The sequence below is a fragment of the Maribellus maritimus genome (assembly GCF_022267315.1).
GTDB classification, from domain to species: domain Bacteria; phylum Bacteroidota; class Bacteroidia; order Bacteroidales; family Prolixibacteraceae; genus Draconibacterium; species Draconibacterium maritimum.
This window is the reverse complement of record NZ_JAIKLE010000007.1, coordinates 115,343-173,013: the sequence shown is the minus strand read 5'-3', so window position 1 is coordinate 173,013 and position 57,671 is coordinate 115,343. Positions and strand designations below refer to the sequence as shown.

Sequence of the window (57,671 nt, the reverse complement as noted above, 5' to 3'; positions counted from 1 at the left end):
TTTCTATTTAATAATGTTACAAATGATTGAAGATACAGCCTAAACAAATTTTATCAATAAAATAATGCTGAGAAAAAAAATAAAGAACATATGATTAAACCTATCTTGACAAGCGAAGTCCTAATAAAGGTTTAGTTAGTTAAGTGAAAAAATATTTTTTACTAACCGACTTGTAGCTCCTCATGTTGATGGGGAGCTATTTTTATTCAACTCTGCCAAAATCGGGAACTTACCATGCAAAATTGTTTTAGAGAAACAATATGCAGAACGGAAGTCCAGTTCAACTAAAAACGATTATTTTTTTTACTTTTTATTCCCCATACAATAAAGACCAGAAGTAGAATTATTACCAGCAGAATTATTATTCTTATAAAATACATGGACTCCGGAATTTAAATTTGATTTGACTTTTGTTTTTCAAAAGTATAAATAATTTGATCTTTTCAAACTGCCGGATTTTGCCAAATCGATTATTCTTTTTCTCACAAACCGACAATTTTTGATAAAGTTAACCGATATTTTTTTCACAAAAATAAGATTAGCGTGTTATCTTTGAGATACGTAACGAAGGGAATCTATTTCATTTTCCCTGTTATTTGGTTTGTTATGATGCCTTTAATTATCGTTTTCACGGGAGTAGTAATTCTTCTCATCCTTATAACTATTGCAAAAATCAATGCGTTTATTTCTTTCACCCTGGTTTGTATTTATGTGGGGGTAATGATGGGGCTTCCGATCGAAACAATTGTAGAGGCAATCAAAAAAGGGATGGGTGACACTTTGGGTTTGCTTGTTTTGATCCTTGGTTTTGGATCTATGCTGGGGAAACTGGTCGCCGACAGCGGCGCCGCACAAAAAATAACGCAAACGCTGATTGCAACATTTGGTCTGAAAAAAATTCACTGGGCACTGATGTTAACAGGATTTATAGTTGGAATTCCTATGTTTTACTCCGTTGGGTTTGTCATTCTTGTTCCAATTGTTTTTACGGTTGCTGCTTCAACCGGATTGCCTTTGATTTTTGTTGGCTTACCCATGCTGGCCTCTTTGTCGGTTACGCATGGTTATTTGCCGCCTCACCCTGCTCCAACAGCCATTGCCGGAATGTTTGGTGCTAGTATGGGGAAAACTATTTTTTACGGATTTCTGGTGGCTATTCCGGCGATAATTATTGCCGGGCCGGTTCTTTCTCCACGGTTCAAAAAAATAAAAGCGACTCCGCTTAAAGAATTTACAGGTCAAAATATTTTGGATGAAAAAGAATTGCCGTCAACTCTTATCAGCATTATAACTGCTTTGATGCCGGTAATTTTGATTGGTTTTTCAGGATTATTTACAAAGGTTATTAATGAGGACACAATATTTTACCCATTTATAAAGGGAATCGGAGATCCGGTAATTGCAATGCTGTTATCTGTATTGTTTGCGATATACACGCTGGGGATAAGGAGAGGAAAAAGAATGAAAGTAGTGATGGATGGCATGGTCCAGGCCATTTCGAGCATTGCTATGATTTTGCTGATTCTGGCAGGCGCAGGCGGATTAAAAGAAGTTTTGGTGGCCAGCGGAATCAGCGATTATTTAGGCAGGCTGTTAAGCCAATCGGGAATGTCGCCCTTAATTTTGGCCTGGTTAATAGCTGCTGTTATAAGAGTTTCGGTTGGTTCTGCAACAGTTGCCGGAATGACAGCGGCCGGAATTGTTTTGCCGCTGGCTTCCAACCCCGGCGTTTCTCCTGAACTGATGGTACTGGCAATCGGCTCGGGAAGTCTTATGCTTTCGCATGTAAATGATGGCGGTTTCTGGATGTTTAAGGAATATTTCAACATTTCAGTAAAAGAAACATTTTTTACCTGGACTGTGATGGAAACCACCATTTCAATTGTTGGAATCCTTGTAATTTTATTGTTGAATAACTTTATTTAAATCATATATCACATGAATGTAGAAGAAGAAATTAAAGCTTTAGGACTTGAACTTCCGCCCGCTCCTCCGCTGGGAGGGATATATCATCCGGTAGTAATCGCGGGTAACCAGTTGTACGTTTCCGGCCAGGGGCCTTTACAAAGCGACGGAATATTAATCAAAGGGAAAGTAGGAAAAGATCTTACTTTGGAAGAAGGGCAGTTGGCTGCCCGCCAGGTTGGGCTTACTATGCTCGCAACCATCAAGGCACAAATTGGTGATTTAGGAAAAATCAAACGCCTGATAAAAACACTGGGAATGGTAAACTGCTACCCAGAATTTGAACAACATCCGCAGACAATTAATGGGTTTAGCCAGTTGATGGTTGATATTTTTGGAGAAGAAAACGGGAAAGGAGCACGAAGCGCTGTTGGAATGTCACTGCCCGGGAATATTGCTGTAGAAGTGGAGTGTATTTTTGAATTGAAAGAAGAGTAGAATCAAAAACTATGTGGTACAAGATAAAAAATGAAAGCGAGGTTTTTACGCCGTCTGTTTTGATCTATCCCAACCGGATAAAGGAAAACATTCGCAGGATGATAAAAGTTGCAGACGATGTTTCGCGGTTACGGCCTCATGTAAAAACACATAAAATGGCCGAGGTTGTCCGGCTTCAGGTCCAGCAGAAGATCACCAAATTTAAATGTGCCACACTTACCGAAATGGAGATGACCGCAGCCAACGGCGGAACAGATATTTTACTGGCTTACCCTCTTCTTGGGCCCGATATCAAAAAGTATTTCAGTATTGTAACTAAATTTCCCCGGGTAAAATTTTCTGTACTTGTTGATCATAAAAAAGCAGTTGCCGACTTAACGGAAGAAGCAAAAAAACAACAACAGAAGGTAAATGTTTTTATCGATATCGATAACGGAATGCACCGAACCGGAATTGAACCGGAGCCCGCCTTTCAGCTTGCACAAACAATCTCAAAAAGGCCTTGGTTAGAATTAACCGGATTACATATTTACGACGGGCACATTCATGTTTCGGATTTAAAAACGCGAGAGACACAATGTGAAAATGATTTTAAGTCAGTAGATGAATTGATTCTGAATCTGAAAAATGCGGGAATTGAAATCAACGAACTGGCTTGCGGAGGAACATTTACGTTTCCCATTCATGCAAAATACAAAAACAGGACACTTTGCCCGGGAACACCAATTTTGTGGGACGCTGGCTATAAAAAGAACATATCCGACCTTGATTTTTTAAACGCTGCTGTTCTTGCTGGCCGCATAATCAGTAAACCTTACGGAAAGGTTTGTTTGGATTTGGGGCACAAAGCCATGGCGTCGGAAATGCCGCATCCGCGATTGGAATTTATGGATCTTCTGGTGAACGGTGTCGAAAACCAAAGTGAAGAACATCTGGTTCTTTCAACTCCACATGCTGAAAAGCTAAATCCCGGTGATTTTATTTATGCCATCCCCATCCATATTTGCCCCACCATTGCATTGCACGAACAGGTTTATGTAGTTGAAAACCGGAAAGCAGTGAAAACATGGGACGTTATTGCCCGAAAAAGAACTTTTGATTTTTATAGTGAGTGGAGATAAGAAAATCAAACTCACCCTGATTGCAGCCCCGATAACTATCGGGATACAATCGTCCCTCTCTTTTAAAAGAGAGGGAAAAGAGGGAGAGTTAAAAAGTAGGATATAATATTAAAACAACCAACATATCTTCATTAAAATGAGTTATAAAAAAGAGAAAATACTTTGTTTTGATGCGCATCTGGATATTGCGATGAACGCGATGGAATGGAACCGTGATCAGCGCTGGACAGTGCAGCAAATCCGTGCCAGCGAAAAGGGGATGACGGATAAACCGGATCGCGGACGAAACACCGTTTCGTTTCCGGCATTAAGAGAAGGAAAAGTGGGATTGGTGGTTGCCACACAAATCAGCCGGGTGGTAAAACCTGGAAGTCCGATACCCGGATGGTATTCACAGGAACAGGCCTGGGCGCAGACACAGGGGCAGTTGCAGTGGTACCGCACCATGGAAGAAGCCGGTGAAATGAAACAAATCACCGATGCAAAATCGCTGGAAGAAAGTCTGAAACTCTGGGAAATTCCAAATGAAAAATCCCCCATTTGTTACGTCCTGAGTCTGGAAGGTGCGGATTCAATTATTTCAATGGAGCACTTGCTTCGTGCCTACAACCATGGATTGCGAGCCGTTGGCCCGGCGCATTACGGTCCGGGAATTTATGCCAACGGAACTGATTCTTCCGGTCGCCTGAATGAACGAGGAGTTGAACTGCTCAAAACCATGGAAAAATTAAATATGATTCTGGATGCCACCCACCTGAATGATGACGCATTTTGGCATGCTTTGGAAATATACAATGGGCCGGTTTGGGCGAGCCACAATAATTGCCGGAAATTTGTCAACCATAACCGCCAGTTTTCTGACGAAATGATCAACGAATTAATTCAACACAACGCTGTTATTGGAGTTGCACTGGATGCCTGGATGATGGTACCCGACTGGATTCGCGGCGAATCAACACCCAAAGCACGAAATGTAACCCTGGAAATTATGGCCGACAACATCGACCACATTTGCCAGCTGGCAGGCGACTCGCTGCATGCGGGTGTAGGCAGTGACCTGGATGGCGCTTTTGGAACAGAACAGTGTCCGTACGATTTGGACACCATTGCTGACATTCAAAAACTGCCCGGCTTGTTAAAAAACAGGGGATACAAATCGGTTGACATCGAAAATATAATGCACGGGAATTTTATACGATTTCTGAAAGAATATTTTGGAGGGAAGCAGCTCCTTGTATAACAAAAACAAAACTTCATGGTACCATCATCAAACGCAAAAGAAATAAAAACGCTCTATGTTTCAAACCGAAAAGACTGGAGAAAGTGGCTGAAAAATAATTTCGACAAAGAGAAATCCATATGGTTGATATATCCGCATAAAGATTCCGGAAAGCCAAGAATCGTATATAACGACGCTGTTGAGGAAGCACTTTGTTTTGGCTGGATTGACAGCACCATAAAAACGTACGACAAAAACAGCAGCATGCAGCGGTTTACTCCCCGAAATCCCAAAAGCAGTTTTTCGCAACAAAATAAGGAGAGAATAAAGTGGCTGCTGGAAAACAATATGCTACATCCTTCGGTAACGGAAACTGCAAGAAAAATTCAGCAGGAAGAATTTATTTTTCCCGATGATATTTTAGAGCGTTTAAAATCCGACAAGACTGTATGGGAAAACTACAGCAGGTATTCTGATGCTTATAAAAGAATTCGGATTGCTTATGTTGATATCGCGCGAATACGCCCGGAAGAATTTGAAAAAAGGCTCAATAATTTTATCAAAAAAACAAAGGAGAATAAACAAATCGGGTTTGGTGGAATTGATAAATATTTCTGATCAAACCTGTCAATTGTTACAAACTCTCAAAATACCCATCCAGATAATCCAGTCGGTTTTTTGTCCAGTTTTGAATGTATTCCTGTTCTTCCTGCATGTTCAGATTCTGATTCCATATTTTATTTTCCATCTGAATAATATCTGAGGAAATCAGCTTATAAAAAGATGAATCAAAAACAGCATTCAAATTTACTTCGTTGAAGCTGTTCTGCCGCAGATAAAACCACCTGTTTTTCAATTTTGAAATAAAATTGCCGGGATTTGTCTCAAATAATCTTTGGAACAAACGATTCGACAACACTGAATTGTATCCCATTCGTGTCCCGTCGTAAACCAGCCCCCAACTGCCATCCAAATCCCAGGGAATAATTGTAAAAGGAGCTTGTTTATTTTCTTTGTAGAGGAAAATGTTTTTCCCGGTGTTATCGATTGCGGATGTTAAGTTCAAAAACAAGTAATAATCGATAAAATTATCAATGTCAATAAGTTCTGAAATATCATTTTTAAAACTTTCGTCGCTGGAATTGACCGCTACCTCGTATAGTTTATTCAAAGGTTCCCAGTTGATTTTTTCCTTATAATAGGGTATCTTTTGCTCCCACCCATTCCAGAATCGATTACGCGAAACTTTTGAATCGTATGTTTCGAACCGCGTAGCACCGTCTGCCCAATCATACGCTTTGTATAAAACAGCCTCATTTCCGGCAGATAAAAATGCCTGATTTAAATTATCGGAGAAAATATACAATCCCCAAAACCTGTTATTCATAAACAACTCTACCGGGCGGGGGTGAATTCCGATATGTTTCGAATCATCATTTTCCTTCCCGTTTTTTAAGTCCTTCCATATTTCAAAAGAAACCATATTCCTGATGCGGGCAGGATCGACAATAGCGCCATTCAAAATCCAATCATTGTTCCGACCAAAGTTTAACAGCGAAGTTGAATATTCACTCGTACTATTCATGTTTTTCCACAAGGTAAATCCAAACGATTTTTTATCGAATCCGCGTGAAAAAGTCCCGCGATGTTCAATCCCTGCAAATGATAAAAAATCAGTTGTTTCTTCCGGATCTGAAATATGTATTCGAACCAAGGTTTTGGGTTCATCATAAATTTCAGAATCATAAATTACCTGAACAATCGGCGATGTTGTAAATACAAATTCAAACTCACGCGACTTATTCCCGTTTTTAATAACAACAATGTTGGTTGCGCCTGCTTCCATATCTCCCAGCTGATTTACTTTGTTGTTTTGCAGCTTCAGGCCGTTAAAATATAATTCCGATTTTTCCTTAAATTCAACTAAAGGAGAAAAACCGGAAACCGAATCCTTTGAAATGGAATATCGAATCAGATTTAATTCGGTATCAGCATAACAACTTTTACCATCGAGTTTAATAAGCGGGGCAATTTGCAAATCAGATGTCGGCGTTGTGTCAAAAACAATTTCGCTCCTATAACACCCCGTTACAAAAATCACTAAAAAATATATGACCCATTTCTTTCTCACCGGCTATAAACTGATTTTATACACTACTTTCAAAATAAAACAGGTACACGGATTTTTAGTGTTTAACTCATGATCAAGGCCGGCAGCCAAATCAAATTCACCAAAGCCGGTCGAAATATCATCACCGATAAAGATTCTGTATTTGTCAAAAAAAGGCTCTCTCGACTTTTTGCTTAACCTGAATATTTCTGCCGATGAATAAAAGCGGTGATTATCGTTTAACTCCCATCCGATTTTTATACGATTTCTGAAAGTTGTTTCATAATAATGCAGATGAGGATCAAAAACTCCCGAGCCGTAAAATTCCTTTTGATATTTAAACCGGTAGTATAACTTGGTTTTTGGACTGAGTTTTCCGTCGTAGCCCAGATAAAAATCATACCGGTAATCATTTTCAACAATGTCGTTGTAATGTCTGTTTTTTGTATAACGACCGGCTGCCCCCAGCGTAAAATTTTTGTTGATTTTGTACTCAAGTTCCAGTTCTGTGATGTAATCGTCAACTTGTGTAAAATCTTTAAACAACCGCAGATGCTGGCCAGCCGATAAATACAAACCTTTAACTATCTTCTTTTCGAGTTTTACTTCTGTCCACAAATTTAAATCACGTACCGTCTTTTCTTCCTGTGCCGAAGAAAAAACATACAATAAAAGCAGGCAAAAAAGTAAGTTTAATTTTATGTTAAAGTGCCGGAAGCCAAGTTTCATATAAAACTAAAAAATAAATATGCTTACAAATATACCGAAAGAAAAAATCGTTACAAAAAACACTTTGTTGTTGTGTGTGTTTCTATTCTTTTAAGGTTAGCCGGTATACATTTGTCTCTCTTTTCCGAAAACCTAATTGCTGATACAGTTGATTTGCCGCCACCCGTTCGGGAGTAGATGTTAAATTAATCTGGCTTATACCTTTGCCGGAAACAAATGCAATGGCAAACGCTGTCAGCTTTTTTCCAACTCCTTTGCCTCTTGCTGACTCATCCACAACCACATCCTCAATCCAGGCTTTATTACCGGTTGGAATTCTATTCAGAACCACCGTTAAAGTGCCAATAATATCTTCTTCTTCGGCTAAAAAAATCATGGTGTTATCTGAATTGATCAGTGCTTCAAGGTCAGATTTTGAAGGAATTGGGCTATCAGGCGAAAGTTGTGGAATTAACTTGCTAAAAGCATTTACAATGTTTTCAGTAATATGCGTTGCTTTATATATTTTCATGTGTTTTATTTACTTTTTCATTTTTTAGTTCCACCGCTGATTTTTTCATTGATACTTTTTCTTATAAATTTTGGTAAGCATCGGTTGCAATTTTGTGTCAGCGAAGTTGGGCTTTTTTTTAACGCCCTGAAATTTTTAGAGCCGGTTTTTAATGCTTAATCCCAAAACAAAAATATCAAATCCATATGCATGATACAACAATGACTATTTATAAACTGAACAACTAACATCCCTAAATATCAAACTTTAGTTTATATTCTTTTGCCGGCAACGAATAAAACAAGTTGAATTTTATATTTTTACAAAAAAAGACAAGGCACCTGCAAGCTAAATCCCGCAAGCGTTGTAACGGAAAATGTTGACAAAAAAAGAAATAAATATTTTGACTTTTGTTCTTTTCGCGGATAATGTAAGAGTTTGTTTTACATCAAGATATAAAGCAGGTCAATATAAATACTGCAATGAAACAAGCAAATATTGATATTTACATATAAGATGATATTAAAATTACATATGGATTCCACGAGTGACCGTACTAAATAGACAATGTAAACGAATGAAAAACAAAATTACAACTTTGGCAGTCATCCTTTTTGTACTGGCAGGCTGCAGGCAATCTGACACACAGGATGTTCTTATCTCAATTGACCCGACAGCAACTTATCCTGAGATGGAGCTGATTCTTCAGGATTTTATGGATGTAGAATACATCCCGTTGGAAACGAATGATAAATTTGTTACTCAGGGGGTTGTAATGGCAATAGGCGAGCAATTTATATTAACAAAAAACTGGAGCAACGATGGGAATATCTTTGTTTTTGACAGAAAAACAGGTAAAGCATTAAGAAAGATAAACAGAATGGGCAAAGGTCCTGAAGAATATGGTCATTTAACTGATATTGTTCTGGATGAAGAGAACAATCAACTATTTATCAATTGTTTTTCAACGAAAAAGATATTGGTGTATGACTTGTTTGGCAACTTCAAACGAAGTTTTAACCATGCGGAAAACATCAGGTATGTAAATGTATTCAATTATGATACGGACAATCTGATTTGTTACAACGAGCTGACGTTATACAAAGATGGCGGGAACAAAGGGAATGATTCTTTCCATATGATTATATCAAAACAAGATGGGAGTGTTACCCGGAATATTTCAATTCCTTTTGATGTGATTAAAACACCGGCTGTACAGGAAGGAGATGGGTTTGCAGCAACTTTTGTGCCCCCGTTAATTCCATATCAGAACAATTGGCTGCTTGTTGAAACATCCTCTGATACCGTTTATAACTATATCGCTAAGGAAAATAAACTAATCCCCTTTCTTGTAAAAAAAACCACTACAAATCCTGAAATATTTCTTACGATGGGGGCCCTTACCGACCGTTTTTATTTTATGAAAACCGTAAAAAAAATATTTGACTTTACAACAGGAAGAGGATTTCCGATCAACGATTTAATGTACGACAGGCAGGAAAATGCTGTATTTAAACCGGCTGTACTCAATGGAGATTTTGTTAAAAGAAAAACAGTAGATATGACTTCACACCCGTTAAATAGTGAAATTGCGGCCTTCCAAAACCTGGAAGCCTTCCAACTTGCCGAAGCTTATAAAAATGATGAATTAAAGGGCAAATTAAAGGAAATTGCAGCTGGCCTGAACGAGGAATCAAATCCTGTAATCATGCTAATGAAATATAAGAAATAAAGCAGGGATAAAGTAAAACGAGCAGGAGTAAATCCACCTTCCCCCGGAAACTTCTGTTGAGACGGATTGCAGATTTTTTAAAATTAAGTATAAATCTGTCAAACTATTTTAGCGAATTACACGGTTTTTAGAAGACAATCTGACGGTTGATACATGTTATCGGGGCGGATTTCGGAGAGCTTTCCTGTTCGTCAGAACTGAACGACGATGCGAGAATCCGCAATTGGCGTACTACCGAACCCGTTATTTCTTATACCACGTGCTACCACCAGTTTTTATTTTTCATTTTCAATTATTACCAATCTTGGATATTTTTCCCTAATATTTTTATGCTCAATTTCACTATCTATTTCATTAAATAAACAACCAACAGTTTCAAGAGAATATTTATCTCTTAATGAGTCAATTGTTGAATAAACTACATTCTTTACTTCGATGTATTCTTGAACACTCATTCCATCTTTTAACAGTAGTTTTATAAAAGTGTACTCAGCACTCTCCATTTTTGCACTAATACTATTTGAATTTATATTGTCTTTGGTATTAATTTGAAAATTATGTTTGTCGATGAATTTAATATGTATTGAATCGTTTGCAAAAAATACATAGTCAAAGAATGAAAAATATTGAGAACCGTATCTTTTATGTTGTTTAAATGATGGCTTAACTACAAAAGCAATCTCCCGAAACAAACCTGTTGTTTTCCTAAGAATTGGTTCCAACCTTTTAACTTCAAAATCTTTATCAACAAATAATCTCAAGGTTACAAGAGGTTTTTCGACCTCGTCAAACTTGTCAAGAGCAGATTGAAAATCGTTTTTTATACTCCCAATATCAGTTTGATTTTCATCTAGTTCCAGCTCTAAGGAATCGTTCTTTGTTGCAACAAGAAGAGTAACAACAAGATTTTGCTTTGCAATAAATTGAGGATTTTCGAAATAAGGTACGTTTATTTGAAAACCTTTGGAATTAATATAAAAGTCAGTCGCATTGTTAAAGGAAGTTTGTTTAAATCTCATCAACGTGTCTCCCACGAATAATTCTAAACCGTCGGAGTGGAAGTTATATTCAAAGATAATTATTGAATCTTTAATGTTTATTGGAGACAAAATTATTTGATTTTTTCCCTGAAACAAATAGGTGAAAGTATCGATGCCTAAGATATTCTCAAAAATTAAAGTGTCACTTTTAATATAAATTAAATGATCCAGTTCTTCAGTTGAGAAATAGTATCCATCATTTAAATTGTTTTTCTCAGAACAGGATATTAGTCCGAAACAACTGATTAAAAATAATATCGATAGTATTTGCTTCATCTTCAAAATAGTTGGTAACAGTTAATACATGTTGTCGGAGGAATTTTGAAAAAGAAATTCAGCCAGCCCCTAAAAAAGCGAGCGAAAGGTCTGACTTATCAGTCACGTCCTGTCAAACGCTGCGCTGCCTAATCGGGATATAAATCCTAATAATCAAACCATTACATACAAACTACTCAAAAAAAATGTTGTGATCTGCGCTCAATTTTTGATGAATCTTGATGTGCCCATAATAATCCCGTCATTATCCTTCAATTTTGCAATATAAGTACCAACAGGAAAATCAGAAATATCAATTGTTATTTTTGTGTGCAAAACATCGTTGTAATATAGTTTTTTACCTTGAACATCGAAAACCTCAAGCACAGTTGCTTTTCTCCCGAAATCTTCAAAATCAATATTTATTAAATTTTGGGATGGATTTGGATAAATTACAAATGAATTAATTGATTCTGTTGTCATTGTAGATGAAGTATTATCCGATACTTCGTTTTTAAAGATAAATGCAACAAATTCACCATCATTGTCACTAAAAATATACTCATTTACGATAAGGAACAACTCTCCAGACACATTTGCATCAAAAGTAATTTCTTCTCCAACTAAAAACGGAGTACCACTTTCTCCAATTTTTCCTAATAGAGCAACTTGAGGAAAATCTTCACTTACATAACTTGATTTTCCAAGAACTCCCAAACCCGTAGGATTACAATAATTAATGTTTGAGTTATATTTTACGAAACCATTTGCAACAATTGAAATTTTATCTCCTGAGGCAATATGATATCCAGACGCAGTCCAAGAACTATTTGTACCCTCAACTTCAACTTTGTCTGTATAATGCAAATAAGACTTTTTGAAAATATCCTGGGAATAAGAAATAATTGTCATTAAGGAAAGTCCAATAATAAATGTAATTTTTTTCATGATAATTTAAATTTAAAAGTTAGTATTTAATGTAAGTATAATGATCTTATTGGATCGGATCGGTTCCACCAACTTAACTACAGTACGCAAAGGACTAAAAAAATGCCGATTCTTTACTTCCCGGCACACTATGTTGCGGAGCGGAATCGGAGAGCGTTCACGTCCGGACCGAGCTGCGATGGGAGAATCCAGCAAGGACATAGCACGAATCCCGCAAGGCAATTTGCAATTTCGGGTGGATAGACCAACTTTTTTGAGATCTATGTTTTCAGAAAGGCCATGGATAATCATCTTAAGAAGTGTTTTGGAACGATTCATTTTGAGGTGGGTTTATGGGTGGCACAACAGGTTTAGTTCATGAGTTACTGATTTTTTGTGCATTAAAAATAACAATCATTTATTTCAAAACCAAGGAGTTTCTTCCTGTTCCGCAAAATTTGGCACGGGGGATGCTTATTTTGTAGAAAACTGTTCAATGTGCCGTCATTAGCGGATTTTGAAAGCTTCGGAAAGAGGGATAGGACGATCCTGGCGCGGGATACAGTGATTCTATCCCTGGCTACAATGATTATATCCAGGGATAGCGTGATGATATCCCGGTTTTTCGTCATAAAACAGCAGTTTTTGTTGCAAAAAACAGGGATAGGATGATCATATCCCGGGCTACAACGATCATATCCAAGGATAGGATGATCATATCTCAAGATAGAATGACCGTATCCCTGGATAGAATGATGCTGTCCTGCATAAAAAGAAGTGTGTAAAATGGAATTGGGACGGAAGCGGAGGAGATAAAAAGGAAGGGGAAAGATTCTGCCTGTCTCGCAACAGACAGAATCCAAAAGAACTGCAGGATTATGCTCTCAACTGACGAAGTTTGTGTACCAGCTCATTGTCTTTGCCCAGCAGGCCTTCAATCAAACTGATAATTGATGATGCATCCTTGTAAGCTGCTTTCAGCGCATTGTTCGACTCGTTTGTGGCTTTAATGGCAGCGGCTTGCGCTTTTTTCTGTTTTCCCTCTGCTTCATCGGCAACGGTTTGTTTTTCTTTTAGCGCAGAAATCCGCTTGCCTGGGTCAAAGCCGGCTTCTGTAAGTGCCGGTTCATTTTGTTGCAAAATCACAATCGTTTGCGAAACAAAATCGCGTTTTTCCTTTTCATTTAAGGTGGTCATGTTTTTAGTTTTTAGGGTTTGTAAGTAATTGAATTAAAAACACCTCTAACGCCGTTGGAAAACAGCGAAGGAGATTTTTATAAAGTCCGTAGAAATTTTACACGCAATGTGCGGCAAAAAAGAAATGTAAGGGTATTTTTTTCATTTTAATTTGATTTTGTTGCAGGGTTTTGTGTATTACTGGTTTGAAGATAGGAAAAGAGAGGCGAAAATGCAATCTTTGCTTTTGCAGAACATATTTTTGCTTGCTTCTTTGTAATGTTAAAAAAGAAAGACAAAAGTAAATTAAAAAAGTTGGCTTAAACTAAACCAGTTGAGCATTAATGTGTTAAATAGATGTAAAACAATTAATCTATATCCATGCCACACAATAATTTACAGTCTGAAAAAAGGTATTTCTTACGTAGAGTTACCGATTTTATAAAAGAATTTAATGCCCTTATTGCAGCACTCATTGTTCTTATAGGAACATTGGGCGTATTTAGAGATAGTATTTTTCCTGCTAAAGTTGAAACTCCTGATGTCGTTAATAAGCCAATCAAAGAAGCGACAGAGATTTTGGAATCTCAGGAACTTAATTATCAAATAAATTATGTAGTTGTCGATAGTGTTAATTCCGATGTGGTGGTTATTCAAAAGCCTGAGCCTAATACAAAAGTTAAATTAGGAGATGAAATTATTCTCCGGGTTTCAAAAAGGAAGGAAAATGAACACAAAACAGAAAGTGATCGTAATTATTACTTAACAGGTGGTGGATGGATTCAGTTAGGGGCCTTTAAAAAAGGATATTGGAAAACATCGAATATTAAATTATCAGATTACAGCATTGTTCCAGATAAATTAGAAGGAAGCACAGTAGTTATCGATATAAATAAGATAAATCTCAGAAAAACACATCCCAATCGCATAACATCCAAACTAAAAGAAGAAGATGTAATAAAACATTTTTTTGGTGAGAAAGGAGATAGTATTCATATTAAACAAGTAAGAATGAATATTGGGTTGCATAAGAATGTTTGGGCAAATGTTGATTTGTATAAAAACAATTAGATTTTTTACGTTCTTTTAATTTTATCAAAAAAGATTTTTTAAAAAAGTATCCGCATAAGATAATAGCACCAGTGCTTGATTAATTAACGAACAAAAGATAATAAATACCTAGCTGTCCTTATATTGCGGAATGGTATCTTTCGACGCAATGTTATCCGCAATAGGGATTCTAAATAAGCCAATATTTTAAATTTAATAATGGATAACCCCCAACCTTTTAATCGTTGCGGTTAACAAAGCATGCCATCTCAGGGGAAAAGGTTGCATCGCTCTATACATTATTATTCAATTCAGGAAAATTCCAAATTTTTTCTATTTTTAGTCTTGATTTACATTCCACCAAACATGAATACATGATGAATCTGTTGAAACAATTCCTCCGTTTTTTAAAAAGGCCCGAAATCGCGCCTCCGGTGGTTTTATCTTTGGGGCAATCGCTTTTACTTTTGATTAAAAACATTCCCGTGTTTTTTCTGTTTATCGTATTTTGTACTTTTCTGCTTATCCCGCTGGCCTTGCTGGATTTGCTTCCCGAACATCCGGGGTATACAATGTCTGAAGTAAAATATATTGTGGTTTGGGCACCGTTTATCGAGGAACTTATTTTCAGGTTGCCTCTGCGGAATTTTTTCAGGAATATGTTTTTTCCATTGGCCATTTTCTTTTATATGGCAGCAAAAACGGCACTTGGAATGCCCTTTGCCATCGTCGTTTCTGCAGTTATTGTTGCCTTACCTTATATCCCCGGATTGATAACCCGCTTTGAAAATTCGGTAAACAACACCATTAAAAAATATTATCCCTTTGTTTTTTACCTTGTGGCCTTGTTGTTTGGGGGTGTACATATTACCAATTTCGACCAGTTGAGTAGCACACAATATTTTTTTACCCCGGTAATTGTATTTTACCAGCTGCTGATGGGATTATACCTGGGATTTCTTCGTGTAAAATTCAAACGGGGAATTGTTTATTCCATACTCATTCATGCCCTTTTTAATTCCATTCCGGTTTTGTTAAAACTGTTGTAAATGTTGTAAAAAAACAGAGCGGAGTGTGCACCGCATACCGGGCAACCATTTTTACCAATCGGTTTATATTGAAGTTAAAACAACATAAACAGGAATAGAAAACCACCACCCTGAAAAAATTCCTATATTTGCATATTTTTTAAAAATCAGTATAGAAAGCCGATTTATATGCGTAATAAGTTTCAGGAATATAAGCAGTTAGATTTATCTCAAATAAACAAGGAAGTTTTACAACGTTGGGAAGCCGATGATACTTTTCATAAAAGTATTTCTACACGTGAAGGGCGCCCTACATTTGTATTTTATGAAGGCCCTCCCTCGGCCAACGGAATGCCGGGTATTCATCATGTGATGGCACGGGCCATTAAAGATATTTTCTGCCGTTACAAAACCATGAAAGGATTTCGTGTGCACCGCAAAGCAGGATGGGATACCCATGGTTTGCCGGTGGAGCTGAGTGTGGAAAAATCGCTGAACATTACCAAGGAAGATATCGGCAAAAAGATTTCGGTTGAAGAGTACAACAACGCCTGCCGCAAAGAGGTGATGAAATATACCCGTGAGTGGGAAGAGTTGACCCGCATAATGGGCTACTGGGTAAACATGGATGACCCCTATGTTACTTTTGATAACCGCTATATTGAAACCGTTTGGTGGTTGCTGAAAAATATTTATAAAAAGGGCTTGTTGTACAAGGGCTATACCATACAACCTTACTCGCCCGCAGCAGGAACCGGTTTGAGTTCGCACGAGCTTAACCAGCCGGGGTGTTACCGCGATGTTAAAGATACCACGGCTGTGGCGCAGTTTAAAGCCATTCGTAACGGGAAATCAGAGTTTTTATATGAGGGAGTAGATACCGACTTGTATTTTCTTGCCTGGACAACTACTCCGTGGACCCTGCCGTCGAACACCGCGCTTTGTGTGGGGCCGGCTATAAAATATGTAAAAATAAAATCGTTTAATCCATATACCGGATTGCCGGTAACGGTTATCCTGGCAAAAGATTTATGCCCTTTGTATTTTAACAAAAAGAACGAAGGCCTGTCTTTTGATGAATACAAACCGGGTGATAAAAATATTCCCTACAAATTACTGGCAGAATATTCCGGTGAAGAACTTGCCGGCGTAGCGTACGAACAACTGATTGAGTGGGTAAAACCAAAAGGAAAAGCTTTTGAGGTAATCACCGGCGATTTTGTGACCATTGAAGACGGTACCGGGATTGTACACATCGCTCCGACTTTTGGTGCCGATGATGACCGTGTGGCAAAACAACATGGCATATCTCCGCTGATTGTAGTGGATGCCGACGGAAAAAACCAGGCACTGGTTGACCGGAAGGGAAGATTCTATCCAACAGCCAACCTCGATCCGGATTTTGTTGCTGACTTTGTGAATGTTGAAAAATACCATGACTTTGCAGGCCGGTCGGTAAAAAACGAATACGACGATAAACTGGATGAAGATGCTCCGACTGTTGACATCGATATTTCGGTCATGTTAAAACAGGAGAACAAAGCGTTTAAAATTGAAAAGCATGTGCACAGCTACCCGCATTGCTGGCGTACCGATAAACCGGTGTTGTATTATCCGTTGGATTCCTGGTTTATAAAAACAACGGCTGTTAAAGATAAAATGGTGGAGTTAAACAACACCATCAATTGGAAGCCCCAAAGTACGGGTACCGGCCGCTTTGGAAACTGGCTGGAAAATCTGGTGGATTGGAACCTGAGCCGCTCCCGTTTCTGGGGGACACCTCTGCCTATCTGGAGAACAGAAGACGGCTCCGAAGAGATTTGTATCGGCTCTGCCGAAGAATTGACAACAGAAATAGAAAAAGCTATCGACGCCGGGTTTATGACTGAAAATCCGTACGAAGGGTTTGAACCGGGGGATAATACGAAGGAGAATTACGATAAAATAGACTTACACAAACCGTATGTAGATAAAGTAGTGCTGGTTTCTCCGGGTGGACAAAAAATGTTCCGTGAACCTGACCTGATTGATGTATGGTTTGATTCCGGATCAATGCCCTATGCCCAACACCACTACCCGTTTGAAGGCCCCCACCTGACCTCCCCCCAGGGGGGAGGAAGTGTTCCAAAGTGGCAAACTGCGAGAGATTCGAGTCACGGTTTGTTAAAGGAGTTGACAAAAAAACAAAAAGAGAATCCAACAGATGCGGAAGTTTTTCTTTGGAATAATTTGAAGGGGAAACAACTGGAATACAAGTTTAGACGACAGCATATTATTGATCAGTTTATTGCAGATTTTGTTTGTTTGGAAAAAAGATTGATCGTTGAAGTTGATGGTGGTTATCACTCATTGCCAGAAGTTCAGGTTTCAGATGAACAACGCACAGAAATATTGAAAAAATTAGGATTCACAGTAATCCGGTTTACCAACGAAGAAGTAATTAACAATATTGACAGTGTCCTTCATGAAATTACCACTGTCCTTAACTCCCTCCCCCTCGGGGAGGGGCTGGGAGGGGCTGGCCTTTTCCCTGCCGATTTTATTGCTGAAGGTGTTGACCAAACACGCGGATGGTTTTTTACATTGCACGCCATTGCTACCATGACGGATGAATCGGTAGCTTTTAAAAACATTATATCCAACGGATTGGTGCTGGATAAAAACGGCAATAAAATGTCGAAGCGTTTAGGGAATGCGGTTGATCCGTTTGCTACAATCGAAAAATACGGTTCCGACCCCTTGCGCTGGTACATGATTACCAATGCACAGCCCTGGGATAATCTGAAATTTGATGTTGCCGGTGTGGAAGAAGTAAAACGGAAGTTTTTTGGAACACTTTATAACACCTACAACTTTTTTGCTTTATACGCCAATGTGGATGATTTTAGCTATGCAGAAAATAAAATCCCGTTGGAGAAACGCCCGGAATTGGATCGCTGGATATTGTCGCTGCTCAACTCATTGATAAAAGAAGCAGGGGAAAGCTACGAAAGTTATGAACCCACCCGGGCAGGGCGGGCCATTTCAGAATTTGTAACTGAAAACCTGAGTAACTGGTTTGTGCGGTTGAGCCGGAAGCGGTTCTGGGGAGGTGAATATTCAGAGGACAAAATCTCTGCTTATCAAACCCTGTATACCTGTTTGGTAAATGTGGCAAAACTGATGTCGCCGATTTCACCGTTTTACGCCGATTTGCTTTATGCCGACTTAAATAAAATAACCGGTCGGGAAGCTGATCAGAGTGTTCATTTAGTCGATTTCCCTGCTTTCGACGAGAAAGTAATCGACAAAGATCTGGAAGAAAAAATGGGAATTGCACAACGCGCTTCCTCCATGATTTTGGCATTGCGCCGGAAGGAAAAGCTGAAAGTGCGCCAGCCGCTTGCAAAAATTATGGTTCCGGTATTAAATCCGCATTTTCGCGATCAGTTTAACGCGGTAAAAGATATCATTTTAACCGAAGTTAACGTAAAAGACGTTGAATATCTGGAGGATACAACGGGTATCATAAAAAAGAAGATAAAACCCAATTTTAAAACGCTTGGGCCAAAATACGGGAAACTGATGAAACAGATTGCAGGAGCGGTAAATCAATTTAATCAAACCGATATTTCGGAGCTGGAAAGCAATGGAGGTATAGAAATCTCAGTGGGTGAAGAGAAAATTGTACTCACAAAAGAAGATGTTGAAATACAAACAGAAGATATTCAGGGGTGGACACTGGCAACCGAAGGTCAGATGACCATTGCGCTGGATATCAATGTGACAGAAGAACTGAAACTGGAAGGAATTGCCCGTGAGTTCATCAACAAAATTCAGAATTTACGAAAAGAAAGCAATTTTGAAGTAACTGACAGAATAAATCTTGTGATTGAAAAGCACGAAAAAATAAATGATGCCGTTTTAAGTCATAAAGATTATATTTGCACGCAAACTTTGGCGAATGATCTTAAATTGGTTGAAAATTTGGATAATCCTGATGCCAAAGAAGTTGAAATCGACAAGGATGTTGCAACGCAAATTCTTGTAGAAAGATTGAACTAACGATATGTTGTTTGGCCTAAATTAGGTATTAAAAATTTACTAAATTAGGGCACAATAAAAAATCGGGAAGAAATTATTAAACCCTTTTATCATGGGAGAGAAAAACAGATATTCAGATGAAGAGTTAAAGGAATTCAGAGAGCTCATTCAGAAAAAGCTTAAAAAAGCTCAGGAAGATTATGAGATGTACAGAAATTCCATTACTCTTGGCGACGGGAATGATACGCAGGACACTTCGCCAACCTTCAAAGTATTGGAAGAAGGAGCTGCTACATTGTCAAAAGAAGAAGCCGGGAAACTGGCACAACGTCAACTAAAATTTATTCAGCACTTGCAGGCTGCTTTGGTTCGCATTGAAAATAAAACATATGGTATTTGTCGTGAAACCGGAAAGCTGATTTCCAAAGAGAGGTTGCGTGCCGTGCCACATGCTACATTAAGTATTGATGCAAAAAACAGCCAGAAGTAATTTATAAATTACAATAATATTTAAGTTTTGCTCTTCGGAATATTCAATGATTTGAAAAATCCGGGAGCTTTTTTATTTGATTAAGATGAATTTTTCACGACGCAGCAAATCATTGTCTATAATATTTTTAATTCTGATTGTTGATCAGATTCTGAAAATTTGGATAAAAACAAGCATGTCTCTTGGCGATGAAATTGTGATTTTTAAAAATTGGTTTATTCTTCATTTTGTCGAAAATAACGGAATGGCCTTTGGTTTTGAATTTGCCGGTGAATACGGGAAAATGTTTTTAAGCGTTTTCCGGATTTTAGCGGTCGTTGCCATTGGCTGGTATTTGTCAAAATTATACAGGCAGAAAGAAATTCCTTTTGGATTTATTGCAAGTATTTCTCTTATTCTGGCGGGAGCTGTTGGCAATATTATCGATAGTTTGTTTTACGGAATGATATTTAACCACAGTTACGGTCAGGTAGCAACTTTGTTCCCCGACGGTGGCGGATATTCCAGCTTTTTGCATGGTAGGGTGGTGGATATGTTTTATTTTCCGCTGTTTAGCGGTACCTATCCCAACTGGTTGCCTGTTGTAGGTGGAAACGACTATTTGTTTTTCAGACCGGTTTTTAATATTGCTGATTCTGCTATAACAGTTGGAATTTTTTCGATACTAATTTTTTACCGCAAATATTTTAATAAACTGGATGAGAAACCGGTTTCCGAAGAAGAAGATACATCAAAAACAGAAGAGGCTAAAGTAGAAAACTAAACGTTTTTCAATGGGCTAAAATCCTCTGAATCCTTCAATTTATTTTACCTTTGTAAGCGCTACTTCATTTTTATGATTATGGAAAATCAGTTTGTCATTTACAACACAATTTCACGAAAAAAAGAAGTATTTGAACCCCTCGTTCCGGGGAAAGCAGGATTGTATGTTTGTGGTCCAACCGTTTACAGCAATTCGCATTTGGGGCATGCCCGCGCATATATCACATTCGATTTGCTTTTCAGGTACCTTACACATTTGGGATACAAGGTGCGTTATGTCAGGAACATTACAGATGTTGGACACCTGGAGGATGAGGAAGAGGAAACGGGCGAAGACAAAATTACAAAAAAGGCCCGGCTGGAAAAGCTCGAACCCATGGAAGTGGTTCAGATGTATATGAATACTTTCCATCGGAATATGGATGAATTAAATGTTATCAGACCAAGTATTGAGCCACGAGCTTCAGGGCATATTATTGAGCAACAGGAAATGATCGAATCGATTCTGGAAAATGGTTATGCTTATGAGTCGAACGGTTCGATTTATTTTGATGTTGAGAAGTATAATAAAGAATATAACTACGGAAAACTCTCAGGAAGAAACCTTGAAGATATAAAAACAAACACCCGTGTACTTGACGGGCAAAGTGAAAAGAAAAATTCTTTTGATTTTGCTTTGTGGAAAAAGGCGACACCGGAACACATTATGCGCTGGCCTTCCAAATGGAGTGATGGTTTTCCGGGGTGGCATCTGGAATGTTCGGCCATGAGTACAAAATATTTGGGCGAACAGTTTGACATTCATGGGGGAGGGATGGATTTGAGATTCCCTCATCACGAGTGCGAAATTGCACAGTCAACAGCCAGTCAGGGGAAAGAGGCCGTTCGCTACTGGATGCACAACAACATGATTACGATAAACGGTCAGAAAATGGCCCGTTCGTTGGGAAATTTTATTACGCTCGATGAATTATTTACCGGAAATCATGAGGTGCTCGAACAGGCTTATTCTCCGATGACCATCAGGTTTTTTATTTTACAGGCGCACTACCGCAGTACGATTGATTTTTCAAATGAAGCTTTGCAGGCATCGGAAAAAGGCCTGGAGCGTTTGATGACTGCCTTAAAAACACTGGATAAACTTACAGGCTCAAAACAGTCCACTGTCAATGTTTCTGAGTTAAAAGAAAACTGTCTTGCTGCTTTAAACGATGATATGAACAGCCCGATTGCCATTGCACATCTTTTTGAAGGCGTTAAAATGATTAATTCATTAAAGGCCGGAAATGAAACGATTTCAGGTGAAGATTTAAAAGAGCTAAAGGCTTTTTATGAGACAGCAGTATTTGATATCTTGGGATTGAAGGAAGAAAATAGTAAAAATACTCAGGGCAATGAAGTTTTGGAAGGAGCCGTTGATTTGTTGTTAAAATTACGACAGGAAGCGAAAGCGAATAAAGATTGGGGAACGGCAGATAAAATCAGAAATGAGTTGAACGAACTGGGGGTGGAAATTAAAGACACCAAAGATGGATTTGAGTGGTCGTTAAAATAAAAGCCTTTTGAACTTCGTAAAAGGGAGAAACGACACTTTTTTTGGCCGTTTTAGTTTTAAAAATAATATTTCTGATTTCCTCAGAGGGGATTCAGGAAACCTAAAAATAAATGATCATGTTTTCAGGAATTGTAGAAGAATTTGGAACAGTAGTAAAAATCGAAAAAGAGCAGGAAAATGTACATTTCACGCTGACTTGTTCTTTTGCCGGAGAATTGAAAGTAGATCAAAGCCTTTCGCATAACGGTGTTTGTTTAACTGTAGTTGCAGTAGATAAGGATGCGAAAACATATAAGGTTACCGCGATAAAGGAAACGCTTTTAAAATCAAATTTAGGTTTGCTGGAAGAAGGTTCAAAAGTAAATCTGGAACGGAGTATGATGATGAATGGCCGGCTCGACGGGCACATTGTTCAGGGGCATGTGGATCAAACAGCAAGCTGCACAAAAGTAGAAGAAGCAGATGGAAGCTGGTATTATACATTTGAATATGCCTTTGATATTGAAAAGGCAAAACAGGGCTATATGACCGTTGAAAAAGGGTCGGTGACCGTAAACGGAGTTAGTTTAACAGTGGTAAATTCAAAAAATAATTCGTTTCAGGTGGCCATCATTCCTTTTACGCAGGAAGTAACCAACTTTCATACTTTTACCGAAGGCACAGTTGTGAATCTTGAATTTGATATTATTGGAAAATATCTGAGCAAATTAAATTCTTTTGTTCAATAGAATGAATCTATTTATATATTTTGAAACCCGGTTTTTACCGGGTTTTTTGTTTATTGTTTTTTGAACATAAATAAACAAATTCTGTTTATTTTTTAAACTGAAATCGTTAACTTTTTACAATGAAAAAAACAGCATTAATTACCGGGGCATCCAAACGGGTGGGAAAAGCCTTAACCGAACACCTGGCTTCAAACGGTTGGAATGTTGTTATTCATTACAACAGATCTGAAAAAGAGGCACAGGAATTGGCTGATTCGTTACAACAAAAATTTCCAAAACAATTTTTTGAAACTGTAAAAACCAATCTTTCTGAAATAGAAGAAGTGGAAGAGGTGATATCCAAAGTTGTAAAAGAGTATGGCAGGTTTCAGTTGTTAATCAATAATGCATCGGTATTTGACCCCGGGGATATAAAGGAAACCGACGTTAATCTTTTTGATACACAAATGAATGTAAACCTGAAAGCTCCTTTTTTTCTAATCCGGGATTTTGCCAGGGTGTGTAAAGAGGGAAGCATTATCAATTTTGTAGATACCCGGATTACAAGCAATCAATCAAATTTTTCAGCCTATTCTCTCTCCAAAAAAACATTGTGGGCGCTGACAAAAATGGCCGCATTGGAGTTTGCTCCGGAAATCAGGGTGAATGCAATAGCGCCCGGTGTAACTTTACCTCCCGAAGATAAAGATGAAAAATACCTGCAGAAACTGGCCGACAACATCCCGATGAAAAAGCCGGGTGGTTTGTTGCCTGTATTGCAAAGTTTAGATTATATTATTCAGAATGAACATTTAACAGGTCAGCTCCTTTTTGCTGACGGCGGAGAAAACCTTGGACAAAACGCTTAAAAGATGGCAAAAATCAGAATAAAAAATTTGCTTATAAGAACCTATATTGGGTTTAATCCTGACGAACTGGTTAACAAACAGGATGTAATAATAAATATGGAAATTGAAGCTGAAATTCCGGAAGGTGCGATGGAAAAAGACGAACCCGATAATATTTTCGACTATAAAACCATTACAAAAAGAGTAATCTCTCACGTCCAGGAAGGACGTTTCAAATTGCTGGAGGTACTTACTCAAAGTATTTTGGATTTAATCATGGAGGATCAAAAAGTTAAATGGGCGAGGGTGGAAGTAGATAAACCACATGCACTTCGGTTTGCAGAGTCAGTTTCTATTGAAATGGAGGCAAAAAGATGAATTACGCAATTATTGGTATCGGTTCCAATATTGATGCTGAAACGAATATCAAAAATATGTTGACAAACTTGAAACAGAAAGTAAATGTAATTAAAGTCTCACCTTTAGTAAAAACAAAACCGATAGGAATTGAAAATCAACCTGATTTTACAAATGGTGCCGTTAAGCTTGAAACAGAATTAAATCGGGAAAATTTAATCAAATTGCTAAAATCCATTGAGAACGAAATGGGCAGGGATCGTAGCCAACCAAAATTTGGACCTCGTTGTATTGATTTGGATCTTGTGGTTTGGAACGGTGAAATTGTGGATCAGGATTATTATACCCGTGATTTTTTGAAAGATAGTGTCAGAAAAGTGTTGTAGAAATCCATCTAAAACTGCAACAGTCCTGAATAATGTTTATTGAATTTTTCAAAATCAAAGGGGTATTCTTCTCCCATGTTTTCCTTGTATTTTGTCAGGAATGATTTAAAGTTAAATTTCGCCAGATGTGTGTTGTTGGTTTTTTGTAGTACCAGAATTTGCATATAAACCGCTTCTTCACTCATATCGTCGTATTCCAAAATTCTTCGCGAAATAGCCTCAATCTTATCTAACTTATTCTCCTTAAAATAAATATTTCCAAGTTTAAGCAAGTTGTCAATAACCTGGTTTCCGATAAGTCCCCTTGTTTCGTCGAGCCAGGGCCAGTCCATCTCTTTTAAGAATCTTCCCCGTTTTACCAATTGATAGAAAGATTCCAATTCCGATTTTGTCATTTCACCGGTTTTTTGACATAACTGAAATGCTTCATTAAAATCACAAAAAAAGTCAGGATTTGTAGTTATCTGTATAAAACCATTTTGTGTAACGATTCCAATTCCATTAATCCTGTTTAAAATTCTTCGAAGTTTATTTAAAGTAACAGCTCTGTTATTTGCCACCTTTTTTGAAGAAATAGCAGGCCACAAATTCTCGTTAATATCGCTTACTTTTGCTCCAATACCGTTTTTTACCGAATGAATCAGAATAAAGAGAAATAGCTCACGTACTTTGGGTGTAAAAAGGTCAGATATTTCATTCGCATTTTTATCGATGGCAAAGAATGTTCCGAATAACCTGAGCTGATTTGCCGAATTGGAAGCCGGAGGCTGGACTGTTGTTGAAGATATTTCCGATTTTTTTCTTTTGATAAAGATAAAGGCAATTGCTATGAGGAGCAGAAATGATAGAATTCCAATAATCAGTTTTACGTTGATGCTTTCAGCAGGGATACTTGCTTCACTTTCCGGAGGTATGACCACATTTTCGTTTAAAGCAAGACGATTAATTTCTTCAATTCCCAGGGGGCGGTCCCAAAAATATAGATCGTCGATATAACCCCGCAGACTGGCACCGCTAGATAATGCGCTTCCAATGTGAATGTTTCCGGTACCTGAAAATGGCGGATGACCATCAGAAATCCCTATGTTTTTCCCGTTCAGAAAAATAGCTTGTTCACCTGTTTCAATGATGTACCTCCAAACCAAGTGATACCAAATATTTGGTTGCAGCACTTCCTCTGAAACATAGTCATTTGCATAAAGTCCAAAATAAGGATGCCCGGAGCGCAGGATTAAATGAAATCCTTTTCTGTATCCACTTTCGTTGTTCCCTATTATTGCATTATCGCCAAACTCCAATATGTCTGTAAATTTCACAAAACAACTAACCGTAAAACTCCCGTTTCGCAGCCCGTAATTTTCGGGATTTCCCAGGTTAATATTCGAATTTTCCGGTAGCTTTAAAACATTTCCCCGTTCAATATCCTGAGTAAATGAATAATTTTCGCCAACATAAGTTTTTGATGGATCAATTGTATTTAATAAATCGTTTTCAAAACTAAATACCCCGGAAAGCCCTTCTGATAAAAGTGCGGGTGTTGCTATTATGGAGTAACTCTCCGGGACCTCCATTTCACCTGTCACAACTATTTGTTCTGGAGTCATATTAAATCCCGGAGCAAACGGAGAAAGCATTATTTCTTCTCCTCCCCGTATCGGGAAACTAAATCTGCCATTTGTTACAGTAACTTCGGGATTTCTCCAATATACTTTTTCTAAAATTTTACCAGCGTATTTTACTGTACCGTCCACCCACGAAAAAGATCCCAGTTGAGAGACCATAAGGTTATAGTTCCGGTACCTTTCGCCAATAAATAGAAAATTGGGCCTTTTCCCATGGCTTGTCCAAACTTCGAGCAGGTAATTTACATAATCAGGAACAACATTGTTACTCAAAGTATTTGGGGCAGACCTCACCGGCAGTTTGTCAAGGTTATCTATCATAAACAGCTCTTGATTTAAGCCGGTATTTAGATTACTAACCAAATTTGTTCCAACGATATTGTTTCCCGAAATTTTTATCACATAGTTGTCCAGTTTATGAAGAATCCTGCTTTCTCCAGCATAATTTCCGGCAACAAAAAAGATTATTCTGCGGTTTGCCTGAACCAGGTACTCATAAGTTGGCCATGTTTCTCCCAAAGGCAGATAAAATATTTTCTCGGCTATCAGCGAATTTTTTATTACAGAATCGAGTTTATTTATATTATCATTAAAATTCAAAAATACCGGAACTATCGCCTCGTTTTGCTCGTTTAAAAGTTCGTTAATTTTTTCCAGCAGAAAATTAAAATTCTGGGCGTTCTCCTTTAAAACAATGTTTTCGTTTTTTTCAACAACTTCTACTTCAATACCTGAATAAGTGTTGTTTTTTAAAAAAGACCAGAAAGAATTGTTATTAATGTTTTCCTCACTGGCCTCCACAACCAAAAAAGAATAATCGATAAAATCATTCGTCTTTCCGGTTTTTGGAAAAAGAAGAAACAGGATTATATTGATAAATGCTATGACCTTAAATAAAGAAAACATTCGATTATAAAGCTAATAGGTGTACGGTTTACCACTTAATTTTCTATTATTTTCAGTTCAAATATATATTTTTTTTTAAGAATGAAGAATTTTTTATATAAAATGGATTGCAAGTATAAGTTGTTTTAAATCAATAATTTTGTCGTTTGGATTAATTTCAAATTAAGAATGAATTAAATACTGGTTACTAAAGGTGTTAATAAGTAGCTAATAGCAGGAAACTATATTGGCGGCATTAAACTTTGAAATGAATTAGAAACCAGGTGAGGCGAAAGTATTATTTGATTTTTATCGCGGGAGGATTAACTTTTATATTGTTACTAACTGCGTCCCAAAAAGTAGTTCACTATACATCAACGAACGAATCGTGTGCATCTTGTCATGTTCATCCGCATGCAGATGCAAGTTGGAAACTTTCAATACATCATAACACACCCAGCGGAGTGTCGGTAAATTGTGTTGATTGTCATTTGCCACCAGAGGATCAGACGGTTCGTTTTCTAACACGTAAAGCATATCATGGAATTCATGATTTGTATGTTTATATGACAAAGGATGTGAATGAAATTAACTGGGAAGATAAAAGAACGCTGGAAGCAGCAAAAAGATTTGTTTATGAAGACGGATGTAAAAAGTGCCATACAAATTTATTTCCGTCGACATTAAACTCATTGGGTAGCGAATCGCATTTGAAATATCTGCGGGACCCGGAATCTACATCCTGTTTAAAGTGCCACCCGGGAGTTGGGCATTACAGAGGTGAAACCAGTTTAACAGTTGTAGAAGATCGAATCGCACAGAATAAGGAAATTTACCAACATTCAACTAAAATAAATGAGTTCTCTGACTTTGTTGAAAAAATCCCTGAAACTTCGGTTTCTTTCAAAATGGTTGCCATTCCGGGAGGACAATTCAATATGGGAAGCCCGGCAAATGAAGCTTACCGTCAACCAACTGAAGGACCTGTTCGTGAAGTAGAAGTTGACAGTTTTTGGATGGCTGAAGTGGAGGTTACCTGGGACGAATATCTGGCGTTTTTTAATGCAACCAGTTCCCAGGGAAGAAAAGAAGCAGAGTTGGAAACAAATCAAGATGTAGATGGAATTACCGGAGCGACACCTCCTTGGGGCGCACCCGATCAAGGGTGGGGAAAGGGGAGTCGCCCGGCGATTACCATGAGTTTTCACGCTGCAGAAACCTATTGCAGGTGGTTGAGCAGTGTGACAGGCAAAGAATATCGCCTGCCCACAGAAGCTGAATGGGAATATGCTGCAAGAGGAGGAACTCAGGGAGCATACTTCTTTGAAGGCTCACCTAAAGATTACGAATCAGACGGATTTTTTAAGAAAATATTTGGTGTTGATACTACTGTGATTAATTCCTATGTTATATACCAGGAAAACAGTCCGTATAAAACACAACAACCGGAAAAAGTAAAGGCGAATCCGTTTGGTTTAAAGAATATGTTGGGCAACGTTGCTGAATTTTGTCTGGATTATTATGATCCTCAGGTTTATGGAAAATATCCTCAAGGGATAGTCAAAAATCCGCGCGGGCCAAGAACTGGCCAGGAACATGTTGTTCGGGGCGGTTCTTATAATAATTCAGCAAAGGATGTACGTGTAGCACGTCGTGATTTTACAAAAACCAAAGAGTGGTTGGTTACCGACCCGCAAATACCCAAAAGTATTTGGTGGTATTCCGATAGTAAAAATGTAGGTTTCCGTGTTGTATGTGAATACGACCCGAATGATTTTCAATAAAAACACCAAGAAGAATTATGGAAAAAAATCAACTATCCCGCAGGAATTTTCTTGAAAAATCGGCTTTAATTGGAGCAGCTGGTTTGGCAGGAATTAGCGCGTTGAATTCCTGTCGAAGTAAAAGAAGCACAGTTGATTACGAATTCCCCCCTCTGTTGGATAAAGCACCTGATGGTAAAACTTTACGGGCGGGGTTAGTAGGTTGTGGAAACCGGGGAACCGGAGCGGCTTTAAATTTTTTAGCCGCAGGAGATAATTTGGAGTTAGTAGCCTTGGCTGATGTATTCGAAGACAAGGTGTGGGATTGCAGGAGCAAGCTTCAGAAACAAAAAGTAGAAGTGCCTGAAAATAACTGTTTTTGGGGATTTGACGCATACAAGAAATTGCTGGAGGTTGATGTAGATGTGGTTATACTGGCTACTCCTCCTCATTTTAGGCCTGAGCATTTTGATGCATGTATACAGGCGAAAAAGAACGTATTTCTCGAAAAGCCTGTCTGTGTGGATCCGGTTGGAGCCCGGCAAATAATTGCAACATCAAGGAAGGCCGAGAATATGGGGTTGACTGTGATTACAGGAACCCAGCGCCGTCATCAACGTGATTATGTAGAAACGTACAAACAAGTCGCTTCCGGAGCGATAGGAGAGCCTCTTTCTGCAAAAGCAATGTGGTTACAATCGCATGTATGGTTCCGGACAAGGGAAGAAGGTTGGAGTGATATGGAGTACATGCTCAGAAACTGGAATAATTTCTGCTGGTTATGTGGAGACCATATTCTGGATACGCATGTGCATAACATCGATGTTGTAAACTGGTTTCTTGGAAAACATCCGGAAGGGGCTATTGGTTTTGGCGGCAGAGCTCATCGGTTGACCGGCGACCAGTACGATTTTTTTAGTATTGATTTTGATTTCGGAAATGGTATTTTCTCACATAGTATGTCACGTCAGGTGGACGGGTGTGCGAACTCGCTAGGGGAACTTATTATGGGAACAGAAGGCTATACGAACTGTGTGAATACAGTTTATAATCTGGATGGTTCCGTTAAATGGCAATACGAATACCCCAAAAACAAAGATGGCAAATCCACAGAAGTTGTGAAAATTTCACCTTATATACAGGAACATATACATTTGGTAACAGCTATTCGTACAAATGTGCCGGTTGTTGAAGCTGAAAGAACTGCAATCTCAACACTGACTGCGATAATGGGGCGGACTGCTGCTTATACAGGAAGAAAGATTGAATGGGAAGAAATGATGAATTCCACAGAAAGATTAGGCCCTGAAGAATATGTGATGGGCCCGGTAGTAGATATGGAATTCCCGGTTCCTGTTCCGGGCATCCAGCATAAAGCTTAAATATGGAGAAATGATTTCTGTTGTCATACCGCTTTATAATGAAAACGTGTTGGTAAACCGTTTACTGGAAGAGGTATTTTTTAATTTGAAGTCTTTGAGTGACTCGTTTGAAGTGGTGTGTGTCGACGACGGAAGTACAGATTCTACTCTTTTAAAGTTGTTAGAATTTAAAAAGAATAACAAACAATTAAAAGTTGTTTCCCTTTCAAGAAATTTTGGCTTACAGGCTGCTCTTACAGCTGGATTGGAATACGCAAACGGCGAATATGTTATTATGATGGATGGTGATTTTCAGGATCCACCTGAAATGATTCCGGATTTATATAATAAGGTAGTAGAAACAAATGTAGATATTGTTACTGCGGTGCGTGAAAGCCGAAACGAGCGTTTTTCCAAAAAATTATACATCAATATTTTTCATAAGATATTTAGCAGCATTACTGAGGAAAAACAAATTTCCAATGCCGGGAACTTTTGTATAATGAAAAGGAATGCCCATCAGGCAATTCTAAAATTTGCCGAACGAAACAGATATTTACCAGGTATCAGAAGTTTTATCGGGTTCAAACAAGACATTATTTTATTTGAGCGCCCGGAGAGGTTGGGAGGAATCGCCAAAATGAGCAGGAAAAAACTTTTTGCTTTGGCAGCAGATGCTATTTATTCTTTCTCAAAATGGCCAATTAAGGTTTGCCTGTATCTCGGAATAATTGGAATCTTTGTGTTTTTGGGCGCAATAATTTACACCGTAGCTTCAAAATTTCTTGGGTTTGCTCCAACAGGATGGTCTTCAACATTTTTGGCAATTAGCTTTTTTGGATCGGTTCAATTGACTTTTCTGGGAATTATTGGCGAGTATATATATCGAATTTTTAAGGAAGTGCAAAACCGACCCATATATTTTGTAAAAGAGTTTTATGACTAAGGAGTTAAATATAGTTCAGTCAAAGAATGTTTTTTTTGCCATTTTGCTTTTAGTTGCAGTGGTTTTAGTCATTTTGGCTCCGAGGGCAGCTGTAAACGTTGATGAACAGTTGCATTATCCGCACGCAAAAAAAGTAGTAAACTGGTATTTTACTGGTGGTAAAGACAAATCATGTCTGGATACTCCGATTACAAATCTAAAATACTATGGCCAGTCAGTAGATAATTTTACTGCATTGGTAAATAGGGTATTTCATTTTGAAAATGAGTTTCTCATACGGCATTATACTGGGGCTTTCTTTTTTTTATTGTTGTGTTTCTTTTCCGGTTTGGTTTCACATCAGTTAACAAATTCTTACTGGATTTCAAGTGTTACAGTTTTGGTGTTGGTTTTTATGCCCCGGCTGTTTGGACAAGCATTTGGGAACTTAAAAGACATACCTTTTGCTGCAGGTTATATTGCAGGTGTATATTTGATTATCCGATATTTGAAGGAACTACCCAGACCCGGTTGGAAAACAGCAGTTTTACTTGGAACAGCTATTGCTTTTACTTGCTCCGTCCGAATTGGCGGATTAATTTTGTTTGGCTACCTCGGACTTTTTGGTGTACTGTATTTTATATTGAAGCCTTTTGAACTTAAACATATAGTTTCAACTAGACCTTGTTTTGTCAGGCTAACGGGCCAGTTAATTGTAATCGTTATAATTGGCTACTTTGCTGGATTATTGTTCTGGCCCTATGCCTTGCAAAATGTTTTTAAGAATCCGTTCGAAAGTCTAGGTGTAATGGAACACTACAAGGTTAGTATCCGTCAGATTTTTGAAGGTGATGTTATGTGGAGTACTCAGTTGCCTTGGTATTATTGGCCCAAGTGGCTCCTGATTTCTACACCAGAGTTTATATTTCTTGGGCTTTTTAGCTATCTGTTTTTACTATTTAAGTCTGTTTTTCAGCAGAATGTCCAAGGGGTTTTATATGAATCTTTTTTGATTTTCAGTTTTCTTTTTCCAATCGTTTATGTGCTGCTTATCAAATCAAATTTATACAGTGGTGTTCGGCAGTTATTCTTTGTTTTGCCTTCTCTGGCAATTATTTCTTCTCTCGGAATACACCGGTTTTTTAAGCTCAAAATAAAGCCTAGTTACAGGTACGCAGGAACAACATTATTTTTTTTGTTGATGTTGTTGCCTTTTAGGCATCAGGCAAAGACATTTCCCGTGGATTACATTTATTTTAATTCTTTTTCGGGTGGTAACAAAAATGCGTGGAGTAACTATGAGTACGATTACTATTTTCACGGATTAAAAGAACCGGCTGGTTTGCTGAAAGAAATGACTGGTGAGAATAAGATCATCGTTGCTTCAAATTGCAATCTTTCAAATTATTTTGATGATTTGCCAAATGTAAAATATCGATACGTGAAGTATCTGGAGAGAAGTTCTTACAACTGGGATTATGGTATTTTTGGTATAAATTATATTCATCCGTATTTGTTAAAAAACGACAAATGGCAATCGACAACAGCCCTAAAAACATTTTATCACAAAGGAAATCCTATTGCTGTTTTGTTAATAAGAAAAAGTAAAGATGATTACTATGGAATTGCCGAACTTGAAAAAGGAAATTACGTTGAGGCAGAACATGAATTAATTCGTTCGCTGGATGAAGATCCGCAAAATGTTTGGCTAATGGTGCAACTTGCTAAAATATACCTGTTGAAAGGCGATTGGGAAAATTTTAATAAATATGTTCAAAAAGGTCGTGAGATTTATCCCTTATACGAACCATTTTATCTTTTGGAAGCGCAGAAATTATATAATGAAAATAATTTTCGTGCTTCATATGCAAAATTGGAAGAGCTAATTCAGATTAACAGACGCTATAAGCCAGCAAAGTTATTATTGCAAGAGGTTAAAGATAAATTAGATATAAACTAAAAAAATGAAAGTATGAAATTGTTAAAAAACTTATCAGCATTTGTAATTCTTGTATTGTTAAAGATGCCAAATCTTTTGGCTCAGGACGATGGTACTTATATTGACAATCTTAGTTCTCAGGACAGCTCATATATGCAACAAGACGTATTGGCTGGTGCTGAGCAAACTTCTGGCTCAAATACAATTGTAATCGTAATTGTAGCTGTGGTTATAATTGCGGTTGTCGCATTTTTACTTCTTCGCAAAAAGAAAAAGTAAATGGTTTTTAATTATTGAAAGTAAGTAAAAGACCTGTCAGTATCTGGCAGGTTTTTTGTTTTCAGGAGAATATAAAAACACAAAAAAAAGGCAGCTTCTACAAGCTGCCTCAAAGCCATGAAAACAATTAAACAATGTTCAGAAAACAGAAAACTAGAAACAATCAAATAGTCATAATATCTTTTTCCTTAGTATCAACTAAGTCATCTACTTCTTTGCCAAAGTTGTCAGTTAATTTTTGAACGTCTGCTTCCGCATCTTTTTCCATATCTTCAGATAGTCCGTCCTTTAACAACTTCTTCAACATTTCATTGGCGTCTTTTCTTGCTGTTCTTATGCTCACCTTTGCATTTTCACCTTCCTGATGCACTTGTTTTACAAGTGATTTTCTTCTTTCTTCGGTGAGTGCCGGAATATTTATACGGATAATTTCACCATTATTATCTGGATTAAAACCCAAATTCGCCGCCAATATAGCTTTTTCTATGACAGGAATCAATCCTTTTTCCCAAGGTTGAATAGCTACCGTCCTTGCATCAGGAGTACTTATGTTTGAAACCTGATTAAGCGGAGCCATACTTCCGTAATATTCTACCACTACTCCATCCAGCATAGCTGGAGACGCTTTGCCAGCCCTAATGTGCAGTAACTCTTTTTCCAGGTGCTCTATTGCAGCCCCCATTTTTTCTTTACAATCTTCTAAAATTAATTCTACTTCTTCGTGCATTAAATTAAGCCTGAGTTTCCAACCATGGACTGTTAGCAAATATAGAAAAAATATAAATACGTGAAAATTTTTTACTTAATTTATTCTAAAAAGGTTGAAAAAATGTCAATTATAAACAATAGTTCCAATGCTTTCTCCGTTAAGTACCTTTGCTAAATTTCCTTTTTTATCCATATTAAATACCATTACCGGCAAATTGTTTTCTTTACATAAAGTGGTTGCGGTTAAATCCATAATTTTTAGATTCTTCTTATAAATTTCATCGAAACTTATTTTATCATATTTTATTGCGTCGGGAAATTTTTCGGGGTCTGCAGAATAAATTCCATCAACACGCGTACCTTTTAGCATAATTTCAGCTTCGATTTCAATTCCTCTCAGAGCACTTGCTGTATCTGTTGTAAAATAAGGGTTACCCGTTCCCCCGGATATGATAACTACTTCACCATTGGAAAGGGCTTCAACAGCCTTCCCTTTCGAATAGTATTCCCCAACCGGTTCCATTCTTATAGCGGTAAGCATTTTTGATTTAATGCCCAGATTTTTTAATGCGGAATTAAGAGCCAGGCTGTTAATTGTTGTGGCCAGCATTCCCATTTGATCTCCGTTTACTCTGTCGAAGCCTTTGGCAGAGCCGCTTAGTCCCCTGAAGATATTTCCACCACCAATAACAATTCCAATTTCAATTCCCACCTTCGTCAATTCAGCAATTTGCTCTGCATAATCATTCAAACGGGTACTGTCGATTCCATAATTTTGATCTCCCATCAACGATTCGCCGCTCAACTTAAGTAGTATTCTTTTATATTTTTTCATTTATATTTTTTATTTCGAATAGAGAAAAGTTTATATCTATTGGACCAATTCCGATTTTCTAAAGATAGGTTTTATCAAAAAATAAAAAAAGCCATTTGTATTTGACAAATGGCTTAAAAATCTGCGCTGTCTAAATTTTTACCCTTCATAGATTGGTAAAATCGGTTAATTTAAAACTTATGTTTCGCCTTTTATAGGGGAAGGCTTACATTATTCTAATAACTGGTACAAAATAGAGGTGAAACTTAAATTTAAAACCTGACAAAAATTAGGAATTTGAAATCGTTAGAGTGTGCTAAAATACTGGTTTTGTCAAAGATTAAGTTTTTATTGAAAATAAAAAATATTTAAAGCAAATTTCTGAGAGAAATAAATTTAGGAATACAGAAAACTTTCAATTTGAAAGTTGGGGCTTTTGCTGCATTTTTTTAAATTTTTATATGAGAATTGTCATTTTTAACAATGAGTTAACAATGGTGTAGTTTTGTAGATGTTAAATAATTTCAATTCCTTTTTTACGGCACATTTCTATACTTTGCTCGCTTAATTTATATTTTTGAATCTTACCACTTGCAGTCATTGGAAATTCATCGACAAAAAAGATATATTTTGGTGTTTTAAAACGGGCTATTTGACCTCTGCAAAAATCTCTCACTTCTTCTTCTGTCAATGCAGCCCCCTTTTTTATTTTAATAAATGCCCCAATTTGTTCACCATATTTTGGGCTGGGGACACCTGCGACTTCTACTGCTTCAATCTGTGGCATTCGGTAAAGGTAATTCTCAATTTCCCGGGGGTAAATATTTTCACCGCCCCGTATAATCATGTCCTTGATTCGGCCTGTTATTCTGTAAAATCCGTTTTTTGTTTTGACAGCCAGGTCACCGGAATGGAGCCAACCTTCGTTGTCAATAACATCCCTGGTTGCCTCCGGGTTATTATAATATCCTTTCATTACGTTGTAACCGCGGCAGCAAATTTCACCCTGTGTTTCAACCGGGCATTCACTTCCTGTTTCCGGATCAATAATTTTTACTTCAACATTTGGAAACTCATATCCAACCGTTGTTGATCTTACTTCAGGTGAATTATGAGTTCGTGTAGCCGTCATTCCCGGAGAAGATTCTGTCAATCCGTATACAATAATGATATCTTTCATGTACATCTTTGTCATCACCTGGTTCATTGTTTCAATCGGACACAGCGCACCAGCCATAATTCCTGTTCGCAATGACGACAAGTCGAACATATCAAACATCGGGTGATGTAATTCAGCGATAAACATAGTTGGTACTCCGTATAAAGCAGTGCATTTTTCTTTTTGCACCGAGGCCAGTACCATTAACGGATCAAATTCCTCGGTAAATACCATTGTTGAACCATGAGTTATAATTGCACAAACAGCAAGAACACAACCAAAACAGTGAAATAAAGGAACACAGACCAATAGTTTTTCATCAGCGGTATAGTTCATACATTGGCCGGTTGCAAGTCCGTTATTTAAAATGTTGTGATGCGAAAGCATAACTCCCTTTGGAAATCCTGTAGTGCCGGATGTATATTGCATATTAACAACATCGTGACATTGAATCGTTTCTTTTACACTTTCAAGTTCAATATCGTCAACATGATTTCCCAGCAATATCAATTCAGATGTGTTAAACATTCCGCGATGTTTCTCCTGACCGATAAAAATGACGTTTTTTAGTTCGGGAAATTTTTTTGAAACCAATTCTCCTCTGGCATGTTCTTTCAGCTCCGGGACAAGATTAAATATCATTTCTATAAAATCGCTGTCACGGTATCCGTCGGCCAGACATAGCGTGTTGATGTCGGCATTATGCAGCAAATACTCTAGTTCCGCTAATTTGTAACTTGTATTTATGGTTACCAGAACAGCTCCGATTTTTGCTGTGGCAAACATAAAAGTTGTCCAGTCGGGTACATTTTTAGCCCAGATTCCAACTTTGTCTCCGGGTTTTATTCCAATATATAAAAGTCCTTTTGCCAGGTTGTTGACACGTTCATTAAACTCCTGATAGGTAAATCTTAAATTCCTGTCAGGATAAATCATAAATTCTTTATCCGGAGTTTCAAGTGCCCATTTTTCCAGAATCTCGCCTAAGGTGTAATCGATTAGCTGCATTTGATCCTTGGTTCAGTTTATTTTAAATATTAATTTAAACAGGATAATAAATAACTGCCATTATTTTTGCAGCTTGTTTACCCGCTGCATGAACATTGTGCGCAACAATTGAATCGAGATAAATACTGTCTCCTTTATCTAACTGGTAAATATTTTTCCCATAATTTATTTCAATTGCTCCTTCCAGAACGTAGATAAATTCTTCTCCTTCATGAGAAGATAATTTATAATCAGACTCGTTCGCAGGCTCTATTTCTACCATAAAAGGCTCCATGTGCCTGCCTGTTTTATCAGGAGCGAGCGAGTAAAAATTTAAATGCTCCCTGGTTTTTTTGTCTTTGGTTGAAAAGCTTAAAGTCGATTTTTCCTCTCCGGCCCGGACAACAACAGGGCCCACATGATCCAGATCATCAAGGAAAGTACCGATTCGAACTCCAAGTGCCCTTGTAATTTTTATTAGATGTCCCAATGACGGGACTGTTCCTTTTTCCTCAATATATTCAAGTTGTTTAGGATCCAGATTTGCTTTTAACGCCAAATCTTCACGGTTTACCTGACGAAATTCGCGAAAGGCTTTGATTTTTTTTCCGATTTTATTTTTCGAATTCATTTCAAAAAGAATTTATAGTTTTCAAAGTTTGTGCAGGATCCAACCAGTAAAATCCCCGGAAATTGATTTATTGCTGCTATTCTAATAAACACATTCTTTATTATAAGAATGAATTGATTGCAAATTTAAACCTTTGATTTAAAAATGAAAACGAATATATAAAATGAAAAGAGGCTATTGTAAAAACAGCCTCTTTTATTTACGTTATCAACGATTGTTTTTAAATCCATTTAACATATCCAAAATCCTGTTTGTGTGGAAGATTTTGGTTTTTGGGTAACAGACGGAATCCATAATTGAATGACCCCGGATGATTTGGATGAAGATTATATTTGAAAGTACAAATGCTATTTTCGCATCCCAGGTTTTCAAATTCAATAATGTCTGTAATTTTTGGAGTTTCGCTTCCTTCGTTTTCGGTAATTATTAACTCAAGTCTGACATCTTCACTCGAAAGATTTTTGATATCTACTTTTACAACTATAGGGTACTCTTTCCCAATGCTCATTTTATTGGTAATGCCATCGGGAATTTCAATACTTTTTACTTCCAGATTTTTCCAGGCTGAACTAACATGGAATTTCCAGGCGGCCATTTCTTTAGCCATTTTGAATCCATCGTTTGTTACAAGCTGACTACGTTGGAATTGTGGATTGTAATACCTGTCCTGATAGTCTTTTATCATTCTCCCTGTTGTGAAATTAGGAGCAACCCTGGCGATAGTATTTTTGATAAATCCAGTCCATTTCTCAGGAATGTCTTCGTGGTTGCGATCATAGTATGCCTCGATAACTTCGTCTTCAAGAATAGAATAAATGGTTTCTGCGTCCAGTTCATCCTGAAAATCCTGTACATCGTAAGTTCGCTCTGCCGGAAGTGCCCAGCCGGCATCTTTCTGGTAGCCTTCAACCCACCAGCCATCAAGAACTGAAAAGTGGAGGGTTCCGTTCATTACTCCTTTTTCACCACTTGTCCCTGAAGCTTCAAGCGGACGGGTAGGAGTGTTTAACCAAACATCGACACCCTGCAGGAGCATTTTGGCGAGGTTAATATCATAATTCTGGACAAATAGAATTTTTCCTCTGAATTCAGGGCGTTTGGAAATCTCAACAATATGTTTGATCAAATCCTGCCCGGCTTTATCAGCCGGATGCGCTTTCCCTGCAAAAATAAATTGTACCGGACGTTCAGGATTGTTTACGATCTTGGCCAGGCGTTCCAGGTTTCTAAAAAGAAGATAACCTCTTTTATAGGTTGCAAACCGACGGGCAAAACCAATTGTCAGCGCATTGGGATTTAATTTGCCCATTACATCGTTAATTAGTTTTGGGTTTTCATTTCTTTTAATCCAGTTGTCGGCAAATCTTTGTTTAATGTAGTTAATTAACTTTAAACGAAGGGCTTTTCGTATTTGCCATATTTCATTATCCGGAACCTGGTAAATATTTTTCCAAATTTCAAAGTTGAGCTGATTGGCAGGGAACTCTTCGCCAAAATATTTTTTATGGATTTCTTTCCATTCCGGGGCAGTCCAGGTTGAATAATGAACTCCGTTGGTAACGTAGCCAATTTCGAGCTCTTCTTCCAAAAATCCCTGGTATAAATCTTTTAGTACAGTTTTACTAACTTCACCGTGAAGCATACTCACACCGTTAATCCCTTGAGAAAGGTTACTTGCAAGGAAACTCATATTAAAATGGTCCTCGTATTCGAAAGCTTTACCAAGCATCTCGAACTCATTCCATTCCAAACCAATTTTGGGTGGAATGTGATTCATGTAATGCCTGAACATATCCTTGTGAAATGAATCGTGGCCTGCTGGCACAGGTGTATGCGTAGTGAAGATGGTTGATGCACGCACCACTTCTTTTGCTTCTTCGAACGAAAGCCCTGTGTTTTCTACATAGTCGGCAATTCTTTCAATACCTATAAACGCGGCATGTCCTTCATTACAATGGTAAATGTCAGAATTATATCCCAGTTTTTGAAGCGCTCTGATTCCTCCAAGTCCAAGCAACATTTCCTGCTTTAACCTGTTTTCGTTGTCGCCACCATACAAATGATGGGTAACTGAACGGTCTTGTTCCGCCGGGTTCTCGTGATGATCAGCATCGAGCAGATATAGTTTTACAGAACCGATATTTACCTGCCACACCTTGGCTACAAGGGTTCTTCCAGGATATTCAACAGAAACTTCTATCCAGTTCCCCTCTGCATCCAGAGCGGGTTGAACGGGTATCTTAGAGAATTGCTGCGCTTCGTAATTTGCCATTTGTTCGCCATGCAGGTTCAGGGTTTGTTTAAAATAACCGTATCTGTAAAGGAGACCGACAGCAACGAGGTTTACTTTGGCGTCGCTGGCTTCTTTTAAATAGTCGCCGGCCAGAATACCAAGACCCCCTGAGAAAATTTTCAGACTGTCGTGTAACCCGTATTCCATGCTGAAATAGGCAACCTGTGGTCCTTTAAGATGGTTTCTTTCTTCGAGATACTGATTGAATTTACCATAGACATGGTGCATCTTTGATACAAATATTTCGTCATTTTCCAGCTCTTTAAAGCGGTTGTAACTCACTTCATCCAGAAGAACAATCGGGTTGTGAGCACATTCTTCCCATATTTCCTGATCAATATATTGAAATAGTTCGCGCGCTTCGTTGTTCCAAACCCACCAAAGGTTTTTCGATAAAACACGAAGTGGATTTAAACTTTCCGGCAGGCTCGATTCTACGATTATTCTTTTCCAGACCGGCTGTTCAACAACCGGCTTCTGTATAAATCTTACACCTTCTGAATTCATATTCATAATTTTCTAATCTTACTATAACTTACTAAAAATGAATCTGCAAAAATAGTTTTAAATATTACATACAATAAAAAAACGATTGTAAATTAACCTGATACTAAAACTGCAAATCCAAAAACTTGTTTGCGATATTCAGGATTTTCTTTTTCTTCCCTTTCTCAGCCGCTGTATATCGGCCTCCATTTTTTTTATTTTTTTCTCTTTTTCGTCAATAATTTTATGTAATGATGCAATTTCATTTTCAACTTCACTTTCCGGGACAACAGAATTAAGTCGAATTTTAAAATCGCTCAATACGTTCATGTAATTAATAAAAGCCTCGTAAGGAGTGTCGAAAGGGTTGAACTGGTTTGATTTTGCTCCGTGAGAATAGTATTTTGTAGACATGTAGTAGAAGTGGTCGCTAACCTGAAGATAGTTCCAGTCTTTTATTATTTCTTCGTTTTTACATTTTTCCACTCTTTTTCTGAGTTCATATAACTTGTCAAAAGCCTCTTTTTGCATGTTGTTTCCCAGCCATGCGGTGAGGTCTCTTTCTTCGTCGGCCCAGGAAATGGCATGGGGAACGTTTACCGCGGAAACAGGTTGTAACTCCTCGATTACTTCAGACGGAGTTGCAAATTTAAGTTCCGGGCTTTCAACAATTTTTTTCGCGAGGTTTTCAAAAAAATCAAATATCCCGCTTTCTTTGGGTTGACGTTCGCCAAAAGATTCATAACTCAGAAATATGTTTATAACTTCTTCTTTTGCATCCAGACTTTCCAGCCAGCCTACAAATTTTTCGGCGGTTAAGGGAAATTCTGACCAGTCTTTATTTGAAAAGCGGAAAGAGATATCATCACTGAGTTTAAAGTTTCTCATTAAAACTTTAAGTCTTGGATTTATCGCATTTACATACATAAAATTTGGACTTTTCCATCCCAAAATATGTTTTGCGCCTTCGGTTAAAATTCCCTGGTAACCCATCTCAGCGATCTGAGCTCCGATTTCATCAGAATAAATCATTTCTGTATTTCTGAACACTCTCGGTCTGTGTCCGAATAATGCAAAAATATGTTCGTCGTGAAGTTTTACCTGCTTTTTAAAAATGTGTTTGTCTTTTAATGAAGAAAGAGAATGTGAGTAGGTTTCTGACAGAAACTCAATACAACCCGTTTTTGAAAGATCTTTAAATGAATCGATTACTTCGGGTGCATACAAATCAAACTGCTCGAGTGCCAATCCGGTAATTGAAAAGGAAACTTTAAACTTTCCCTCTAACTTGTCGGCCAGGTTTAACAGTAGTTTATTGGTTGGCAGGTAACTTTTTTCTGCCACTTTCCGCATTATTGTTTCGTTGCTATAATCGTCATAATAATAGTGATCGTTGCCAATGTCGAAAAAACGGTAACGACGGTGTCTGAACGGCTGGTGTACCTGAAAAAACAAACAAACTGATTTCATTTAGCTGGTTTTAAATGTTTACTGAACTAAGTGTGCTTTCGTACACTTCTTTAACATGCGCGGCAGAGTTTATCCATTTTAAGTTGTCGACTTCCTGCTTTCCTTCCATTTTAAAATGCTCTGCAAGCGATGGGTAATTTAATAATCCAAACATTGCGTCGGCCATGGCGTGTGTGTCCCAAAAGTCAATTTTCATGGCATTTTCAAGTATCTCCGCCACACCCGACTGGTTTGAAATAATTACCGGAACACCCGATTGCATCGCTTCAAGCGGAACAATCCCAAATGGTTCTGATATCGAGGGCATAACAAAAACGTCGGTCATTTCAAACATTTGAAAAACATCATCACCCTGAAGAAAACCTGTAAAATGAAACTTGTCAGTTATGCCAAGGTCTGCTACCCGGCTTATCATTCCATCCATCATATCACCACTGCCCGCCATAACAAAACGTACGTTGTTCATTTTCCGGAGCACCAGATTCGCTGCCTCAATAAAATATTCCGGTCCTTTTTGCATGGTAATTCGTCCTAAAAATGTTACTACTTTTTCGTTTACACCTTTTTTTATAATAGGGAGTCTTGTATCACCAACAGGTTCAACAGCATTGTAAACCGTTATAATTTTTTCAGGTGGGATATTGTATTTTTCAATAATTGTATTTCGTGTAAGGTTACTTACTGCAATAATTTTGTCGGCCACTTCCATGCCTTCGCGTTCGATAGCATAAACACCCGGATTGACGTTACCTCCACTTCGATCAAACTCTGTGGCATGAACATGAATAATCAGCGGTTTCCCTGTTGTGTTTTTTGCTGCCATACCTGCCGGGTAGGCCAGCCAGTCGTGGGCATGAATAATATCAAAACTATTTTTTTTGGCAATTACTTCAGCAACAAAGGCATAATTTTTTATTTCCTGAAAAAGGTTTACACCATACGAACCGCTAAAATCAATTTTATACCCTTCATCGGTTTGAATAAATTTGGTTTCTTTTGAATATTTTCCGCTTTTTAGTTTCCAGAATTCATCTTCTGATACATAAGGAACAATGCTCGAGTCTACTTCGTAATAGTCGATTTTTTTTTGAATATCATCGAATTGAACAACTCGTTGATTGATTGCAACATTGTTTGCGCCAATCAATTGCATTCCTGTCTGATCCTCATCACCAAATGCTTTTGGTACAACAAAAATTACATCAATGTTTTTCAGTTCTGTCAGACCTTTTGTAAGTCCGTAACACGCTGTCCCCAATCCTCCTGAAATATGTGGGGGAAATTCCCATCCAAACATTAATACTTTCATATTTGCGGTTTTATTCTTTAAAATTATGAACCAAATGTGTTGCATAAACAACTCCAGCCACACTCCAAGCCATCGATATTGCGCCGCGTGCTTTATGTGGCGGGTTGCCGTTATAAATCTCAGCCATTGTACCAATACAATGCTCTGTTATATCGTCTTCAAAACTTTCCATAATTTGTTTCACAAAAGGGAGACCGCCTCTTTTGTGAATTTTTAAATATCCTTCTGCAAAAAATTGGATAAGCCAGGGATGAACAGTTCCCTGATGCATCGCCATTTCGCGTTCGCGGGGACCACCTTCAACAACACCTTTATATCTCAAATGGTCGGGCGAGAGCGTTCTCAATCCTCGTTTTGTTAACAGTTTTCTTTTGGCCACGCTCAACAATGATTTTTTTTGTTCTGTAGAGAGTGGAGAATAATCCATTGCAGCAGCAATAACCATGTTGGGTCTTACAGCCCAATCTGCAATTCCGTTGTTTACTACATCGGCCAGATGTTCATGGCGATTATCCCAGAACGTGTTCAAAAAGGCATTTCCTGCTTTTTCAACCATATTTTTCCATTGTTCAACAAAATTATATTCACCGGCAAGGTCAGCTAGGTCCAGCGCAAAACAAAGTGCATTAAACCAGAGAGCGTTTATTTCGACAGCAAAACCTCCTCTCTGGACTACTGGTTGCCCGTCAACATAGGAGTCCATCCAGGTAAGGGCTGTGCCAGCTTTTTCTGCATAGATGAGTCCTTCGTTCGTTAATTTGATATAGTCCAATGCAGGATTTTTATACCCTTCAAATATTTCAATAATAGCATTTCCGTATTTTTTCCATACCTCTTTAGGATTGCTGTTTTTTTTGAAATATTGCTGAATAGCCCAAATAAACCAAAGAGAAGCATCTGCTGAATGATATGTTGGATTTGAATTGTGAATATGGTCGGGGAAAAAACCGTTTTTAAGAAATTTTACATAGGTGTCGAGGATACGTCGGCAACTGTATCCGTCACTCAGCGAAATGCACAACCCGGGAAGCGAAACAAAAGTTTGGCGAGTGATACTTTCATACCATGGAAATCCGGCAACAATGTCGGTTTCGTCGCTGCGTTGTAAAATAAATTGTTCTGCTGCATTGTCGAGCGATGTTAAAAAAGTGTCCCTTTCAGGCCGTTTGTTTACTTCCTTTGTGAATCGTTGTTTTAGCGAAACCGGTTTTGTTTCATTTAATCCTGCTGCAAAAACAATTGATTCGCCTTTTTTAATCGGGATTTCAAAATATCCGGGAACCAATAAATCCTCCAGATATTCGTAACCACGTCTCGCCTCTTCAATATACTCGATGTTGTAATACCAATCGGGAACAGGAATAAATTCCACTTCCTTATTAAATTGCATATATAAATCAGGATACCCATCGTAAAGTTTTATAAAAATTCCATTGTTGGCTGTATGAAATTTTGAGTTGGCGAACATGTTGGCCTTGCTCAATTGATGGATATTTCTGAAAGCCAGGAATGGTTTAAACCTTAAAGTAGTTGGAGAATGGGCTTCTTCAAGGGTATAACGGATCAAAACCTGTTCTTCCTTTTCAACCAATAATCTCTCTTTGCTCAGAACAACTCCGCCTAAACGATAGGTAATTTTTGGAATACGATTAAATTTTACATCCCGGATATATTTGTGTCCTTTGGGCTCGTAAACACCACCTTTAAACCTGTGTATCCCCAAATTAAACTCGGCGTTGTTTTGAATCACCGTTTCATCGAGTGAGGACAGAAGCACGTGTTTTTCTCCTCCGAAGTTTTCTATCGGACTAACCAGTAATCCGTGGTACTTCCTGGTGTTACAACCATTTAATGTGGTACTCATATACGAACCGGCCCGGTTTGATCGCAGCACTTCCTTGTCGAGTGAATACTCGAGGTTAATAAGTTGCTCTTTGTCAAATTTGAGGTAATTCATGATCTAAAATAAGAGATAATGATTATTGGTATAGTCAGAAACAGGGAAGGAGTCTTTCCTGTATTCAAATGTAACTTTTTAGTTTCAGAATTGTTCGAACTTCTTTTTGATTTCATCAAATTCAACCTTAAAATGATTTTTTTCTAACTCAAAATTAAGATTGGGGAATTCTTTTTGCAACTCTTTAACTTGTTTTAACGCGATGTTCAAAAAGTCTAAATATTCTTTTGAAACACGGTTGTAGGGACGATGCAGGAATGCCTTTTTTATTTTTTGAATTCTGTTTTTTAGGAACTTACTGCTTTCATCTATCAAGTTCTCTTCAAACAAATTCCAGATGTGGTCTATTCCAACTTCAGAAACATGAATCATATCGTCGGCATAAAACCGGTAATCGCGTAATTCATCCATCATTATTTCGTAAGAAGGAAAATAATTACATTTTTCTGTTCCAAATTTCCGAATGATGCTATCAATTGCCAAAATCAGTGTTGCTTTGCTGCGCTGATTTTCAATAGCACTATCTTTCCAGTGCCGAACCGGACTAACTGTAAAAATAATTTTACATTCCGGATTTTGCTCCCATACTTTTGGCAACAATTGAAGGTAGTTGTTCACAATTTCCTCCGGGCTCAATCGGCGACGCTCGAACTCAGCAGCAGGTATTTTATGGCAATTGGAAACCACCTCTCCTGTTTTTTTATATTCAAAAATCCATGCTGTTCCAAATGTTACAAAAAGGAAATCAGTTGATTTCAGATACTCGGATGAAAATCGGAGTCTTGAATTTATATTCTCGAGTGTTTTGTTCTTATCTGAATCAGAAAATTTTCCGTGATGAAAAAAACTGTGCCATAGTCCATTGTGATGCACGAGTTCCTTTTCATCAATTTGCAACTCTTCCAAAAGAATATTAATTCCGTTTGCAACAGATGCCGGATTGTATAAAATACCAAAAGGATTGATGTCCACATTGTATTTCAGCTCAGCCATTTTATTGCCCACATTTTCGGTAAAACACGATCCTAAAAAAACATTCTTTTTTGAATAACTCGTTTTCCGGTTAAACATGGGGATTTCAACTACCGTCTGAAATTTTGTTTTTACCATTTATTTTATTTTGGGAAAATCAATTTTTTTGAGAACCAAAGCGGTACGTGCAGGCAAATATAACTTCAGATAATGTTGGCTGGTAATCCCACCGCTGGGCAATGTGTAATAACTGATGTCTTCATCCACCAGATCATTACCGCCAAACCGACCGGAGTCGGTATTTAGAACAATTTTGTATTTTCCGGGCCCCAGCGGAATACCAAAATCGGTAAATGACTGAGAAGGATTAAAATTGAAAACAAATAGGAATAAACCACGGTGGAAGGCAAAAACTTTGTCCGGTTTGTTTTCCATAACCATATTTACTTCGGGAATAGTTAACAGCTTATTTTTACTGATGAGTTGAATCATTTCTTTGTCAAAATCATAAAGCCAGTGAAACTTTAACTCCGAATCTTCTGCGATACTCCAGATTCGGCGGCAGTGTTTATACGACCATCCGTTTCCTTCCCGTGGAAAATCGATCCATTCAGGATGTCCAAATTCATTTCCCATAAAATTCAAATAGGCTCCCCCCGCTGTTGTTGCTGTGGCCAAACGAATCATTTTGTGCAGGGTAATGCCCCGATCAACAATCATATTGGGTTGATCTTTTCGCATACTGAAATACATCTCTTTATCAATGAGGCGAAAAATGATTGTTTTGTCGCCAACAAGTGCCTGGTCGTGAGATTCGGCATAACTTACCACTTTTTCGTCCATTCGTTTCGAAGTAAGCTGGTGAAAAATATCACCTACATCCCATTCATCATCTGATTTTTCTTTTATAATTTTAATCCAGAAGTCTGGCATTCCCATCGCCATCCGATAGTCGAACCCCAATCCGCCACTTTCAACAGGAACAGCTAAACCCGGCATCCCGGAAACATCTTCTGCAATGGCAATTGAATCCGGTTTTACTTGTTTGATTAATTTATTGGCCAGCCGAAAGTATGTGGTTGCCTCCAGGTCGGTATTTGACCCGAAATAATCATGGTAGTTTGTAAATGCTTTTTCCAGACCATGATCAAAATACAACATACTTGTTACGCCATCAAACCTGAATCCATCAAATTTATATTCTTCAAGCCAGTATTTAATATTTGACAAAAGAAAATGGAGAACTTCGTTTTTAGAATAATTAAAACAGTAAGAATCCCATGCCGGATGCTCGCCTTTGGGGCCGTCATGAAAAAACTGGAAACGCGTTCCGTCGTATTTTCCCAAACCTTCAATTTCATTTTTTACGGCGTGAGAATGTACCAAATCCATGATGACAGCCATCCCCATTCCATGTGCTTCGTCTATCAGCTGTTTTAATTCGAAGGGAGTTCCAAAACGCGAAGATGCTGCAAAAAAACTGGAAACATGGTACCCAAAACTACCATAATACGGGTGTTCCGGGATAGCCATTAACTGGACCGTGTTATAGCCGTTGGCTTTAATTCGCGGCAGCATTTTTTCTCTGAATTCATTATAAGTATGCACGCGCTCTTCTTCTCCAGCCATCCCGATGTGGGCTTCATAAATTAACGGAGGTTCTTCTGCTTTTTTAAATTCAGGATAATTCCATTCATAAAATTTATCGGGCGCCCACACCTGAGCATTGAATATATTTGTTTCCGAATCTTGAACTACACGGGTAGCCCAGGCCGGTATCCTTTTCCCAAAATTTACAGCCCAATGTACATTTAAAGCATATAAATCGCCGTGGGTTAGTGCGGTTTTTTCAAGTTGTAACTCCCAAACTCCGTTACCCAAAGGTTTGAATTCGTATTGTTTCTCTTCCTGCCAGTTGTTAAAAGTGCCAATTAAAAAAATGTGGGTGGCATTTGGAAGCCATTCTCTGATAACCCACCCTGTTTCGGTTTTGTGTAAACCAAAATAAAGATAACCTGAAGCAAAATCGTCCAGAGAACCTTTTCCTATCAGTTCTTTTTCTTTTTTTTCTGCCAGTTCTATCCAATGTTGAATAAATCCGGTAAATGGTTGCAGCCATTGATCATCTTGGATAAGCTTTGGAAGTATGCTACTCATATTCTTTTTTTATAAAGATAAAGAATAGCACATAAAGTCCATCAAGTTGAAGTAAAAACAACTTTGAAATTATTTGTTTTTTCGGGTCGGATTTGTACAAAAGGTTTGAAATGAAATATTTAATCTTTTTGTTTTTTTAGTTGAAGAAAATAAAAAAACCATGGTGGGGGACACCATGGCTTAAAATTGGTTTCTTAATGCTGTTTAATTATTAATTTAAAACCAATGTTTGAAATGCAATAATTATACCACAATTGCATCTTTCAGCTGGAAACTGACATATAATTTACAATTAAGTTTAGTTTAACCCTAACGTGAATTGTATATTTTTTGATAAAAATGGAAAAAAAACGATTTTTTGAAAGCTGTAATGAACATAGTCGAATTTATAAGTCGAATATTCTAGTAAGTTGTTTGGATTCTATAATTTTAGGTTATGTAGAAACGATTTTTTGTAAATAAGGTTTTTTAGCCGCTTTGTTTAAAAAATTATCATAATTTAAAATGCTGCTAATAGACAAACTGAATGTCATCAACCCATAAAACTGACTCGGGCGATCCAATAAATTCAATTCCTTCGTAGCTTGACGTGAAATACAATACCAGATGGGTAGGATTTTCATTTTTTGTATCCCATCCTGTTTCGATTAGAGGAACCATTTTCCCCTGACTATTTTTGACATATAATTCACTTACACTTGGAATTAAGCCCATTGTCGCCGAATCATAAAACAGTTCGTTTGTTATATCTCCGTATTTTATATCAATAATAGTGTCTTTTAGCCAGCAATTATTTGTGTCGTCGAAAAAATTTCGTACTCCTCCTATTCTTGTAGCATAAACATTTCCTTTTTCGTCTTCCCATCTTTTTTGGAGAAGTAAACACAATTCTGCCTTATCGCAGCCCTTAATCGGTTCTGAGTTGTAAATCGATTTAATTCTTTTTTTTCCAGCGTTATATTTATAATTAAATTGAATAGCCCTGGGTCTTTCTGTAAACGGAATCCCGTGGTTGATTTTTTGGATGGGATTTTTTACACTTCTGACTGGTTCTTCCATTTCTCCCAGAAAAAGTGCACCCGAAACTAAAACTTTTAGCTTTAGGCCCATAACACGAATTTCTCGCACTTTTGTTTCCATTCTACAGGAGTAACCATTTTCATTCTTTTCAGGAAATACACAAGTATTGTATATATCTACAGCAAGTTTGGCATGTATATTTGTTGTTCCCCAAGGTGAAATTTCGTTGATGTTGTCATTCTCCTGGTTTTCAAAGCCAAGCTCAAAGACTTTTTTTGTTTCTCCCCCTACGAGCGATGATTCTTTGCATTCCTTAAAATGCCAGATATCAAAGTTAGAGCAGGGTAATTGCCCCGTAACGTTACTGGTTTTATCTTGACCGAATGATGATTTAATCAATAAGAAAAAGAAAAGTGAAAAGGTTAATATGCTTTGGTTTTGTGTCATTAGTTTTTTCGGGAATCATTCAATAAAAAATTTAAAGCTGAGCTATTAAATTCCGTGTATTTTTCGATATTACTTAGATGGCCGCAAGAAGGTATGACAAGTAATTCTGTTTCTGGATTTTTTTCGCAAAATCGAATACTATCTTTTACAAAAGCATGATCTTGATCTCCAACAATTAGGAGAGCCGGCGTTTTAAACGGTTCGCAAAAAAGTTTATCAAGATTATGTTTCACTTCACTTAAAATAAAAAGCCATGATGCATATTCTTTTTCATTAATCGATTTAGCGGTATTGATAAAAACTTGTCTTGATTTAGCATGATTTTTTCTGGGCATTATGATATATGCCATTATTTTGTACAGAAAATGGTTATTTATATACGGTGCCATTAACTTTCCAAAATTAAAAACAGTATAAATGCTTATGCTCAGGCGAAGTACTCCACCTGCACTAACAACGCTTATAAATCGTTCAGGAGCTATTTCTTGCATTATACGAATCAATGTTGCTCCGAAAGAACCACCAATAAAATGGGCTTTTTTGATTCCTAAGTCGTCCATTAATGAAAATAAATCTTCCGCAATCAAATTTAAAGAGTATTTCCCATCGTCTGGTATCGGTAAATTGTTCGAAGCCCCATGACCTCGCAAGTCAGGGAAGAGTAAGTTAAAATGCGGCTTAAATGCTTTTAGTTGAGGGCTAAATGTTCGGGAGTCGCCACCAATCCCATGAACAAAAACAACCCAGTCTTTTTCGGGAGCAATAAAATATTTTTTGTATTTCAAACGTGCTCCATTTGATACTGTTTCCACTATTCCTAAATTTTGAACGGATGTTTATTTCCAGATGTAAAATTAAGAATTATCTTTGTTTTTTTTCGGAATAGAAAAGACATTTTTTAAATTTTAATGAAAACAGAAAAATTTAGTGGGCCTACAGGGAATAAGGTTTTATTGATTTTCGGGATTTTATTTGTTGGATGTGTTTCTGTAAGAGCCCAATATACCCAGACAGTTAGAGGTAAAATAATAGATAAGGTAACCTCTGCATCAATTCCCGGAGTAAACATAATTTTAAACAACCCCTCTGACAATGTTGGGACTGCATCTGATGCAAATGGTGAGTTTGTGTTAAAAAATGTCCCGGTTGGGAGGAATAACTTTATGTTTACCTTCATTGGTTATGAACCTGTTTTTATGCAAAATATAATCGTAAGTTCAGGAAAGGAAGCAATTCTTAATGTAGAAATGGTTGAGAGTGTAACCAATTTGGATGAGGTCGTTGTCAGAGCATATAAAAAAGGAGAAGTAATCAATAAAATGGCAACCATTAGCGCTCGCTCGTTTACGATTGAAGAAACGGAACGTTATGCGGGAAGTTGGTCGGATCCGGCCCGAATGGCAACCAACTTTGCAGGGGTTCTTACTTCCAGTAATGATACCAGGAACGATATTATTATAAGGGGAAACTCTCCTACAGGTCTGCTTTGGAGGTTAGAAGGCGTTGATATCCCTAATCCAAATCATTTTGCAGTTCAGGGAACTTCAGGAGGACCCGTAAGTATGCTTAACAGTAACTTGCTAACCCGCTCCGATTTTTTTACGGGAGCCTTTCCTGCACAATATGGAAATGCACTGGCAGGAGTTTTCGATTTAAACATGAGAAACGGGAACACACAGAAGCATGAATTTGTGCTTCAGGCCGGACTTAACGGATACGAAGCAGGGCTGGAAGGACCATTTTCAAAAAAACATAAGGCATCGTATATGATAAACTGGCGATATTCGTTTCTGGATGTTCTGCAAGATTTAGGTTTTGATATTGTTGGAGGTGCCATTCCTACTTACACTGACATTAATTTCAAGTTTTTTTTCCCGACCGAAAAGCTAGGTACATTTTCTATTTTTGGCTTGGGGGGAATTGACGATATTAAAGTAGGAGCAGAAAATTCTACGGACCAGTTTAATCCAATCGAAAATACCGATCTGACCAATCAGACTAAAATGGGAGTGGCGGGCTTGACGCATAAAATATTATTTGGAGAAAAGTCAAACCTTTTAACGTCCTTCTCATATTCAGGTCAAAAATCAAACATCTCTCTCGATTCGATTATGCCGGATAATACGCAGGAGTTATATTATTCTTCAAATACGGTAGAGCAGCAGGCTTCAATGTCGATGCATTTTACGAAAAAAATAAATTCAAAAAATACTTTTTCGATAGGAGCATCTTTAAAGCATAAATGGATTGACCAAATTGACAGTGTTGATCACTTGGGCGGATTTTATTATTTGATTGATTTGGATAACGAGGCACTTGATTTACTCCAGGGGTTTGCAGAATGGAAACATCGTTTTTCAAGCCGAACAGATATTTATGCTGGATTACACAGTCAATATCTCCTTCTTAATGAAACCAATTCTTTTGAGCCAAGGGTTGGATTTAGCTGGAGCTTCGGAAGGTCTCAATCGTTAAGGTTGGGGTATGGTATCCATTCACAAACACAAACATTGCCTGTGTATTTTGTGGAAACAGCAAATGAGGACAGAACCGAATACTGGCGAACTTGCGATGATTTGGAGTTTTCGCATTCACAACATTTTATTGTTGGCTACACAAATAAAATTGCTGACAACTGGAGCCTTAAAATCGAAGGATATCTGCAGGATTTATGGAATATTCCGGTTGAAACAAAGTCTTCAACATTTTCAGTGGTCAATTTAGGTGCATCTTATTATAACGGCACATACGACAACGATAGTTTGGTAAATGAAGGACTTGGTAAAAACTATGGTGTTGAGTTGACTCTTGAGAAGTATTTAAGCAGTAATTGGTATTTTTTGATGACGACGTCATTGTTTGACTCACGTTATAAACCCAGCGATGGTGTATGGAGGCATACTGTATTTGCCTCAAACTATGCCGCAAATGGTTTGTTGGGTTTTGAATTTCCTATCGGAAGAAGAAGTTCACTAGATTTTAATTTTAGGGTTGTTTGGAGTGGTGGAATACGTGCGCTTTACGTCGACAAAGAAGCTTCTTTGATGGCAGGAGAAGTCGTTTATGATGATTCGAAAGCATATTCTAAGCGAAATAAAGATTATTTAAAAGCAGATTCAAAAGTTACATTTAAGCATAACATGAAAGGGGTAAGTGCAGAACTCGCTCTTGATTTTATAAATGTAACTGACCGTGATAATATCTTTTCGGAAACATTTGATCCGGCAACTGGAAAAACATTGTATACTTATCAGCAAGGTTTTTTGCCAACAGCTTTATTTCGAGTCGTATTTTAGTTGGAATAAATTTTTGTAATTCTTGTTTTGTTTTTTTGAAGTTTGTGTAACTTGCCCCGAAATATGAATTGTATGGAAAAAGCAGGATTCACAACACTTTCTTTAAATATACCCTATCCCAAAAAAGACCCTCATAAAAGCTTACAGATTCCGCTTTATGAGAGTGTTGCTTTTGAATTTGATTCAGCAGAACAAATCGAGGCCAATTTTAAAGGCGAATATGTGGCTCATACTTATTCACGTGCATCGAGTCCGACAGTAGAATTTTTTGAGTTAAAAATAAAAACGTTAACCCAAAGCAATGGAGTATTGGCGGTAAGTTCGGGTATGGCTGCCATTTCAAATACAATTCTGGCTATTTCAAAATCGGGAGATAATATCATTTCAGGGAATCAATTGTTTGGACATACCCTATCGTTATTTCAGCAAACATTGCCGGATTTTGGAATAGATGTCCGGTTTTCTGATTTGAAGGACAGCAGGGAGGTTGAAAAACTGATTGATAAAAATACGCGAGCCATTTATTTTGAAACAGTTACCAATCCGCAGTTGGAAATTGCTGATATTGAGATGTTGTCCGGAATTTCCCGCAAACATGGAATTCTTTTAATATCAGATAGCACCGTAACCCCTCCCAATGTTTTTAATGCCAGGAAGTTGGGGGTAAATATTGAGGTTTTTTCAGCAACCAAACACATCTCTGGTGGAACTGCTTTTGGTGGCGTTGTTATCGATCACGGAAATTACGATTGGCGTCTGAATCCCAACTTAAAAAAATTTATAGAGAAATTTAAGGACAATTCGTTTATTGTAAAACTCCGCAAAAATATTTACCGCAACACCGGGGGAAGCATGGCACCTCAAACCGCAAAGTTTCTGATCCAGGGGTTGGATATTCTGGAGCTTCGGGTCGAAAAATGTTATCAAAACTGCCTGGCTTTGGGAAAATTCTTAAGCTCTAATCAGAAAGTAAAAAAGGTTGGGTATCCGGGTTTGGAATTCGATTCGCGAAACTTTCTCGCACAAAAATATTTTAACGGAATTCCGGGAACAATTATGACCTTCGACCTTGAATCAAAAGAAGCTTGTTTTGCGTTTATGAACAAGTTGCAAATAATCCGGCGGGCCACCAATTTAAATGATAACAAAACACTGATTATCCACCCGTATTCAACAATTTACGCTGAATTTTCGGAAGAAGAAAGGAAAATTGCCGACGTGCGTGATACCATGATGCGGCTTTCCGTTGGGATTGAAAACGTGGAAGATTTGATTGCAGATATCAAGCAGGCTCTTTCTTAATTAGTCTTTTATTTTTAGATTTTCCAAAGTATTAAAATCATAAGGAGATGTTCCTGTTGCATACTGGTTTTCCCAAAACTCGGTTTCGTATCGGTTTTGAATTGAACGTAAAATAATTCTGTTGCCAAAAATACGTTTACGGTTTTTTCGGATTGCCAGCGATTCAACGCCGTTTTTGTATGTTTTTAAATGTTCAGAAACTTCTATTTCCCGCCCCGGACTAATAACCGCACCCTGCACGTATTCCGATAAATATCCAAATCCATCAGAATAATCATACTTAATGTAATGATACGTTTTCTGAACAGGAATTGTATCCCATACTTCCTGTGCTTTTTCAAAAACCAGTTTTGAATGTAAATAGGGAAGTTTAATGTCTTTTTTTACCATCGCAAACGAAAGCAGCGTAGTATCTTTTTTATTAATGATTACTTCAATGTTACATTTGTGATCGTACTTTGTTTTGCTGGCAAGAATTAATTTTATAAAGTTACTTTCTTCTTTTTTCAGATAGTTGAATTGTTTGGGTAAATCAACCCAGTAAATTTGCTGAACGGGCGGGTAGAATAAATTCAAATCAATCAAAAAATCGTTGTCCTGAATTTCTCCGTTTTTTTCTATTTTCTCCTGAATCCGGTAAATATTTGTTTTTTCGCCCTTTTTGTATGAGCGAAGTTTTTTTTGAACAATATCCAAATCCAAAAAGGCCTCCTGTGCAACTGTTTCGCCATATAATTTTCGGGTACATTTTGCATAAGCCCGGGAGACGTTTTCATCTTCAAATGTTTTCCAGGTGTTTTCGCAGCTTCTGTTAAAAAGGTTGAAAGCAAATTGTGGTGAAACCAATACTTCTTCAATTTGAAAGTCTTTGGATGAAAGAACAAAATTTTCGATTTTATTATCGATCAGGAAACGTGTTTTTTTATAATTTAAATGTTTTATTTCAATCGAATCGTTTACCTGCGCTTCAAGTCTAAAAAATCCATTCTCATCGGTAATACACGAAGTTTTTCTCCCTAGGTTGTACAACGTGGCAAATTCAACCGGAGTGCCGTTGTTGTTTAGAACTGTTCCGGAAATAACGTTTTTGCCGGTGCTTTTACTTTCTCCGGAAATTGTTCTTTCAATATCATTCTCCGCCTGCATACTGCTTTCAGGACTAACTGTTTTTGAATCCGCTGTATTTTTCCTTTTTTCTATTGTTGAATTTTCTGTATCTGCGTCTGAATTTCGGAACCGGGCAACAGTAAAATCAGCACTTCCCAAACAAATCTGCCCGTTTCCCGAAATTCCTTCCACCAGAACTTTGTAGCGCGAAACATTATCGCAGGTAAAAAATAAAACTTCCGCAACGCCATTTCCTAAAATAAGATTCGGATTCCAGTATAAAGTATTTCTGAAATCAGGCGCTTCATCTTTTACATTTTCCGTTGTGTATTCCGGTGAATAGAATTCTTTAAAGGATGCAAAACCTTCTATCTTTTCTACCATTCCACCTAACAGTGGCCTGTCCAAAGCTCTTTCTTCACTGGTTTTAAAGGTTAGGTTTATTGCTCCCCACATTGCACGTGCTCCAAAAGCATAAGACATTGGTGGAGAGATAATCTCAATTGTTTTGATATCACTGATGTTGTAACTTCGGGCTTCATCGTATTCTATGTACCGGTAACCGTCAATAAAAAAATTTGCAATTCCACTCGTTTCTCCGGTTCTTACTTTAATAAATACTTCGTTCTTTTTTTTCTCCTCATTCCATATTAGAAAAGAATAAACACCGGGGACTCTTGTAGCAAGATATTGCACAATGTCTAAGCTGCCGGCGGTCATTTCCCCCGTTAATTGATATGCGCCTTTATTTTTCTGAGGTGTTCCGGTTTTTATTTTTGGTTCGGGTTTTCGCGCTGTAACATTAATTTCGTCAATCAATCGTGTATCTCTGTTCGGGTAAAATTCCTTTAACCGTAAGTCATTCAGGTAGCGTTGCCGGTATAGAGATAAAGGAATACCGGTAAAATCCTGTAAAACATGTAATTGTTGATTGTCGATTGGAGGAGGAGTTATTTGTGGTAGTTCCATTTCAAACTGTACGCTGTTTTTGTTTCGTTTATTGCGTGCCTGAACAAAAACAGAGGCTGAGTCGGTAAAAAAGATCTTACTGAATTTGAAATTTCCGTTTTTATCAAGCGGCTGGTCAATGATTTGAGTTGTACTGTCGTTTTTAAAAAGCATCATGGTAACATCGCCTTCAGGGAGAGTTTTGTTTCCGATTGCTCGTTTTACCTGTCCCTGAAAACTAAATCCCAGTTGTGGCTCAAACTTTATTTCTGCAGAATCTTTATCTAAATCATTCCAAATGTAATTGCTCCATCCGTTTATTGTCATCAGCAAATCTAGTTTGGTTTGCGAGTCGAGCGAATCGTCGGAAATAGAATAATCGGCCGGTGTTTCAATATGGCCTTTTAACTCTGAATCAAGCAGTAAATATGAAGCCATGTTTTGTGAAACTCCGGTGGCATTCAGGTAGTTTTCATCGACTACAGCCATTGAGAGAAATGATATCTCGGAACCGACTGTGTCTTGAATATCTACCTGAACGATTTCGCGGGTTGACAGTTGCTTGTCGTTTAACCGGACCTGCAGATGGTTAATATTGTCGCTAATAAAAACCAGTCGCTCGGAAACCGGCTTTAAATTGTCGTCAAGCAGTACCAGTCGGTTGATTCCACTCCGCAGTTTTTCAATGTCTATTTTAAGAATGGAATTTATTTTTTTGCGGGTGATTTCCAAGTAAAATAAACCCCTGCCTCTATTCATCCCAACAAGAGTCCACTGTCCTCGGCCCGTATCTTTCCCCTGAACAACCAATTGTATCTGTCGTTTTCCCTGATTTACCAGTTTTAGTTTTGCGCCACTTTCTTTTACCTCAGGAAGTTCAAAATGGGTTTCTCCAATTTGTGCAGTGTATGTTTCCCCGGCTTTTGGATAGAAATAAAACTTTCCGGCACCTTTGTAAATGGATTGAAAAGTTAATACTGGTTGTTTTTTTTCATCCAGGAGAGTTCCCGAAACCGGAATTCCTTTTCCTGATTTATCAGTTGCTTTAAACGTTACACAATTCGATTCGCCGACAAGCAGAAAACCACCTTCCGGAAGAAATGAAACATCGATTCTGGTTTCCAGTGATTCTCCGGCTGAAATTTGACTTAGTGTGTCAAGAGCCCAGTCTTTATCAATACTCAGCTGGCTCGAAGATAGTTCAAAAGAATTTTTAACGGTGGAAATTCTGATGGTTTTGGTGAAAAAGGCGTCGTCGCCAAAGTTCTTTAGGTAGTCGGTATAGGCACGCAGCAAATAGTTTCCTTCCAGTTCAGTGGAATTGGAAAGCGAAAGCCAACCCCGGCCCAATCCTGTTTGAATTAGAAATATTTCGTTTTTTATAATTTCACCATCTTCACCAATTAAATCGACGTATAAGTTACAC

General features: G+C 37.7%; 43 protein-coding genes (1 of these 43 cut by a window edge). 23 read left to right on the top strand and 20 right to left on the bottom strand.

Translation table 11 applies throughout. The features are described 5' to 3' along the window. Positions 1 to 552 precede the first annotated feature (552 nt). The 5 genes from K5G00_RS08610 (at position 553) to K5G00_RS08590 (ending at position 5,361) form a co-directional block, all read left to right on the top strand. On the top strand, positions 553 to 1,926 hold the full coding sequence (locus K5G00_RS08610) for a gluconate:H+ symporter (protein ID WP_238765731.1): 1,374 nt from the start codon (positions 553 to 555) through the stop codon (positions 1,924 to 1,926). 12 nt (positions 1,927 to 1,938) lie between these two features. Then, on the top strand, positions 1,939 to 2,403 hold the full coding sequence (locus K5G00_RS08605) for a RidA family protein (RefSeq protein ID WP_238765730.1): 465 nt from the start codon (positions 1,939 to 1,941) through the stop codon (positions 2,401 to 2,403). 11 nt (positions 2,404 to 2,414) lie between these two features. After that, a complete protein-coding gene (locus K5G00_RS08600; RefSeq protein WP_238765729.1) occupies positions 2,415 to 3,524 on the top strand; it encodes a D-TA family PLP-dependent enzyme in 1,110 nt (369 codons plus the stop codon). Between the two features lie 136 nt (positions 3,525 to 3,660). Next, complete coding sequence (locus K5G00_RS08595) at positions 3,661 to 4,764, top strand: dipeptidase (RefSeq protein WP_238765728.1); 1,104 nt, start codon at positions 3,661 to 3,663, stop codon at positions 4,762 to 4,764. 15 nt (positions 4,765 to 4,779) lie between these two features. Further along, a complete protein-coding gene (locus K5G00_RS08590) occupies positions 4,780 to 5,361 on the top strand; it encodes a YdeI/OmpD-associated family protein (protein ID WP_238765727.1) in 582 nt (193 codons plus the stop codon). A 16-nt stretch (positions 5,362 to 5,377) separates the two neighbouring features. On the opposite strand, the gene K5G00_RS08585 is transcribed toward K5G00_RS08590, so the two are convergent. From K5G00_RS08585 to K5G00_RS08575, 3 genes are all read right to left on the bottom strand, one after another. After that, on the bottom strand, positions 5,378 to 6,874 hold the full coding sequence (locus tag K5G00_RS08585; RefSeq protein WP_238765726.1) for a CotH kinase family protein: 1,497 nt from the start codon (positions 6,872 to 6,874) through the stop codon (positions 5,378 to 5,380). A 3-nt stretch (positions 6,875 to 6,877) separates the two neighbouring features. Beyond that, positions 6,878 to 7,582 carry a DUF2490 domain-containing protein gene (locus K5G00_RS08580; protein ID WP_238765725.1) on the bottom strand — a complete coding sequence of 235 codons (705 nt, stop codon included), beginning with the start codon at positions 7,580 to 7,582 and terminating at the stop codon, positions 6,878 to 6,880. A gap of 82 nt (positions 7,583 to 7,664) precedes the next feature. Further along, entirely contained in the window at positions 7,665 to 8,093 is a 429-nt protein-coding gene (locus K5G00_RS08575) for a GNAT family N-acetyltransferase (protein ID WP_238765724.1), read from the bottom strand. 556 nt (positions 8,094 to 8,649) lie between these two features. Between K5G00_RS08575 and K5G00_RS08570 the strand changes: the two genes are divergently transcribed. Continuing rightward, positions 8,650 to 9,804, top strand: a complete 1,155-nt coding sequence (locus K5G00_RS08570; protein WP_238765723.1) for a 6-bladed beta-propeller — start codon at positions 8,650 to 8,652, stop codon at positions 9,802 to 9,804. 275 nt (positions 9,805 to 10,079) lie between these two features. Here the strand turns inward: K5G00_RS08570 and K5G00_RS08565 are convergent, their stop codons facing one another. From K5G00_RS08565 to K5G00_RS08555, 3 genes are all read right to left on the bottom strand, one after another. Continuing rightward, the gene (locus tag K5G00_RS08565; protein WP_238765722.1) at positions 10,080 to 11,120 is read right to left on the bottom strand and encodes a hypothetical protein; all 1,041 of its coding nucleotides are present in this window, start codon (positions 11,118 to 11,120) and stop codon (positions 10,080 to 10,082) included. 201 nt (positions 11,121 to 11,321) lie between these two features. Further along, the gene (locus tag K5G00_RS08560; RefSeq protein ID WP_238765721.1) at positions 11,322 to 12,047 is read right to left on the bottom strand and encodes a LecA/PA-IL family lectin; all 726 of its coding nucleotides are present in this window, start codon (positions 12,045 to 12,047) and stop codon (positions 11,322 to 11,324) included. Between the two features lie 855 nt (positions 12,048 to 12,902). Continuing rightward, a complete protein-coding gene (locus tag K5G00_RS08555; protein ID WP_238765720.1) occupies positions 12,903 to 13,223 on the bottom strand; it encodes a hypothetical protein in 321 nt (106 codons plus the stop codon). Between the two features lie 360 nt (positions 13,224 to 13,583). On the opposite strand from K5G00_RS08555, the gene K5G00_RS08550 reads away from it, so the two are divergent. The 10 genes from K5G00_RS08550 (at position 13,584) to folK (ending at position 24,408) form a co-directional block, all read left to right on the top strand. Continuing rightward, positions 13,584 to 14,273: a PASTA domain-containing protein gene (locus K5G00_RS08550; protein ID WP_238765719.1), complete on the top strand. Its 690-nt coding sequence runs from the start codon at positions 13,584 to 13,586 to the stop codon at positions 14,271 to 14,273. Between the two features lie 353 nt (positions 14,274 to 14,626). Further along, positions 14,627 to 15,301 (top strand): CPBP family glutamic-type intramembrane protease, encoded by a 675-nt coding sequence (locus tag K5G00_RS08545; protein WP_238765718.1) that lies wholly within the window; start codon positions 14,627 to 14,629, stop codon positions 15,299 to 15,301. A gap of 168 nt (positions 15,302 to 15,469) precedes the next feature. Then, positions 15,470 to 19,324, top strand: coding sequence for an isoleucine--tRNA ligase (gene ileS / locus K5G00_RS08540; RefSeq protein WP_238765717.1), 3,855 nt, complete (start codon positions 15,470 to 15,472; stop codon positions 19,322 to 19,324). Between the two features lie 91 nt (positions 19,325 to 19,415). Further along, the gene (locus tag K5G00_RS08535; RefSeq protein ID WP_158864868.1) at positions 19,416 to 19,793 is read left to right on the top strand and encodes a TraR/DksA family transcriptional regulator; all 378 of its coding nucleotides are present in this window, start codon (positions 19,416 to 19,418) and stop codon (positions 19,791 to 19,793) included. 85 nt (positions 19,794 to 19,878) lie between these two features. After that, a complete protein-coding gene (locus tag K5G00_RS08530; protein ID WP_238765716.1) occupies positions 19,879 to 20,556 on the top strand; it encodes a lipoprotein signal peptidase in 678 nt (225 codons plus the stop codon). A 78-nt stretch (positions 20,557 to 20,634) separates the two neighbouring features. After that, entirely contained in the window at positions 20,635 to 22,110 is a 1,476-nt protein-coding gene (cysS, locus tag K5G00_RS08525) for a cysteine--tRNA ligase (protein WP_238765715.1), read from the top strand. Positions 22,111 to 22,226: 116 nt separating this feature from the next. Next, on the top strand, positions 22,227 to 22,838 hold the full coding sequence (locus K5G00_RS08520; RefSeq protein ID WP_238765714.1) for a riboflavin synthase: 612 nt from the start codon (positions 22,227 to 22,229) through the stop codon (positions 22,836 to 22,838). A gap of 119 nt (positions 22,839 to 22,957) precedes the next feature. Then, entirely contained in the window at positions 22,958 to 23,686 is a 729-nt protein-coding gene (locus tag K5G00_RS08515; protein ID WP_238765713.1) for an SDR family NAD(P)-dependent oxidoreductase, read from the top strand. A gap of 3 nt (positions 23,687 to 23,689) precedes the next feature. Continuing rightward, positions 23,690 to 24,043: a dihydroneopterin aldolase gene (locus K5G00_RS08510; RefSeq protein WP_238765712.1), complete on the top strand. Its 354-nt coding sequence runs from the start codon at positions 23,690 to 23,692 to the stop codon at positions 24,041 to 24,043. Further along, positions 24,040 to 24,408, top strand: a complete 369-nt coding sequence (folK, locus tag K5G00_RS08505; protein WP_238765711.1) for a 2-amino-4-hydroxy-6-hydroxymethyldihydropteridine diphosphokinase — start codon at positions 24,040 to 24,042, stop codon at positions 24,406 to 24,408. The genes K5G00_RS08510 and folK overlap by 4 nt, the downstream gene beginning before the upstream one ends. Before the next feature lie 8 nt (positions 24,409 to 24,416). Here folK and K5G00_RS08500 read toward each other — a convergent pair whose 3' ends face one another. Next, positions 24,417 to 26,936, bottom strand: a complete 2,520-nt coding sequence (locus tag K5G00_RS08500; RefSeq protein ID WP_238765710.1) for a LamG domain-containing protein — start codon at positions 26,934 to 26,936, stop codon at positions 24,417 to 24,419. Between the two features lie 263 nt (positions 26,937 to 27,199). Between K5G00_RS08500 and K5G00_RS08495 the strand changes: the two genes are divergently transcribed. The 5 genes from K5G00_RS08495 to K5G00_RS08475 are packed head-to-tail and all read left to right on the top strand — an operon-like array spanning position 27,200 to position 33,182. Further along, positions 27,200 to 28,699 carry an SUMF1/EgtB/PvdO family nonheme iron enzyme gene (locus K5G00_RS08495; protein ID WP_238765709.1) on the top strand — a complete coding sequence of 500 codons (1,500 nt, stop codon included), beginning with the start codon at positions 27,200 to 27,202 and terminating at the stop codon, positions 28,697 to 28,699. 17 nt (positions 28,700 to 28,716) lie between these two features. Further along, positions 28,717 to 30,060 (top strand): Gfo/Idh/MocA family protein, encoded by a 1,344-nt coding sequence (locus K5G00_RS08490; RefSeq protein WP_238765708.1) that lies wholly within the window; start codon positions 28,717 to 28,719, stop codon positions 30,058 to 30,060. Between the two features lie 10 nt (positions 30,061 to 30,070). Further along, a complete protein-coding gene (locus K5G00_RS08485) occupies positions 30,071 to 30,985 on the top strand; it encodes a glycosyltransferase family 2 protein (protein WP_238765707.1) in 915 nt (304 codons plus the stop codon). Next, positions 30,978 to 32,924 (top strand): tetratricopeptide repeat protein, encoded by a 1,947-nt coding sequence (locus K5G00_RS08480; protein ID WP_238765706.1) that lies wholly within the window; start codon positions 30,978 to 30,980, stop codon positions 32,922 to 32,924. Before K5G00_RS08485 ends, K5G00_RS08480 begins: the two co-directional genes overlap by 8 nt. Positions 32,925 to 32,936: 12 nt before the next feature. After that, positions 32,937 to 33,182: an LPXTG cell wall anchor domain-containing protein gene (locus K5G00_RS08475; RefSeq protein ID WP_238765705.1), complete on the top strand. Its 246-nt coding sequence runs from the start codon at positions 32,937 to 32,939 to the stop codon at positions 33,180 to 33,182. A 163-nt stretch (positions 33,183 to 33,345) separates the two neighbouring features. On the opposite strand, the gene frr is transcribed toward K5G00_RS08475, so the two are convergent. The 12 genes from frr to K5G00_RS08415 form a co-directional block, all read right to left on the bottom strand. Further along, positions 33,346 to 33,909, bottom strand: coding sequence for a ribosome recycling factor (gene frr / locus K5G00_RS08470; protein WP_238765704.1), 564 nt, complete (start codon positions 33,907 to 33,909; stop codon positions 33,346 to 33,348). 105 nt (positions 33,910 to 34,014) lie between these two features. Next, positions 34,015 to 34,725 (bottom strand): UMP kinase, encoded by a 711-nt coding sequence (gene pyrH / locus K5G00_RS08465; protein WP_238765703.1) that lies wholly within the window; start codon positions 34,723 to 34,725, stop codon positions 34,015 to 34,017. A 493-nt stretch (positions 34,726 to 35,218) separates the two neighbouring features. Beyond that, positions 35,219 to 36,871 (bottom strand): AMP-binding protein, encoded by a 1,653-nt coding sequence (locus tag K5G00_RS08460; protein ID WP_238765702.1) that lies wholly within the window; start codon positions 36,869 to 36,871, stop codon positions 35,219 to 35,221. Between the two features lie 34 nt (positions 36,872 to 36,905). Next, positions 36,906 to 37,481: a helix-turn-helix domain-containing protein gene (locus K5G00_RS08455; protein ID WP_238765701.1), complete on the bottom strand. Its 576-nt coding sequence runs from the start codon at positions 37,479 to 37,481 to the stop codon at positions 36,906 to 36,908. A gap of 220 nt (positions 37,482 to 37,701) precedes the next feature. After that, positions 37,702 to 40,287 carry an alpha-glucan family phosphorylase gene (gene glgP, locus K5G00_RS08450; RefSeq protein ID WP_238765700.1) on the bottom strand — a complete coding sequence of 862 codons (2,586 nt, stop codon included), beginning with the start codon at positions 40,285 to 40,287 and terminating at the stop codon, positions 37,702 to 37,704. Positions 40,288 to 40,419: 132 nt separating this feature from the next. Then, the gene (locus tag K5G00_RS08445; RefSeq protein WP_238765699.1) at positions 40,420 to 41,730 is read right to left on the bottom strand and encodes a glycoside hydrolase family 57 protein; all 1,311 of its coding nucleotides are present in this window, start codon (positions 41,728 to 41,730) and stop codon (positions 40,420 to 40,422) included. Positions 41,731 to 41,740: 10 nt separating this feature from the next. Further along, positions 41,741 to 43,039: a glycosyltransferase family 4 protein gene (locus K5G00_RS08440; RefSeq protein ID WP_238765698.1), complete on the bottom strand. Its 1,299-nt coding sequence runs from the start codon at positions 43,037 to 43,039 to the stop codon at positions 41,741 to 41,743. Positions 43,040 to 43,049: 10 nt separating this feature from the next. Then, positions 43,050 to 44,996, bottom strand: a complete 1,947-nt coding sequence (locus K5G00_RS08435) for an amylo-alpha-1,6-glucosidase (protein ID WP_238765697.1) — start codon at positions 44,994 to 44,996, stop codon at positions 43,050 to 43,052. Positions 44,997 to 45,080: 84 nt separating this feature from the next. Then, positions 45,081 to 46,106, bottom strand: a complete 1,026-nt coding sequence (locus tag K5G00_RS08430; RefSeq protein ID WP_238765696.1) for a GSCFA domain-containing protein — start codon at positions 46,104 to 46,106, stop codon at positions 45,081 to 45,083. Further along, positions 46,107 to 48,125 (bottom strand): alpha amylase C-terminal domain-containing protein, encoded by a 2,019-nt coding sequence (locus K5G00_RS08425; RefSeq protein ID WP_238765695.1) that lies wholly within the window; start codon positions 48,123 to 48,125, stop codon positions 46,107 to 46,109. A 510-nt stretch (positions 48,126 to 48,635) separates the two neighbouring features. Next, complete coding sequence (locus tag K5G00_RS08420) at positions 48,636 to 49,592, bottom strand: PCMD domain-containing protein (protein ID WP_238765694.1); 957 nt, start codon at positions 49,590 to 49,592, stop codon at positions 48,636 to 48,638. Continuing rightward, positions 49,592 to 50,377, bottom strand: coding sequence for an alpha/beta fold hydrolase (locus tag K5G00_RS08415; RefSeq protein WP_238765693.1), 786 nt, complete (start codon positions 50,375 to 50,377; stop codon positions 49,592 to 49,594). The genes K5G00_RS08420 and K5G00_RS08415 overlap by 1 nt, the downstream gene beginning before the upstream one ends. 123 nt (positions 50,378 to 50,500) lie before the next feature. Here K5G00_RS08415 and K5G00_RS08410 point away from each other — a divergent pair, with 123 nt between their 5' ends. Both K5G00_RS08410 and K5G00_RS08405 read left to right on the top strand, forming a co-directional pair. Further along, positions 50,501 to 52,888: a TonB-dependent receptor gene (locus K5G00_RS08410; RefSeq protein WP_238765692.1), complete on the top strand. Its 2,388-nt coding sequence runs from the start codon at positions 50,501 to 50,503 to the stop codon at positions 52,886 to 52,888. A gap of 72 nt (positions 52,889 to 52,960) precedes the next feature. Continuing rightward, positions 52,961 to 54,190 carry a PLP-dependent transferase gene (locus tag K5G00_RS08405; RefSeq protein WP_238765691.1) on the top strand — a complete coding sequence of 410 codons (1,230 nt, stop codon included), beginning with the start codon at positions 52,961 to 52,963 and terminating at the stop codon, positions 54,188 to 54,190. Here the strand turns inward: K5G00_RS08405 and K5G00_RS08400 are convergent, their stop codons facing one another. Continuing rightward, a protein-coding gene (locus K5G00_RS08400; protein WP_238765690.1) for a carboxypeptidase-like regulatory domain-containing protein crosses the window boundary here: on the bottom strand, positions 54,191 to 57,671 show its 3' portion. The gene runs 215 nt beyond the window's last position; 3,481 of the gene's 3,696 nt are visible here — the last part of the coding sequence; the start codon falls outside the window, past its right edge; its stop codon occupies positions 54,191 to 54,193.

What these genes read in the sequence shown, in the direction of transcription:
- K5G00_RS08605 (WP_238765730.1), top strand. Translation starts at nt 1,939, where the DNA reads ATGAATGTAGAAGAAGAAATTAAAGCTTTAGGACTTGAACTTCCGCCC.
- K5G00_RS08600 (WP_238765729.1), top strand. Translation starts at nt 2,415, where the DNA reads ATGTGGTACAAGATAAAAAATGAAAGCGAGGTTTTTACGCCGTCTGTT.
- K5G00_RS08595 (WP_238765728.1), top strand. Translation starts at nt 3,661, where the DNA reads ATGAGTTATAAAAAAGAGAAAATACTTTGTTTTGATGCGCATCTGGAT.
- K5G00_RS08590 (WP_238765727.1), top strand. Translation starts at nt 4,780, where the DNA reads ATGGTACCATCATCAAACGCAAAAGAAATAAAAACGCTCTATGTTTCA.
- K5G00_RS08580 (WP_238765725.1), bottom strand. Translation starts at nt 7,582, where the DNA reads ATGAAACTTGGCTTCCGGCACTTTAACATAAAATTAAACTTACTTTTT.
- K5G00_RS08575 (WP_238765724.1), bottom strand. Translation starts at nt 8,093, where the DNA reads ATGAAAATATATAAAGCAACGCATATTACTGAAAACATTGTAAATGCT.
- K5G00_RS08570 (WP_238765723.1), top strand. Translation starts at nt 8,650, where the DNA reads ATGAAAAACAAAATTACAACTTTGGCAGTCATCCTTTTTGTACTGGCA.
- K5G00_RS08565 (WP_238765722.1), bottom strand. Translation starts at nt 11,120, where the DNA reads ATGAAGCAAATACTATCGATATTATTTTTAATCAGTTGTTTCGGACTA.
- K5G00_RS08560 (WP_238765721.1), bottom strand. Translation starts at nt 12,047, where the DNA reads ATGAAAAAAATTACATTTATTATTGGACTTTCCTTAATGACAATTATT.
- K5G00_RS08555 (WP_238765720.1), bottom strand. Translation starts at nt 13,223, where the DNA reads ATGACCACCTTAAATGAAAAGGAAAAACGCGATTTTGTTTCGCAAACG.
- K5G00_RS08550 (WP_238765719.1), top strand. Translation starts at nt 13,584, where the DNA reads ATGCCACACAATAATTTACAGTCTGAAAAAAGGTATTTCTTACGTAGA.
- K5G00_RS08545 (WP_238765718.1), top strand. Translation starts at nt 14,627, where the DNA reads ATGATGAATCTGTTGAAACAATTCCTCCGTTTTTTAAAAAGGCCCGAA.
- ileS (WP_238765717.1), top strand. Translation starts at nt 15,470, where the DNA reads ATGCGTAATAAGTTTCAGGAATATAAGCAGTTAGATTTATCTCAAATA.
- K5G00_RS08535 (WP_158864868.1), top strand. Translation starts at nt 19,416, where the DNA reads ATGGGAGAGAAAAACAGATATTCAGATGAAGAGTTAAAGGAATTCAGA.
- K5G00_RS08530 (WP_238765716.1), top strand. Translation starts at nt 19,879, where the DNA reads ATGAATTTTTCACGACGCAGCAAATCATTGTCTATAATATTTTTAATT.
- cysS (WP_238765715.1), top strand. Translation starts at nt 20,635, where the DNA reads ATGGAAAATCAGTTTGTCATTTACAACACAATTTCACGAAAAAAAGAA.
- K5G00_RS08520 (WP_238765714.1), top strand. Translation starts at nt 22,227, where the DNA reads ATGTTTTCAGGAATTGTAGAAGAATTTGGAACAGTAGTAAAAATCGAA.
- K5G00_RS08515 (WP_238765713.1), top strand. Translation starts at nt 22,958, where the DNA reads ATGAAAAAAACAGCATTAATTACCGGGGCATCCAAACGGGTGGGAAAA.
- K5G00_RS08510 (WP_238765712.1), top strand. Translation starts at nt 23,690, where the DNA reads ATGGCAAAAATCAGAATAAAAAATTTGCTTATAAGAACCTATATTGGG.
- folK (WP_238765711.1), top strand. Translation starts at nt 24,040, where the DNA reads ATGAATTACGCAATTATTGGTATCGGTTCCAATATTGATGCTGAAACG.
- K5G00_RS08500 (WP_238765710.1), bottom strand. Translation starts at nt 26,936, where the DNA reads ATGTTTTCTTTATTTAAGGTCATAGCATTTATCAATATAATCCTGTTT.
- K5G00_RS08490 (WP_238765708.1), top strand. Translation starts at nt 28,717, where the DNA reads ATGGAAAAAAATCAACTATCCCGCAGGAATTTTCTTGAAAAATCGGCT.
- K5G00_RS08485 (WP_238765707.1), top strand. Translation starts at nt 30,071, where the DNA reads ATGATTTCTGTTGTCATACCGCTTTATAATGAAAACGTGTTGGTAAAC.
- K5G00_RS08480 (WP_238765706.1), top strand. Translation starts at nt 30,978, where the DNA reads ATGACTAAGGAGTTAAATATAGTTCAGTCAAAGAATGTTTTTTTTGCC.
- K5G00_RS08475 (WP_238765705.1), top strand. Translation starts at nt 32,937, where the DNA reads ATGAAATTGTTAAAAAACTTATCAGCATTTGTAATTCTTGTATTGTTA.
- frr (WP_238765704.1), bottom strand. Translation starts at nt 33,909, where the DNA reads ATGCACGAAGAAGTAGAATTAATTTTAGAAGATTGTAAAGAAAAAATG.
- pyrH (WP_238765703.1), bottom strand. Translation starts at nt 34,725, where the DNA reads ATGAAAAAATATAAAAGAATACTACTTAAGTTGAGCGGCGAATCGTTG.
- K5G00_RS08460 (WP_238765702.1), bottom strand. Translation starts at nt 36,871, where the DNA reads ATGCAGCTAATCGATTACACCTTAGGCGAGATTCTGGAAAAATGGGCA.
- K5G00_RS08455 (WP_238765701.1), bottom strand. Translation starts at nt 37,481, where the DNA reads ATGAATTCGAAAAATAAAATCGGAAAAAAAATCAAAGCCTTTCGCGAA.
- glgP (WP_238765700.1), bottom strand. Translation starts at nt 40,287, where the DNA reads ATGAATATGAATTCAGAAGGTGTAAGATTTATACAGAAGCCGGTTGTT.
- K5G00_RS08445 (WP_238765699.1), bottom strand. Translation starts at nt 41,730, where the DNA reads ATGAAATCAGTTTGTTTGTTTTTTCAGGTACACCAGCCGTTCAGACAC.
- K5G00_RS08440 (WP_238765698.1), bottom strand. Translation starts at nt 43,039, where the DNA reads ATGAAAGTATTAATGTTTGGATGGGAATTTCCCCCACATATTTCAGGA.
- K5G00_RS08435 (WP_238765697.1), bottom strand. Translation starts at nt 44,996, where the DNA reads ATGAATTACCTCAAATTTGACAAAGAGCAACTTATTAACCTCGAGTAT.
- K5G00_RS08430 (WP_238765696.1), bottom strand. Translation starts at nt 46,106, where the DNA reads ATGGTAAAAACAAAATTTCAGACGGTAGTTGAAATCCCCATGTTTAAC.
- K5G00_RS08425 (WP_238765695.1), bottom strand. Translation starts at nt 48,125, where the DNA reads ATGAGTAGCATACTTCCAAAGCTTATCCAAGATGATCAATGGCTGCAA.
- K5G00_RS08420 (WP_238765694.1), bottom strand. Translation starts at nt 49,592, where the DNA reads ATGACACAAAACCAAAGCATATTAACCTTTTCACTTTTCTTTTTCTTA.
- K5G00_RS08410 (WP_238765692.1), top strand. Translation starts at nt 50,501, where the DNA reads ATGAAAACAGAAAAATTTAGTGGGCCTACAGGGAATAAGGTTTTATTG.
- K5G00_RS08405 (WP_238765691.1), top strand. Translation starts at nt 52,961, where the DNA reads ATGGAAAAAGCAGGATTCACAACACTTTCTTTAAATATACCCTATCCC.